The following is a 53,716-nucleotide window of genomic DNA, read 5'->3' as shown; positions in this document are numbered from 1 at the left end:
TGCCTTGGAACTTCAAACACTGACAAGTCGCCCCGTGGGTTCATGGGGCGGATACTAAAAACTTGTTCAGAGGTGTGGTTATAAGGCGCTTTTGTCCTAATGAAAGTCGGAAGGCTCGACAAACTATTGATAAAACAGACCGATATCCAACCGAGAGCAAGCCGCTGATCGATGTCAAATCCATAGTTGCAGAATACCTAAGCTCTTTCGTGGAGTGTAATTAACTCTTCCAATTCAGCAATACTTTTATGCCCGTATTGGGAATAAAGTTGTTTGGTGTTGGCCGATGCATTGGACTCATTGTTTACACCTGCAACAGACTTATAGTTACAAATCTTGGCGCTAATATTACCGACCTCTAGTCCAGACTTTTGAGAAATATCACGAGAAAATTCGCTTTGCTTTCCTCTAGGAAATCCCAAACTTTCCAGTTTCTTGAAGGCCAATAAGCACCGTAATTCATTTAATTCATTCCATAGGGAGGTCTCACGATAGGCCATAGAATCACCTTAGTTTCATTGAACACACCTTTATCGTAGAACACACATTCATCCGATGTCATCTATGATTTAGCAACATTGAAAGGATCAATTCCCTAAGGCGCTTTTGTCCCGAACCGAACTTGAAAACCCGGAATCGTAAGAAGGTTTAGGATATCCCAAGTTGCATCCTTTCTAATTTAGCAAAGCGTGAATTAATTAATAAATGGAAATTCACTAAGTTGAGCATTTTGTATTACTGGTGTAGGTCATATCAGTTTATTCCATAAGTAAGTCTAATTCGATTTCATAAATTTGAGACATGAGATCTCCTTTAGACCGTTTTGCTTTCAACATAATTAGTAGTGTGTCCATAGACTCAACATAGCAGTATTCTGCTGCTAATTGGCTCAATATATCTTTTGTTACATAGTACAAACCAGAATAGTTAGGAGAAGATACATTGAGTCCACGGCACAATTCTTTTTTTAGACAACTTATATTTTCAAACGACACTATAGGTTACTTATAGGGTTAGATTATTTAGACCAACACCATTGCTGTACATCAAATGAAAATTCATTTACTTGTTTCTGTTTCAAAGTACGAGTATTTGCAGGAATGTGAGTATATGCATTATCTAAGATAGTCTTTTTTATCTTGTCATCTTTTACTGAATGCTTAAGGCTAGACTTCAAGAATCCAGCTTGGTTTGAAAGCATAGCCAGTCTTGCAAACTCGTTGTATGCTTGGCACTCAATCATTTCAGCATCAGACATCCCAGCACTTGTATTAAAAGAGATGAGTATTAGTGCTAACTGTATTAACTTTGTCATTCGAAGTTACACTTTCTATAATTCGTAATATTCCTCTAAATATATCAACATTCTAAGCCTATGTATTGTCTTTTATCATGGTAGTTGAGTGCTGCTGGTTTTCAGAGCCAACAAATTATGGGGAACCAAACTTTTTAGACTAGCTACTCTAAGTCGCTACTTGTCCCGATCCGCCTCGAAAGCATCAATAATAGTGGGATAAACGTGAGAATGAATACAGGCTTAAACGAAAAGACGGGTATGAACTACCGCATAGGTCTGTAAGAAACATGTACAAGTAATCACACGCTGTATTGATGGGATATTCGTTAAAACTATTAGCGTAAGGAACTTAATAGGTGCGCAAATTCTACATCGTTTAATCTTGACTCGATTCCAAGATACCTGTCATCAATCGACACTGACTTCAAGAAGTAGTTGCGTTAGAGCCATTTACTAAGGCGCTTTTGTCCCTGAACAAGACTAAACACAGGTTAATGGAAAAGCTTAGTACGTATCGTCCAATCCGTAACCACCAAGTTTTGATAGCTCTTCGCTTTCTTCCTCTGTAATCGGGATATCTAACATTCTGAAATACTCATCCATGCTCATTTGAAATGCTGCATTTTCGATAGTCTCTCTAGGCACAGCAGGAAGCTTTGAATAAAAAATGTCAATAATCGCAGTTTGAAGCTGGTCATCATCACAGAACAAATAAAACTCTTCAGAAGTATCTGAGTCACGACATGATTTTGCGAAAAAGGTGAGGTCACTATGGCCTTTATGGACTAACGCCTGAGAAAGCCAATCATTTCTCTGGAAAGCTGAAATTGGAAAAGTTTCTGATTCATCAGAAATCAGATCTGCAAACTGTTTAGCTGATTCTTTAAACTGCTTAAGTTGTGAAAGGTAAACTGGATATTTGGGGTTATTAGACATGTATCAATCCTCGTTTGTTGGGCTAAAGACATGCAATGTGACTCTCACACACTATTCCCAGTGAGCACTGATTCACTAGTTAAATAGAAAGCGCCTTGACCACGAGTCAGGTCTAGGTGGCGTCAAACCTAGCCTGTAAAAATGTCAGGTGGATAATACGTTTGTCAATGAACTTAAAGTCGCCGCCTCAACTTGTTTTTGTCTCAAGCAATGTCAGGTGAACCTTATTAACGGTGTCGTTCGATTAGACTTATATTACTATTCCTCTCAATACTATCCTCAAGCCGCTTTTGCTCAGCCTCAAGGCTCAATAATCGCTCTTCTATAATCACCATTCGGCGCAAGGCAGAATCTCGCTCCGCTTCGGCGTTAAACTTATCTACTTTTGCATTTTCAGTTTGGCGTTCAAGCGTTTGTGCACGAGTTTCTCTAGGCTTTTGAGGAAAAAGCTTATCGATTTCCTTGTCGATGTCATCATATGTAGTCCCATTAATAACTAACCCTTCTATCTCTTTGATAATTCTTTTTTTAAGCTCTGCATTTACCGATTGATGGATGTATGAAGGATCAAAAGCAGCTTCACGAGCAACGGCCGTGGGCGTTATAGCACGATTCAAATTAATGACGTTTGTTTTTCCATCCTTAATCCGTTTTAGAGCCTTTTTAAACTTGATTGGTAATGGTGGCAGTTTACTCATGTAAACCTCTCAGATGCTTTATGGTTTTTAATTACTAGGTCTTCTCTAGGCAGCTTTAAGTAGCTAATACAGTGCTCATCAAATGTCTTTTCTAAAGATTGGATTCTGACTCGATGATCGATTAATACGCTGTATAAATACAGTTGACCAGTATTTAGTTTTTTGAATGTATTAATCAGTCGTTGGTATTTTGGAAGTTGTGCTTCAGCTTTATCGCGAGTTACTACCTCATGATTACAAGTTACTTGACTCTTTTCATCCGCACAAATTCTTGTGCATGTTGGATTGCAGCAGTAGCCTGTTGGGTGTTCAACTATTGATATTCTTCCAGCTTGAACATCTCGACGGCATTCATCTAGAGTTTTAATCCTACCCTGATAGTCGCTAGTCTCCTTAATTCTTTTCCCTTCTTTGCCTGATAGGGAAGGACTATTATAGATTTCAAACACACAATGTGCGGCAATATCAACGCTGGCTTTGTCCAGCTGGATTTGAAAATCACGATCTATAGCTAAATCCATTAATGCTGCTAATTCTGCGCCATTGGAGTACCAATCGGTCATTAATGCGTTCAAGTGCTTGAACTGGCTCTTCATTGCTCCAACACTCGCAAGTCCATTTCGCTTAATGAACATAGCTGCTGTTCTGCGCAGATCATGAGCCGTGAATTTCTTTAAGTGTCCACCGACGACCAATTCACCAGCTCTTATTTGGTTAATCATATCGAACTCTTTTACATCCTGCTCAGTTGCAGGGGAGCAGTATTTAGCTAAAAACTGTTTCATACAAGCCGTTGATAAACCAGTCCTTACCACTTCAGTTTTGGTTCTTTGGGTATACATACTAATAAAGGCTGATTCTAGGTGAGTAACCAATGGTTCTGTTGTATGAATCTCTCGATATATGTTTCGCGCGAACTCACTCATATCGGTAGCTAATTCTAGAGCTTTTTTCACGATAGGGTGGGTTACCCAGCCAACTCTGCTTCGATTACCCTGCTCATTGGATTTTGTTGTTTCACCATAAATATAAGGGATATCTTTTCCTAAGTATTGTCTGATCTCATAGCTGTTCTTGTTGACACTTTTAGCCTCTGAATCTCTCAGCCCACTGAATCCAACCGTAACAATAAAACACGCTGTTTGAATGCTGTTAATAAACGACATTTTCCCGTCATGTTCAAACTCTGGAACCTTAGAGGGATGTTTTCTTTTATAGTAAGTAGAAAAGCCTTTGTCACTCTTTCCTTCTAACAACCACTGTCGGAGGCATCGCTCCCTATGCTCCATTTCTTGGGATATTTGATGACGGTAAGGGTGATAATGCTCAACTACCTTTATAGCCTTGTCGTAGAGTTCACTAGACATACGCTCTGGGAGCGCAACTGCTTGTTTGGGAGCGTTAACACCTAATTTTTCTGCTAGCTTCGGTACGGATTCTGTAAAAAAATATCCAGACAACTGCTCCACAGTATACAAGGTAGACTTAGCATAAGTTACTGATAAGTTTTTATCTTTTATGGATTTTAGAAAGGCATTCTGTGTTCTTATATCTCTAATTGAATGGAATTTGCTACTCCCTAAATGCTCGATAACTCTATATATGCTTCTTTGGTAATTTTCCGCTGAACCTACGCTAAGGCTTCTAGCTTTCATACGCTCTAGAACAAGACGCTTGATTAGCGGGATATACTTAGGAATTACTGGGGGGTTAGTCCAACGTAGTTGTCTTACAGCGCCGAACCCAACACTAAACATACTGGAGAAATCCCATAAATCACTAGTAAAATGATCCCTTGGCGTTCCGTCATCATTGAGTGTTACAAATTGACTCGAAGGGTCATCATCTACAAATAGATGTGAAAGATCTGGGTGTATACTTGTTGATAAATCTCCGTTTACATCATCGTTTAATATTATGTTCATTATGATAGCCCCTCCTTGATATCATCTATAGCATACTCGGAATCATAAAGTGGGTGGAGTTCACCACGGTTGATTTTATCTTCAGCTTCTTTGTAATTAACTGAGTTATGAGCAAATAGTTTGCTCAACGCTCTTTTAACCAAGTGAGCAATATCGAGTAGCTTTTCGTTTGTGGCAATAAGTTTATCACCGTAACTCGGGCGATTTAGGCAATCTAGAATAACCTCTTTAAAGGACATCATGACCCAGATATCTTCTACCTCACTAATAAGGACATGATACGGGCAGGTAAAGCATTCAAGGAATTCAATGCATGGCGTAGTATCACCGAATTGGTCAATATCTCGGTACTTGCGAATTGACTTGTTGGCCTTGTCACTGTCCATCTTAGAGCATCGTGGGCCCGTCGTGGTTAGGTTCGCGATTTTTCCTGTCTCCATTCTGTACTCAAAGTCACTCATTGGATCTTTGAACTCTGCGCGAATCTCATTAATTATATTTTCTTTATTATCAATACCACTATGACTGATTTTATATTGAGCCTCAAAAGCACCAGCTAGTTCTAAATTGCTCGTATTGGCGTCAGAATCTAGATAACTTCTCAGTGTTGTAGACACGGCATTGCCATTCGCTTCGGCGGCAGCTTTAATGTCGCCTGTCGCCCTGATGTTTAGCGTGCTTCGTGTACCTCTTAAGTTTTGGTTGTTAACTCTTGTGGTCAACTTATATGGAGAAAGAGCTTTATTTATAGCGGCCTGAAAATTAACTTGCAGTATTGTCGCGGTTCCATCTTTATCAATTCTGGGAAATAGATAATCATCTCCAGTTAACTTTAGGATTTTCGTTACATCTATCCATGATTCTATGGTGCGTCGAGCATTGGCTGTAAAACCCATTTTTAGTAACTGTGGGTTATAATCATCTCTACCTTTAATTACTTGAGCGTCAAACGTATGGTTATCTCCGATCCCTTTACTATCAAATACCACTTGATTGATTTTAAGAGTAGATAATGGCGTTGTATTTGCCCCTATTTGTTTACTAACTAGAATAAATGCAATACGAATTAAATTATTTCGCCAATCACCAGAAGATATGCGTAGTTTTGCTTTCTTGTAAAATACTTCTAAATCTTTATCATCATAAATGTATTCTCCATGTTCATCTTTCATAGCACTTAAAAGCTCACGAGAATAAATAGGGCAGTATTCAGGTGTCGTTCCTTCAGTTATATGCCTGATGTAAACTGTATACGCCGAACTTAATATTTTGTTCGCGTCCACATAATCGGAGTCATTCATTATCGATGATGCTTTAAGGTCACCCTTTTTAGATTTAATAGATGATAGTTCTTTGGCTTCATGTGTTCTGTTATCTAATTTCAGGTACATCGATAGCATTGCTCTAGAATTTTTATAAGTGCCAATACTAATTTTGTTTAAACCATAATCTTGTTTGAGGCTGTTTATGTACCATTTAACATCCTCCGCATCGAAGCTCAGTGGCCTCTTCTTACCTTCAAAGTATTTCACTAAGTAAACAAGGTTATTAAAAGCGAGCTTTTGATAGGCTCCTGATAGAACTTCTGACTCTTTTGCTTTAATTGCTAGTGCGTGCATCCTACGAATAAACGGTTCTCGTTCTGGCATAAATACTTTTTTTAGGCAATCTAAGGTACCACTACCGTTCCGCTTCATTCTAGGACATCCAAGATACGCCAAGCGTTTGAATTGCAGTACACAAGGTTCAGCATAGCCGTTTATGTGCACCTCAACCTTTAGTTCATTAATAGGTATTGGGAAAGCAGTAATACTATTGTTCTCAGACGGTTCAGCAGTAAAATTTCTTTCACGGTTTACAGGAGGTTTTCTTCTATGTCGACGCTCTTTTAGTTGCTCCAGTCTCGATGTCATGGTGTACCTTTTTATTTTTTATTAAATCGACTTGGAAGAGCCTTTATCGCAAAATCTTGGACTCTTTCCGACATGGCAAAAGCCCCCTCGTGGCTCTGCGCCTGTCTTAAATAGCGATCAGTTACCAATATTGAAAGATGACCTAGTCGCCCTTTGACACTTGTAATAGCTTTACTCCATGCTCTCGCAGGGTCAACGCCTGCTTTGATGAAGGCTTCATGATACTGTTCCATTCTGCGCACTGCATAAGTTGATCTAAGGTTGTGGACGGTGTGTGGAAAATCACAGTTATGTTTAATTTTCAGAAACCTTACAATCTCACCAAATCTGTTGGAAATAGTCTTACTGCTGACCGAGTCGACGTAGCTTACCTTCGCTCCTGAAAGCATACCTTTACGAACATTTTTAGTTATTCTATTTAGGAATAATGGGGTGTTTAGAGGATTTTCTTTTAGCGGTTTTTTAGTAATTTGATGGCGAATGACTGCTGTTTTTTTGTACTCCTGTTCTAATGCAATGTATCCCTCGGAACGGACATATTTAAACAGCTCGTACATTAACCGTGCAGGCATCTCGCACACTCTGTTTGTAGTTCCTCCTTTTGTTCGGTTGCCATATTGAGGACCAAAGTTGAAGTCTACATATGTGTTCCTTTCAATATCTTCATTAGTCGGCTTAATAATATTCCCTGAATGTAGGCTAGCAACCTCGTCTGCCCTTAAACCCGAAAAGCGGCAAATTTGAAATTGTCTAATGTTGTTTTCACTGACCTTCCGCTTGGTGCCATCAGTTTCAATACCAAAACGTTCAATTCTCGATTGGTTGTCAAACAAACCCCATTCAGTATCACTCATTGCCATGAGTCGATCTTTCTCTGTTATAGATCTACCTTTGATTCTCAGATCAGTGGAGGGTATGCGCCTTTTTTTGTGTTTCTCCATATCGTTAGCTGAACTAGTGTTATAGGTTATAGACACATCTTCAGCATTAAATGGGCGGAAATCAAATTCAAACCCGTAGCGGTCCTCTAGACATTTGTAAAATTTAACTATTTCACGGATCATGCTCTTAACTGTTGATGCCTTATAGGGTTCAGGGTTTGGTTCGACACCTTTCGGAAGTTTGATGTTCGCCATGTCCATCAAATGACGTTGGAATCTATATGTTGGTCGTTGTGCTTTCATTCGTGGCATATGATGCCACTCTAATTTGTTGTCATCCAAAAATTGAAAATAGTGGACTAATGCTAATGCCAACCCAGCAACGCGGTCTGGACTACCCGAGGTTTCTAGTGCGAGCTTTAAAATTACGGCATTGGCTATTGATATTGGTTCAATAAGGTCTGTTCCTTCAGAGTCTGTTGCAACGCTGCCATCACCATTTAATCTGTAACGCATTAATACATACATATTGCCAATAATCTTTGATTCATTTGAATCATCTTCAAGCTGGAGCTCTATTAACATTTCTCCTGTTTCTTGATCGACGGTTTCTACACGCACTAGTGGACTATATCTAAAATCCTCAATTTTTCGTTGTAATATATATGTGTTAGCCACTGAATCTTCCATTTACCAACCCCCAATTAGTTCGACTATAGTGCAACCACTGATTTATTCATATTTTAACGGGGAACTTATTGTAAACATATGTTGCGGGGAACTTACTTCTTCATCCCGAACTACCCATCAGATATCGCAACAGTAAACTTCGATGTTTCTGGCACCACCAAGATTGGTAAGTGGTACTTCAACCACTCATTCATGTCGGTGGGTTTAATCGGTGTCGTGGGCGCATGTTGTTTAGGCTACGCTCTGGCACAGATTTTTATCGCTTAATTGTCGCTTAATCGACTAGCGAGATAAGAAACGAGAAACAGCGCCTATTGAGGCGCTGTTTTTGTTTCTGACGCTTGAAAAGGTATGTGAATTAAGTAAAAGGCAATTTAGATCAAAATATTAGCTAATATTATTAGTTGCAAGTGGGGTAGTGGTGATATAACGCTATTTTTGTGAGACGAAGAGGCACTAATGATTACTAACTTTGAGCAATTAGAGCAAGATATGGCATCCACTCCATCGTTTGATGGTCAGTTAGCTAAACTGGTCCACCTCAAGAACAGCAATGGAATGAGTGTATCCTTCATGGATATTGGAGCTACTTGGCTGAGTTGTTCTATGCCAGTGAATGAAGTAGCTCGAGAGGTGTTACTTCGCTCACCCAATATGGCTGAGCATATGGAGCAGAGCTCTTATTTTGGTGCGATTGTTGGACGTTTTGCAAACCGTATCGCTAAAGGCCAATTCGAACTTGAAGGGAAGCGCTACCAACTCGGGGTTAATAATGGTGAAAACTCATTACATGGTGGAGTAGAGGGCTTTGATAAAAAGCGTTGGAGCATTGTTGAACAAAGTGCACAAAAGGTAGTGTTTACTCTTCATATCAAAGATGGTGATCAAGGGTATCCGGGTAATCTTGGTGTCAAAGTTACCTATTCTCTAACGGATGACAACCAAGTATCTATTTCTTATGAAGCCAATACTGATAAGACTTGCCCCGTTAACTTAACCAATCATGCTTACTTTAATTTGGCTGGTGAGGCTTCTGGTTCGAAAAGCTTGGATCATGTATTGCAGTTGAGTTCAGGCCATTATTTACCAACAGATCAAGGCTTAATACCAACGGGAGAAATAAAGGCGGTTGAGGATACGAGTTTTGATTTTTCAAACGCAAAGCTCATTGGGCGGGATTTTCTGACTGAGTCGGACCAGAAAATGGCTGGTGGTTATGATCATGCTTTTGTGCTTCAGCCTGAAGTGACCGATGGAGAGTCGGTTGCAGCGGTTCTGGTTGCACCTGCAAAAGAAGTCGTGATGAAGGTAAAAACGACGAAGCCTGCTATTCAGTTTTATTCGGGTAACTTTCTAGCAGGGACGCCTGGTAAGAGTAAAAATTATGAGTTGTACGATGGTCTTTGCTTAGAAACCCAATATTTTCCAGATGGTCCCAATAAGCCAGAATGGGGACCTAACCGCGGGCTCCTGAAGTCTGGAGAGCTTTATCAACATCAGACGGTTTATCAGTTTAAGTTTTAGGCCCTAACTATTGGTGGGCTATGTGCCCACCTTATCCGATGGTGTTGAGGATGTACGAATAATCAATTCTCCTTCCACTTTTCGTCTACTGGATAACAAAGGCTGAGCCTCAATTTGCGCCATTAAGGACTCAATCGCTAGCTTGCCCATATCTGAGTAAGGTAATTCAACGGATGTTAACGCAGGAAAACTTTCCGATGCGATTTGTTGGTTATCGTAGCCAACGATCGCGACATCTTGAGGGATCTTAAGCCCTAGTTCAGCCAGTGCTTGATAGCACCCCATCGCCATGTAATCACTGCCACAAAAGATAGCTTCTGGTGGTTGAGCTAACTTAAACAAAGCTAATGTCTGCTGATGTGCTTCTTTTAATGACCAGTTGGCCTCTGCTAAGTAATTGCTGTTCGGGACAATATCGGCATCAATTAGTGCCTGACGGTAGCCTTCACTGCGTTGTTGGCTCGCAAGCATCCAGTTTTCGCCTGTGAGCATAGCAATACGACAATAGCCTTGTTGGATAAGGTGAGAGACCGCTTTGTAAGCACCGATCATATCGGCAGGTAAAATGCTTGGTGCATCGCTATTGCTTTCGTTTGTGCAGTTTAGGAGCACGGTTGGCAGAGGCGTATTGACCCGTTGTTGTTCAAGTTCACGAGTCATGCTCGATGCGTACACCAAGCCTGCATAATCTCCGCTGTTGATTTCCACTTCAATTTTGCTCGCTAGCACTTCATCGTGGCTGTAATTGAAGATCACTAAAATAAAGTCGTTCGCCCAAGCCTCTTCACGCGCTGAGTTTATAGCATCAATAAAAGGGTCATAACTCGATAACCCGTTGACAACCAGTGCTATTTTATTAGGTCGACCCAGCGCATGAGCGACTTTCTTATTTTTGTAGCCAAGTGATTCGGCGGTATCGAGCACTTTACTTTTTGTGGTGTCTGCAATTTTTACAGACGTTGAACCATTAAGTACCAGTGATACCGTTGATTGAGACACACCTGCCGCTGCAGCAATGTCACTCATAGTGATTTTTTTAGCCATCGTAAATTTCAACTCAACTTAGTTAGCTAAAGATATTAGCTAATTATCAGCTTTCGATCACCTGTTAAAGATGGGGATCACAAAAAGTTGTCCGAGCAGTCTGATAGTTGTGATTGCTCACTCGTTTTTAATCTTAGATAGTAGCGATAAAAATGCAGCTCATTATATTAGCTAATATTATTAGTTAATAATTTAGTTTCAAGGTGAGTAAGATGAAAAGATGGTCTGAAGACAAAGCGTGGCAATGGCAACAACAACATGGATGGTTACGTGGATTTAATTACTTACCAAGGACGGCTGTAAACTGGAACGAAATGTGGCAAGCAGACTCATTTTCACCAGAAATAATGGAACAAGAGTTGGCTTGGGCGAGAGAGGTTGGCTACAACACGCTGCGTACCAATTTGCCTTTCATTGTGTGGCAAGTCGACCGCCAAGGACTGCATGAGCGCATTGATCATTTCTTAGATATTTGTGAACGAAACCAGATTAAGGTAATGATGACCCCAATGGATGATTGTGGATTCTCCGGTGACCATCCGTATCTAGGTCAACAAAAAGCCCCCGTCCCTGACCTGCATAATAGCCAAGCTGCGGCCAGCCCAGGTCGTAATGTTGTTATGGATAAGTCACAGTGGGGTGACGTTGAAACTTACATCCGTGACATTATCTCGACTTATAAAAACGACCCGCGTATTGCGATTTGGGATCTGTACAACGAGCCTACCAACCGTATGATTTTTACCACCAATGGTGAGCTAGCTTACGATGAAGAAATGGAGACGTTTAGCCACGAGTTGATGGAAAAAGCGTTTGAGTGGGCGCGCGATGTGAACCCTACTCAGCCCCTAACGGTGGGTGCATGGCATTGCCCTAGTATTCTCGACCGTAGTTTGCCTATTTTTGAGCATCCAACCGATCGCCGAGCGATGGAGCTATCGGACATTATCACTTTCCATGCTTATCTTCCGTTGGATTTGTTCCATGAAGCGCTGAAAGTTGTGCAAGCGCACAATCGCCCGATGATGTGTACCGAGTGGTTAGCACGTCATGCACAATCTTCCTTACATGAACAGCTGCCAATTTTTAAAGATAAGAATATTGGCTGCTATCAATGGGGATTAGTGAAAGGTAAAACACAAACGCACCTTCCTTGGCCTGAAATTAAACGCAATGACGTTAACTATGCCAGTCAGTGGTTCCACGATCTGCTTGATGAGCAAGGACAGCCATATGATGCAAGCGAAGTACAGTTGATTCAAACACTCGCAGAGGTGGAATAACTGTCATTTAGCCGGCCTAGAGAAAAAGGTCGGCTTCTAAACTAGAATTAAATCAATCGAGACGTGAACAATGACTACTATAAAAAATAGATTGAACAATAGAGAGCTGATTTCTTATTTCGGTTATGGCGTGGGCCAATGCTTTAGTTTTGGCTTGGTTGGCTCGTTCATCTTGTACTTCTACACCGATATTCTCGGTATTTCGCCGATTGCTGCGAGTACCATATTTCTTATTGCACGAGTGTGGGATGCTGTTAATGATCCGTTGATTGCTGGCTATATGGATACGTTAGAATCTCGCTTCGGTAAGTTCCGTCCCTACATGTTGTTTACTCCGTTTTTGATTGTATTGGTGACCATCGCTACCTTCTATAATATCGATGCGGACATGTCGACTAAAGTGATGTATGCGGGTATCACTTATATTCTGTGGGGTACCCTTTACACCATCTCTGACGTGCCATTTTGGTCAATGTCGTCGGTGATGACTGATGAGCCTCAAGAGCGTGCCAAAGCAGCAACGTGTGCCATGTTAGGTGTTAATGCTGGTATTGGCGCAACGCTAGTTATTTTTCCTAAATTAAGCGCATTTTTTGCTGATGGTCGTGCTGATCAAGGTTACTTACCTGCTGTTATCGTATTGATGGTGGCAGGTCTGCTGTTTATGCTGAACGGTTTCTACAATACCAAAGAGCGTATTTCGACGGCGAGCTGTGAAAAAGTAACACTGAAAGATACTTTTCAAGCGGTACGTAAAAACAAGCCATTATTCTTCATCTTGGCTGCATTCTTTATGAATGTGTTCTTCAATCTAGTTAATGGTTTATACATTTTCTTTTTCACCTACAACATGGGCGATGCAGGTTTAGTTTCATTGATTGGTACTATCACTTTAGTCAGTGCTATCGCGTGTTTAGCGACGCCAATCCTAACTAAACGTTTCAAGAAGAGAGATATCTTTATTGCGCTATGTGTGTTGGAAATTATCGCACGTGTTGGTTTTTATCTAACAGGTTATGACAACACAACGGTGGTGATGATGTGGCTGGCAGTAGTAACGGGGCTCTTTATGATGACTAACCCGCTTATTTCAGCGATGATTGCAGATACCGTTGAATACTCTTACTACCATAGTGGTAAGCGTACAGCAGCGATAACTTTCTCTGGCCAAACATTTACAGGTAAATTTTCCGTTGCGGTAGCAGGTGGTTTAACAGGTCTGATCCTGACAACTATTGGTTATGTTCCAAATGCGGACCAAACAGAAACAGCATTGAATGGCATGTTCTTTTGTATTGCTTTACTGCCGGCTTTAGGGGCTTTGGTACGTATATTTATTATGTCTCGTTATACCTTTACTGAAGACCAGCATGCAATTTTACGCGAAAAACTTGAGCGTGGTGAGTTTGCTGAAGGGGTTGTTGATAAGTCAGTAATTACGCACAAAGCGACGTCTTAGTTGTTGAGGTTATTACCACTCATTGCATCCTAGAAAACAGCGCCTAAATTGGCGCTGTTTTGTTTTAACAGGTTTCGTTTATTAGCTTTCAGGAGAGCTATTAACGTGGCTCAAAAGCCAGCGACTGAATTGCTTCTTCAATCGTTAGGAAGTGGATCTTCATCAGGCACACTTCAGCTTTTTGAAACTCGTGGTTTCGAATCAGCTTGGTCACGCTTTCTACTGAATATTGCTCAGGCCGTTTCGCTAGAGACAGTTGATTTGATATCGATTGAAGTGCGTAGCTGTTACCCTCTGAATCAATGAGGTAATCATCTTCGCCCAAGATCATGTCTGAGCATTCTGCTTGAAATTCGTGTTCGGATGCGACGTAAATAAGCTCATCATCACCGTCGAGTTTTACCAAAGATGGCCAACTGATCATTACTGCCCTTTCTATGTGCTGCTTACTGCTTTTAATAGTGGTGACGACAAGCAATTATATAAAAGTTATCGTCATCTGCTTTATACACTAATCGATTCTTGTCATCGATTCGTCTTGACCAAAAGCCAGACAGGTTGCCGACTAGTGGCTCCGGCTTTCCAATCCCTTCAAAGGGCGTTCTTTTAGCGGCTTCAATCAACTTATTTAGTTTCTTGAGCGTTTTCTTGTCTTGGGTTTGCCAGTATAGGTAATCTTCCCAAGCATTATCTGTAAATACAATCTTTCGATCATTCGTCATTATTCAATTCTCGAACGGTTGTATTTCCGGCTTCGAGTTGAGCAATAGATTCAGCCAATCTTTCAGCGTTTTTAGGCGAGCTCATTAGGTACAAGGTTTCTTGCATTGAATTAAAATGATCAAGAGACATGACCACTGCATCTTCTGAATCTCGTCTGGTTATTACCGTAACATCAGAATCGTCTACCACTCTATCGAGCACAGACTTAAGGCTATTTCTGGCCTCAGTAAAAGAAACAATATTCATCACTTATTTACCCTGTTGTTTTTGGATATGTTTAATCTTTCTATATACACAGAATAGTTAATCATTCATGAATTAACTATTCTACATGTTCCGCTTGTTGTACATGTTATATCAGAGGTTACACATGATCAACTTATGGTACATGTCATTCATTGTAAATATGCAGAGAGTTACTGACTCAAAATGCTATTTACTCAAAGATCGGCCTAATGGTGCGAAGTAACCTTGCAGGGCTTGGTATATCTGTTCTCGGTGCGCCATATCAGGATACACGGGGTACATATCAGGCTTGGTTGTGCCATCCACTAGATAAGCGTTCTTGATATCGGAACACGATTCAATCACGGATTCAAAAGCGCGCGCCATCATCTCTGTGGGTAGTGAGAAGTAACGGGCAGACATCGCTTTGTCGGCAATAACACTGCGAGCCACATAATCGTGTTTGTCCAAGTTATTGTCGCTAAGCAGTGTGGCATCAAACAGAGACATCAAACTTTCGTTTAATGGATGAGGTCGCACCGTTCTATCGTGCAACCAACAGTCGCTGGCGAACAGGATCTGCTTGCGAGGGCCAGAGGTATCGCCGATTTCAAACGCTTTCTCAGCGATATAGTGGTCAAATGCATGCCAAAACTCGTGAGCGAGCGCGCCAGCTCCGGCATTCTTCGCGAGGGCTAATTCTCGTTGGTTCGGGGCATAGTGCGCTTGTACGCCTTTTCTGCCGCCACTGCCGAACGCTAAGCCTAATGTGCCGCGAAGGCCAATCGCTTCTGGTGGCAAAGCCAAGATGTAAGCCAAGTCGGCTAGCGAGTCGAATATCAGATTTGCGGCCAACTCTTTTTCTTCTTTCGTGACCCAAGCCCCCACACGAATGCTGCCCATACCGAAGGTCTGTTTGATGTCCATAAAAGACACCTGGTCGCCGTGCCGGTAGTCTGGGCCTTCGCGCGTTTTGTATTTAAAGTGAGTTAACTTCAAAAGGGTCCTTGGAAACAGACGTAAGAATGAATGGGGTGCTCAGCGAGATGCACTTGTGTGAGATGCATCTCTTGGAATTAAAGGACGTTAGCACTTTTGATAGCAAATTGCCGAACAAAATTAGTCTAGATTAAGTTCGAACGCTTCCCATGAGGTTGGGTTACCTTCGCGAGTGAGTGGAAAGAGTGGCTGTTGTGGTTTTGCATAGCTTAATCGGTGCAGTCTTTGAGTTACGTGGTAGCTATCAAGCCCTGATACCGTGACCAAATTCAACGCTTCTAAATCAAGGTAGCCATCCGGCATCACGGCGCGTTTGGGTGCGTGAATCGTTATAACTTCACCGATCAACATTTGCGTTTGATTGCTTTCGATTGTGATCTGTTCTTTGAACGCTAACCCTATCTTTAAACTGCTCTCCAAGACGAAGGGAGCGGGGAATTTGTCGTCATAATAGGCCGTTAAGCCGACCGCGTTGAATTCTGAGACTGGTTTAGGGTAGCGAGCCGAGGTTTGATGGGCCTTTTTAACAAAGTCAGCACCAATGCTGTTAACGGTGAAGTGCTTTGTTTCTAGAATGTTTTCTAGCGTATGACGTCGGCTTTTATCTGGGCGAACAATAAAACCAAGCAGCGCCGGATCAGACCCTAGGTGAATGACAGAGCTTACTATCGCAAGGTTTTCAAACCTCTGTTTATCACAAGTGCCAATTAGGTTGGCGCTTTTAAATCCAGACAAGGAATTAACTAAACGAATGCGGTGGCGCGGGTCCATTGTTTGGATATCTTGTTTAGAAAGGGTCATATCCTTCATATCTTCTCTTCTTCTCATTTATTGTTATCTTCGAGCATGCTCACTAACGGACTTATATGTACGAAGAATCCGCTTTTATCGATCAAAGAGCGCTTATTGGCCGTGGGCAGTTTGTCTCTTTTATCTCTGCTACAGCACAATGAACGAGATCCTTTGCATAGATTTACGTACGTTGACGTCCCTTTACATCACAGGAGCTAAAGTAATGATGTCGTCTTTATGAGTGTTAACAAATGAAAACAGTCCGCAATATCATTTGGGCAATGATTGCCACAATGTTAGCCTTTTGGTTTGCGATGGAACCGCAATTATTCGCTTCAAGCGATGTCTTTGAATGGCGCTCAGCCATGATTCAGTACTCAGGTATTTTGTCTCTGGTGTTAATGTCCATCACAATGATCTTGGCGATGCGTTTGCCTATGGTTGAGAATTGGCTGGAAGGTATGGATAAAGCATATCGAGTCCATAAATGGCTCGGTATCGGTGGTGTTGCACTGGGTGTGACACACTGGTTGTGGTACCAAATACCTAAGTCATTGGTGGTGTCTGGTGTGTTAGATAAGCCTGTTCGACACGATGGTTCAGGGCCGCAAGCTGTTTTGACTGGATGGGAGTTATGGGTCAATGAATTACGCGGTATTGCTCAGAGTATTGGCGAGTGGGGCTTCTACTTGTTGCTCATTTTACTGGTGGCGTCACTATGGGCGGCAGTGAAGTACAAACCGTTTAAATTGTCGCACCGTCTGATGTCGGTTGCGTACCTGTTTATCGCTTTCCACTCAGTAATCCTGCTTAAACGAGCGTATTGGGGAGAACCTATTTATTATCTAACTGTGGCATTTGCTTTGGCTGGGTCTATCGCAGCGATTTACAGTTTGTTGGGCTTGGTTGGGCGTCGTAATCGTCACTCAGCGACGATTATCTCGACTCGCTATTTTCCACAAGCTGAAGTGATGGAGCTGGTGTTAAAACCGGAGGCATCTTGGCAAGGTCACAAAGCTGGGCAGTTTGCGTACTTGCGTTTCGGTAATGAAGACCCGCATCCGTTTACCATTGTTTCTGGCAGTGATGATCCAGAGTTGCGCTTTTTGATCAAAGAGCTGGGTGATTTTACTAATGGCCTATATGAACGAGTGAAAGCGGGCGATGCGGCTACGGTTGAAGGACCCTATGGTCGACTTTATTTTGACCTAAGCAAGCCACAAATTTGGATTGCTGGTGGTGTCGGGATAGCGTCGTTTTTTGCAACACTTGAAGCGCTCAAAACAGAACGAGATCATCCTCGTATTCAACTGTTTTATTGTACTCGCGGTGTTGATAAGCAATTAATCGATGAGTTGTGGCACCTAGCACACGCGGTTGGTGTGAAGTTGACCGTGATAGATACCTTGCACTCACCGCGGCTAAACGCCGGAAGAATTGTCAATCAATGTGGCGACCTCAACGAGTACGAGATGTATTTCTGCGGGCCGGAGTTGTTCTCTACATCACTGAAAAAAGAATTAGACACCTATCAATTTGATATTGAAAAGCACTACCACGAAGAGCTGTTTGTGATGCGTTAAAGCCAACTATTGGAGCTGTGATTGTTAAATTAGTCAATCGGCACAGTGTAAAAAGGCGTAAAGTCACTCAATTTGTTATTGCAGCGGTTTGCTATTGAGCGATACCATATAGGGCTGTTTCTTTGGTAAAGATGTAATTATGTCAGATGAAAAACTCGCACTCGAATGGATGCGCCAACAAGCTCATAAAGTTGACCCATACGTTATCGATCCATCGTTTGATGAATGCGTTGAGTTGCTTGATCCTGCCTTCAAGAAAGGCAAGAGTGTTGCTCAACTCAAGTATCTGTTATCAGAAGCAGATCGCCGAGCGGGCGCGGCAGAACGTAAGCATGCGGCTTTAAAATACGCCAAAGAGAAAAGCCCAAATGCTGGTCAAATCTTGCGACTGCAAAGCAAGCTTCAACAAGTTCAGTTGGCTCTCAAGCTTGCCACTGGCGATAACAATATGACCATATCTCAGTTCTGTGCGGAGTACGATGTCTCTAAGCGTGACGGCAATACGGCATGGAATGAAAAGTTGGTGGAGCAGGGTAAGAGAAAGTAGCGATCTCTATTTCTATTTTTTGATTTAGTCGTTTTTCTATTGAACTTTAAATCATGCTCGCAGAGCCGTTAACTCGGTATCTTGAACCCCAATCATTGATATGCATTGCCGTGGTTTGAGCGCGGCGTATTGTCTCAACGATGCCCTCATTATTTTGGTGACGCACTCATGAACCTCTCCCAGATTGACCTGAATCTTCTTTTCGTTCTTAAGCATTTACTCGAAGAAAAACACGTCTCTAATACCGCAATGTCTCTGAACATGAGCCAGTCTTCGGTAAGTCGTACGCTACAAAAAATGCGTACCTTCTTTGATGATGAGCTGCTGGTACGTAAGAAGTATGGCTATGAGCTGACCCCAAAAGCAGAGTCGATTAAAAACGATATCAACACCGTTATTACTAACCTGGAAAAGTTGGTTCATAAGCAGTCGTTTGACCCAAGCAAGGTTGATAGTACTGTGAAATTTTATGGCTTACTGCCTCAAATTAATACCTTAATACCTTAATGCCCAAGGTGATCGCTAAGATCCGCAAAGAAGCGCCGAACATGATCGTGAGTTTAGATTCTGCGCCCAAGCGTCATTTCGAATCCTTGGTCGCAGGTGATGTGCACTTTGCCTTATCTTCGCATCAGCCGCCTTCTGCTGAGCAAAATATCTATCGTATGACAGTGGCGAAGCGCACGTTCCGTTTGTTGATGAGCCGAGAGCACCCATTGGCGAATGAAACTCTGACCCCACAAAAGCTGGCGGAATATGATTTTGGCCAAGTCTCTCTACAAGGTGAGAAAAGGCTCTCTTTCGAACACAAATACCAAGAACTCGGTTTAGCCAATAAAAAGCAGCGCCTGTCTGCACCTGTGCAGTTGAGTAACTTCAGCTCGGCGCCAAGTATTGCTGCTGAAACCGACATCATCTTTCACCTTCCAACACCTTTTGCAGAAGCAGCGTGTCATGATCCCCGCCTGATCACCAGAGAAGTCCCAGAAGAACTCCACTTGAGCTTTCAAGAAGTTTATTTGTACTGGCACAAGCGATTTCATGATGACCCGATGTGTGAATGGGTACGTGAAATATTCAAAGACCTCTATGTAGGCAAAGATACGTACTCTTAAAAGAGAGTGACTTCTAGTTAAGTAAGCACCGAAGTCTGAGTGATTTGAGAGCCGTTATTCGCAACATCATCAGTTTCATATCAAGCATAAGGTGAAGGTAACTATCCGTCTGGCGGATAGCGATATTCTATTTTGGCGATAGCATTATGCTTGAAGCGAATGATTTACGCCGCTCTAATTAAGAATGTTTATTAAATGCAATCTCAATTTAAGTAGAGCCAAGATGAACACTATTCAAACGTTTACTCGTTCCCCCCTTTCTAAGTCTATAGCTGCTGCGTGTTTTGTATTCCCTGTGATGGGCTTTGCTAACGAACAAGTAAATCAAGTTGATACCGAAGCTTTGACCATTGAAGCGACGACTATGGAAACCATGGTTGTGACAGCAGCTGGTTATGAGCAGGTTGTCACTGAAGCGCCAGCGTCGATCAGCGTGATTACTCGTGAGCAGCTGGAAAACCGATCGTATAAAGATCTGACAGACGCGCTGCGTGATGTACCTGGTGTGATAGTGACAGGTGGTGGTTCGAGCCAAGACATTTCAATACGTGGTATGCCTGCAGAATACACGGCGATTTTGGTCGATGGACGCAAGCAGTCTGGCCGTGAAACACAACAAAACAGCAGTGGTGGCTTTGAGCAAGATTGGCTACCACCTCTAAGCGCGATTGAGCGAGTTGAAGTCGTGCGTGGCCCAATGTCGACGCTTTACGGTTCAGACGCGATTGGCGGTGTGATCAACATTATCACTCGTAAAGATTATCAAGAGTGGTATGGCAGCGTACGTGGTGAAACAACACTGCAAGAGAACTCAGACTCGGGCAATTCATATCAAAGCCAAGTGCATCTAGCGGGCCCTCTTATTGATGGCTTGTTGAGTGCTTCTTTCTCTGGTTTATATCAAGAGCGTAAGGAAGATGAGATTCTTTACGGATACGGAGGCAAAACATTAGAGAGTTACCGTGGCGCACTACACTTGACGCCTACGGATGACGATACTTTCTCGTTTGATTACACCTATCACGATCAAGAACGAGTGACGACGGATGGAAAATCGAAAACCACAGACTCTGAGCGTGTGAACAATCGTCAATCATTGGGCCTATCTCACTCAGGCAACTACGACTGGGGCTCGGGCACTTCATACATCAACAATGAAACGGTTGAGAATGAAGGCGGAGAAATGGAAGTGGAAAACCTGACTCTGAACTCACAATGGTCTATGCCTGTGCTTGAGGCGCACTACCTAACTATCGGCTTCAACTATACACGTCAGGAGCTGACAGATTCTGCAGAAGATCATGTCTTCAAAAATAACCAATGGTCACTGTTTGCGGAAGATGAATGGTACATCACCGATTCTTTTGCTCTAACAACTGGCCTCAGATTTGATCAAAATGACGTGTTCGAGTCTCATCTGAGCCCTCGCGTTTATGGTGTGTGGAGTGTCGACTCATATTGGACAGTGAAATGGGCGTGTACTTTGTTGGCGATGCCGATTTAAGCTCGAACTTCACCGTGTTCTACAGTGACTTTAAAGACAAGATCGACAAGAAAGAGCTGAGCACTAACTGTGGCCGACGTGGTTGTGATTCTACCTACGTGAACATTGAAGACGCGATTACTTACGGTGCTGAATACACGATAAATAAAGGCATTACCGAGGCGATTTCTGTCGGTTCGACGTATACCTATACACATACTGAGAAGCAGTCCGGTGAAGATGAGGGTAAGCCACTAACGCAAATTCCTGAGCATTTAGCTACCGTAAATGCAGATTGGCAAGTACGTGATGATGTCCAATCTTGGATACGAGTGACATACCGTGGCAAAGAGTCAGAACCGACAACGAGTAGTTCAAAAACACAATACGAAGCGCCATCAATTACTTATGTTGACTTAGGTGCCAACTGGTATGTGCAAAAGAACCTTAAGGTGATGGCTGGTATCTACAACCTATTTGATGAACAAACCGATTACGAAGAGTTTGGCTACGTTGAAGATGGTCGTCGTTGCTGGCTAGCAGCAGAAGCGTCATTCTAGATAAGAGGTTCATAATGAAAAAGATAACAAAATTACTGATGCTTTCATTTGTTGGATTATCGGCTGCTAATGCTAATGCTAATGCTAATGCGGTATACACAGTAGAAAAGGACATCTTGTTTAAGACGGTAGAAGCACGAGAGATCAAGCTTGATCTCTACCTTCCCAAAACAGAAGCAAAGGTTGATGGAAAATATCCGTTGCTCGTTTGGGTACATGGCGGTGCGTGGAAGCGTGGCACTAAAGACGATATTCCGACTAAAAACCCGTTGTTGCTTAATTCTGTTTTGGATGAAGGTTATGCGTTGGCTGCGGTCGATTATCGTTTAAGTGGCGAAGCAACTTTCCCAAAACCAGTCGCGGATATTAATGATGCTATTAACTATCTTCATGACCATGCTAACAAGTACAATCTTGCCGCCGATAACGTGGTTATGATGGGGCGTTCAGCTGGTGGTCATTTAGCGGGATTGGTCGGCGCAAGTAATACGTACGGTGACATTAGCTTTTACTCAGAACCTAAGTATCGAGTGGCTGGAGTTGTAAGCTTTTTTGGCCCGACGGACCTGCTGGAACTAGGTAATAAAGGGAACAGACCAACCAGTAAAAAGTCGTCGGTGTCACGCTTTTTAGGTGATATCCCGAGTGAAGTACCAGAGCTAGCGGCACAAGCTTCAACGACCAGTTATATAAACAGTGATGCTCCGCCTTACATTCAGTTCCATGGAACACTGGATAAGCGAGTGCCTTTAGCGCAAAGCCAGATCCTCAAACATGCTTTGGACAAGTACGGCATTGAGAATCAGCTGTTTATCGAGGAGGGTGTTGGTCATAGTGCTCCAATTTTTGATACCGATAAATATGTACCGCATGTGATTGCGTTTTTAAAGCGACATTATCCAATTAAATAATCTCTACTTTTGTGACGTTACAACGCGCTAGAAAGCATTCATTGAGCCATTTAAAGCCAAGTTGATCACTAAGGTTCAACTTGGCTTTTTTATTGGAAGCTTTCATAAGTATCTGGATTCATTTCTAACTTCCCTTTTATGATTCGATCGTCATTTATTAGATCGAACAAAACCGTGTTCACCTTCGATAATTGAGTTATTTATCAGTTAAAGGTGGTGGTTATTGTGTGTTTCATCACGATTTGTTCATAACTGACTCTAACTTATCGACGACCTTGATAAAGGCTTCAATGTGCGCGATACACTATTTTTCGCCCATTAATCAATTTCACTTGTGACAAAGTTATCAGAATTATGCATTTTCGGTAACGTTCCCGAAATTATCGATCTATCATCCACTCAGATACAAAAGTGAAGTAATCAACACGACTGATTTCTATTTCTTCTTCGATATAGAGCTTATACATCAAAAGTATAAGCCGAAATGTGCTTACGAATTGTTTTGGGAACGTTTGCAAATAATCCAAAACAATTAACGTGAGAACATCAGAATGAAACGACACATTTTAGCGGTTGCTGTAACAATGGGGCTAATGACTACATCGGTATTAGCAAGTGAAGACGTTGCAGCATTAGAGCAACGTATTAATGAATTAGAACAAAGGGTTGCACAAACAGAGCAGGTCTCTACCGAGGCCAATGAAAAGGCTTCTTCGTTTGAGTTTCACGGCTATGCTCGCTCTGGGTTATTGATCAACGACGACCTAAACGGCGCGACAGGTACTGGTCCTTACATGACAGCGGCGGGTGCCATTGGAGCTCCAATTGGACGTCTTGGTGTTGAAGATGATCATTACGTTGAAGCGAACTTGATTCATAAGCGATTTGCAGACGATGGCTCTAGTGCTTTGTTTCGCATCATGTTGGCCGACAGTACTGAGACAAATAACGAGTGGACTGCCAGCGAAAGCCAGTTGAATGTGCGACAAGTGTATTCAGAACTGAACCGTCTGAGCATGTTCTCTGAATCTGAAGCGTTTTCTGAAGCAACGTTTTGGGCGGGTAAACGATTCGATCGCGACAACTTTGATATTCACTTTTTCGATTCGGATATTGTCTTCTTATCAGGTACTGGTGCGGGCGTTTATGACGTTCAGATGAGCGACAACTGGAAAGCGAATTTCTCTATTTATGGCCGAGATTTTGGTGAGATTGATAGCTCGTCAACAGATGTAGAAAACTACATTGCAACTATGAATAACCGTATTGGCCAATGGCAAGTGATGTTGAGCGGTATGACCTCAGCAGACAACGATAGCCGCCTAAATGGCGCAGCTGAAAGTGGTGTACACGCAATGTTTGCGTACCATGGAGACAACTTCTTTGGTCTGAGCGAAGGCTTCTCTAAAACGGGTATGTTAGTGGGTAGTGGCCTAGGTGCAGAGCTAAAAGGCATCGGTTCAAATGGTGATCTACTGGATGACGCGAAAGCCGTTCGCCTGTTTAGCTACGGTGTCACTCGCATTGGCGACAACTGGCGCTTAGCACCTGCATTAATGGCAGAGCATAGCCAAGATCGTTTGAAGAAGAATGACGAGTTCACATGGGCTTCTTTAAACGTTCGATTAGCTCAAGAGTTCACAGAGAACTTTGAGATGGTTTACGAAGGTTCATTGCAATACATGGATTTAGACAACTCGACAGAGCAAGCGAGCGGCGGTTTCTACAAAGCGACAGTTGCACCAACACTCAAGCTTTCAACTAGCACTGGTTTCTTTGATAGGCCTGAACTGCGTTTCGCTGTGAGCTATGTGGATTGGAGTGAAGACCTGAATGGTTACTCGATTAGCACTGAAGCAGATGCTGCAACGATGGGAGAGGGCGGCGAGGTTCTGTTTGCACTGCAGATGGAAACTTGGTTCTAATTGCTTGATATATCGTTTAGATAGAGAGTGTTACTCATGATGTGATAGTCGCATCACCAAATGCCAACCTTATCGTTTCAACTCGAAGGTTGGCATTTTTTATCTTGGGATAACCTGATCTCTGAAATAAATCGCTAGCAAGACTCTCGGTCAATAGTGGTGAAGGTCAACACCATCTTGCTCATTTCAAAGCCTTTTTTCTCAATACGGTCGAGTAGCAGCTTGGCTCCATTTTCTCCCGCTTTATCAAACGCATAGTTAAACGTAGACAGCGTTGGTGTGCATACTGAAGCAAGTTCATCATCACCCACGCCGAGTACCAAGACATCCTTTCCTGGAACGAGGCCCGCTTCTTGAATTGCTCTGATCGCACCGATTGCGATACGGTCAGTGGCGCAGAATAGGCCGTCGAGCTTGGTGTGCTCCTTGAGATACTGCTTCGCCAGTTGGTAACCTGATTCTATGGTGAAGTCGCCACGGGCGTGAAATTGCAGTGTGAGGTCGTTAAATTGAAGCGATTGAGCGAAGCCTTCCGATCTCATCTTATCAACCGCAATATCATCACCTTGCACACCGATGAATCCCATATGCTTACAAGCTTTCGCTATGAGGCGATTACCCGCTTCAAACCCTACGCGAGTGTCGTCGTGCACAATGCTTGGGATGTTAAACATTGACCCGTCTTGACCAACCAATACCACGGGTACGGCAGAGCTTTGAATCGCTTTGACTAATTGGTTGTCGAGGTGGGTCGCGTACAGGATGATGCCTTCAACACGCTTCTGGTTAAATATCTGAATATATTCAAGTTCTTTATGGTGTGTTTGGTGTGTGCTCGCTAATAATACATGCTTGCCCGCTTGCTCTAAGACGGCGGTTAAACCATCGACACCCTGAGAGGTGGCATGGGAAGAAACCCTAGGAACAATCACGCCAACCAGGTTGGTTTTTTGGGACTTTAAGTCTTTAGCGACTTGGTTTGGGAGATAGCCACACTCTTCAACCGCTTTACGCACCTTCACCTTGGTCGCGTCTTTTACGCCATACTCATCATTGATTACTCTTGAAACCGTCGACTTGGAAACTCCAGCGAGACGAGCGACATCATGAAGACTAGCCATTATTCATTATCCAATTGTAATTTTAGTTTTGGGATTGTTTGCAAACAGAGCATCAAATTTACCTGTTATTAGGGGATTTTAACCCTGTCTTCTTATCCTAGGGAGATAATTTGAAGATCATTCTCACACTATTGAGCAGTTATCTTTGATCATTTGTTATTTCTAGGCAAAAATTTGTTTTGCAAACGTTCCCGAAAATTCAAAAGCTCAAATGATAATCCAATGGGGTATGTAATGAATTATCCAAAAATAGCAAAAGAGCTGCTTTCTCTATTAGGTGGTAAAAGTAATATCACCGCACTCGCACACTGCGCGACTCGTCTGCGTCTTGCGGTTGCAGACCAAGATAAAATTGATGAACAGGCGATTGATAACCTAGAAGGGGTTAAGGGCCAGTTTAAAGTGGCAGGTCAATATCAGATCATCTTTGGCTCAGGCATCGTAAACCAAGTTTATGCTGAGTTGGCTAAGCTGACTGAAATGACGGAAATGTCGACCAACGATGTGGCGTCTGCAGGTGCTGACAACCAAAATATCCTGCAACGCGCGGTGAAAGGCCTGTCTGATATTTTTGTACCAATCATTCCGGCGATTGTTGCTGGTGGTTTGTTGATGGGTATCTACAACCTATTGACGGCTCAAGGCTTATTCATTGATGGCAAATCTTTAATCGACGCTAATCCGGGTTTGACCGACTTAGCAAACATGATCAATACATTTGCTAATGCTCCTTTTGTGTACTTACCTATTTTATTAGCATTTTCAGCGAGTAAGAAGTTTGGTGGTAACCCATACCTTGGCGCGGCTTTAGGTATGTTGATGGTTCACCCAGACTTGCTTAACGGCTGGGGCTTCGGTGGCGCATCAGTGTCGGGCAGCATTCCGGTTTGGAACATTTTAGGTTTCGAAATCGAGAAAGTAGGCTATCAAGGTTCAGTACTACCCGTTCTTGTTTCTGCGTTTATTCTAGCGAAAGTTGAGCTTGGGCTGCGTAAAGTTATTCCTTCGGTTCTGGATAACTTGCTAACGCCGCTATTGGCGATTTTCATAACTGGTTTGTTAACATTCACGATTGTTGGTCCATTTACTCGTGATATCGGCTTCCTGCTTGGTGACGGCCTAAATTGGTTATACAACAGTGCTGGCTTCATTGGCGGTGCGGTGTTTGGTTTGATTTATGCGCCGTTTGTTATTACTGGTATGCACCATAGCTTTATTGCTATTGAAACTCAGCTGCTTGCGGATATCGCAACAACTGGTGGTACGTTCATCTTCCCTATCGCGGCGATGTCTAACGTGTCACAAGGTGCAGCGGCACTGGCGGTTGGTTTCATGAGTAAAGATAAGAAAATGAAAGGTATCGCGATTCCTTCTGGTGTGACTGGCTTGCTTGGTATTACTGAACCTGCAATGTTCGGTGTGAACTTGAAGCTTCGCTATCCATTCATTGCTGCGGTTTGTGCCGCTGCGATTTCAAGCGCGTTTATCACGATGTTCAATGTGAAAGCACAAGCACTGGGTGCGGCGGGTATTCCTGGTATCATCTCAATATCACCAGAAAAGATTGGCTACTACGTGGTAGGTATGATTATCGCGTTCGTGACTGCCTTTGCTCTGACCGTTGTTTTAGGTCTGCGCGAGCGCAGCAAGCAAAACATTAAAGCAACAGCTTAACGTTTCTCCCTAGAAGTGAAGCCCCCCTTTTCACTTCATTTCCTAAGCTTTGGGGTGCTAGCTAGGTGATTTGGCTTAGCTAGCCTTTTTATATTTTCACATGACAGCGTGAAGTGTCACCTTGCTTTTGGTTGCTACTGCTTTCGATTGCCATCGCTTTCGGTTGTCATGATTTTCAGTTTTAAGGTAAGAAAGATGAATCAAGTTTGGGTAACTGGAGACGCCGTCGTCGACCTCATTCCGGAGACTGACGCGACATTATTGAAATGTCCGGGCGGTGCGCCTGCTAATGTCGCGGTAGCGATTTCTCGCCTTTTAGGCAAAAGCGCATTTTTTGGCCGAGTGGGTAACGATCCGTTTGGCACTTTTATGGAAGTGACTCTGCAAAAGGAAGGTGTGAATACCGAGCGTTTGGTGAAGGACCCTGAACAACGCACGTCAACCGTGGTGGTCGATCTTGATGACCAAGGCGAGCGTAGCTTTACGTTTATGGTTAAGCCAAGTGCCGACCAGTTTATGTCTGTTGAAGACATTCCCGAATTTAAGAAAAACGAGTGGCTACACGTCTGCTCGATCTCTTTGGCTAATGAACCAAGCCGAAGCAGTACCTTCGAAGCGATCCGACGTATGAAAGCCGCGGGCGGTTACATCAGCTTCGATCCAAACCTTCGCGATGAAGTGTGGCAAGATCCATCTGAAATCAAGCCTGTGGTCATGAAAGCGGTTGAGTTGGCGGATGTGGTTAAATTCTCTGAAGAAGAGTTGGATTTCTTAACCGGTTCAACTTCGATGGAGCAAGGTTTGGCTCATATTGCAGATCTTAACAACACGCTTGTTCTGGTTACACAGGGTGCGAAAGGTGTTTGGCGAGTATTTGAAAAGCAAGGTGTGTTGATTTCAGGTCGCTCAGTGACGCCAGTGGATACCACGGGTGCAGGCGATGCTTTTGTTGGCGGTTTGCTTGCAAAGCTTTCTCAAGATGATGAGTGGAACAATCAACAAGTCGTCGATTCTGCAATTCAGTGGGCGAATGGGTGTGGTGCACTGGCGACCACGCAAAAAGGCGCAATGACCGCACTTCCAACGCAAGAAGCTCTTACTCAGTTTATTCAAAAAGACTCTTCAAATACGAATGCCGTAGAGGAGAGTGTATGAGTTTGAACTCGAACTGGACAGTAGAGCAAAGATATCGCCGTATAGAAGATATTTCTCTAGAGAGTATTGATGCGATGGTAGAGCTTCGCAAACAAGACTCTGGCTATCCAAGCTACCATATTGCGCCTAAGTTTGGTCTGCTTAATGATCCGAATGGTCTGTGTTTCTTTAATGGTGAACACCACCTATTTTACCAATGGACGCCAGTTGGCCCCGTCCATGGTATGAAGTACTGGTACCACCTTTCTACCAAAGACTTCGTTCATTTCGAAGACCACGGTATTGGCTTGCACCCAGACCAAGATTACGACTCTCACGGTGTTTACTCTGGTGGTGCATTGGTCGAAAACGACAATGCATTGTTGTTTTTTACAGGTAACAAGCGCGATGGAAATTGGTTGCGAGTGCCAACTCAATGTTTTGCCAAGATGACTGCTGACGGCAAAATAGAAAAGCACGGCGTGGTTATCGAAAACGATCACTACACCGAACATTTCCGCGACCCAAAAGTGTGGAAACAGGGCGGCGATTATCTGATGGTTGTGGGTGCTCAAACGCCTCAAAATACTGGCTCTATGGCGCTATATTGCAGCCGAGACCTGATGAATTGGCAGCACAAAGGTCCAATTCAAACTCGTTACAACAACCTTGGCTATATGTGGGAATGCCCAGATTTCTTTGAAATAGAGAATCAGTCGGTGATGCTGTTTTCTCCACAAGGTGTGTCTAGCGAAAATCCATACGATTTCAAAAATATCTACTCGGTGGCTTATATCGTCGGTGACCGCTTAAATCTCGATTCGGTAGAACTGGAAAACCACCAAGATATTGCGCAGCCAGATTATGGCTTCGATTTCTATGCACCACAGACTTATTTAGATGATACAGGCCGCCGTATTCTGATTGCTTGGATTGGTCTGCCTGAGATTGATACACCATCTAATGAGTATCAGTGGGCGGGCATGTTGTCGTTACCACGCGAACTTCAAATCCAAGATGGCTATCTTGTTCAGTCTGCTTTACCTGAATTGAAAGCGCTACAGGGTGAAGCTGTGGTGGTTGAAAATGCTCTTGAATTGGATACAACCAGCTTCATGGTTGAGCTCGAAACGGATACTGACGAGTTTGAGTTTACACTTACTAACGTTGCGGGTGATAACATCGTATTCAGTGCTACAGAAAAGGAGTTCATGCTTGATCGCAGTAAGATGTCTCAGCTCTACGCGGAAGAGTTTGGCTCAGTGAGAAAAGCACCGAGGTTGAGCACCAAGCAAATCATCGAGGTTTATGTTGATAAGTCAGTGATCGAAATCTTTATCAATGGCGGTAAGCACACAATGACCAGCCGTTTCTTCATTGATGACTTGAGTTCATTGTCGATGACTGGTGACGTGAACACCGTTTATCACTCGATGAACCCAATTAAAGGGTTGGACAACTAACCTCCGCTTATCTCCATCAAGAAAGCCGCTGATCATCAACAGCGGCTTTTGTTTGGTCTGCGACATCACTATTGTGCTAACTCTTTGACCTTGTCCATTCCCCGTAGCCCTGAATCTCAAGTCCATTTAGAACAAACAACCAACGCTAAGGTCGAATGTTATTGAAACTGACCTTCTGCGTTCCGTCATCTTTATTCAATAGCTCCACCACATCGCCTTGATAGTAATACGGTTCCATTGGCATCTCGCTGTTGGTCGGCCTTGCGTAATGCAATATTGCTGGCTTCGCGTCAACTTGCTGAGCGAACAAATAGCCAATCAGCGCATGTTCAAACTGGTGATAACCGTTGCCCCAATGGAAAGCTTTGGTGCGTTTTGGGTCAAGCCCGACACCGCCGTATTTGTGGTCGACCCATACATCATGAAAGGTCGGTAACGTGTATTGCAGGACGTCTTTCATCGAACCATCGACAAGTGAAACCGTCATTGCTGCTTGATCAAGTTCCGCCCACTCCCATGATGAAGCCCACTCACTGTGCGGTCTGCTTTGCCAGCCAGTTATCTCTTGTCCTTTCCAGGCTTTCTGAAGTTCCTCGCCATAATATTGGGAGACACTCACGAACTCTTTCTGATATTGCGCCTGATCCAAAGTGTATTTCATACCGTCTAAACCAAACTCCGACCATTCAGAGTTATTCAATGTTTGGCCTGTAAGGTAAGTCATCCAATACGCTTTGATGGTGTGTCCAAAATCATTGTGATTAGCATTCGGCATCATCGCTGCTTTATCGTGAATTGCACCGTAGAAGCGTTGTTCATCTTCAGAATGGTATTGGTCAATCATGGCTTGCGTGAGCCAGTTTAAGTCATCAAGCCATTTTGATTTGATGGGCTCTTTGAGCAGAGGATCGACTAACAACAGGTAGCCGTTTATTTGATCAAGTTGCGCAACCAGTTCACGTCGTTTTGCACTGCCATCTTCACCGTCGGCGAGTACCCAAGCAAGACCGCTGTTGTCGCTAAGTCGATATTTATCAAAGATAAAAGCTTGTTGGGCGATGAGTGCTTCTTCTACCTTTTTGTCTTGAGTCAGGTAGTAGTACATGGCAAGGCCAACTAATGCATACGCTTGATCTTGAGAAGTACGCTGCTGCCAATTCTGGCCTACTTTTCCCTCTTTTGTGTAGCCGATAAAGCCGCCGTTTTGCTTATCTTCTAGCTGATCAATGAGGTAGTACGCCCCTTGCTTAGCAAGCGCTAACGCCTGCTTGTCTCCGGTAAGGTGGTAGAGCACGCCATAGGCATAAGTTTGACGTGACTTCATCCGCGTAAACTCTTTGCCAAAGTGTGGCGTGATCCAGCCTTTGTTCAATTCAGGGCACACATCAGATACATCGAGCAAGGTACCGTCATCACAACGAAACGTCGGGAAGTTGCCTATCGGTTCTCCCTGAGCACTAGGCATTAGCCAGTAAGGTGCCAGCCCTTCAGAGGCATGATTGATCCAGTCTTCTCCAGAGGGAAGGGTGACATTGGCAGATACGGCCAGGCTGGCCACGCTGAGTAATGCGATCGTTGCTCGTAACATGATGTTTATCTTAATGATTTGAGTTTCGTTGAATATAAACAATCGCATCTGCACATTGTGATTCGGTGATCACAATCGACCAAATTATTAAGGTTTAAATAAAGGCTCACAGACTAGTGAGCCTTGAAAGGGTGTCTTGTATTTTATACAGGCTTGCCTGCCTCGTCCTCTTCAACCACATCGGTTTCTAAGCTTGCCTCTGCCAACCATTTTTGTATTGATGGGCTGTTAAGAACGCGTTGTTGATACTGTGATGCCTTTTCGGAAAGTTGTATTCCATAGGTTTCTACACGTAAAGCCACAGGTGCAAACATCGCATCGGCAATCGACCATTCACCAAACAACCATCCTTCAGGGTATTGTTCCATTTGTGCTGACCATATTGCATCGATACGAGCGATGTCTTTCAAGGCGCCTTCACTGAGTTTTAGCTTTCGTTGTGCGCGGCAGTTCATCGGCATTTCATTTCTGACGGCAAAAAATCCAGAGTGCATCTCGGCGGAAATTGCTCGGGCATGGGCGCGTTCTTTCACTGAACTGGGCCATGCTACGCCGTTCAAGTGAGCGTCGTTAACGTATTCGAGAATGGCCAATGAATCCCACACAGCAACGTCACCGTCAACTAGGGTTGGAACCTTGGCCGTTGGCGTCACTTTCGCCAGAGTGTCGTAAAAATCAGAGGTGAATAGCTTGAGCTTGATGACTTCTGTACTCAGGTTGTAGTTGTCGAATATTAGCCATGCGCGCAGTGACCAAGTTGAGTAGTTCTGGTTTCCAATATAAAGCTGCATCGTTGCTTCCTTGCGTTTGGTGAGTATGCTTTTGAGCTTAGGGGATTGTATTGCGGAGCACTAACGGATAATTTTGATGCAATACATTAATAAAAACGATGGGTGGTGATTTCAATATGGATATTGATGCTTTGCGAGGCTTTCTCGCGTTTGTGGAAACCAGTAGTTTCACTCGTGCAGCGAAACAGATAAATCGTACCCAATCGGCATTCAGTGCTCAGATGCGTAAGTTGGAAGAAGAACTCAACGTCACTCTTTTCCAGAAAGAAGGACGTAATTTAATACTGACTGAAGCTGGCTTAGCGCTGCGTTCTCATGCCGAACAGTTGGTCGCCCTCCACAACACCGCCCTCAAGCAAGTAAAGCGTTATGAAGACAAACAACCTCTGCGACTCGGCTGCCCTGAAGACTACAACGACACCATTCTTCCAAAAGTGATTCGCCTGTTACAGCAAGCAGAACCTACCTGTTCCATTCAAATATTTAGCCTACCAAGTATTAACCTCAGAGAGTGGTTAGATGATGGCCGTTTAGATGCGGCGATTGTCACCAGAGCGCCTGATAGTGAAGAGGGTTACTGGCTTACACATGATGTGGGTGTTTGGATAAGCAGCCCTGACTATGCATTCGATGAGTCTAAACCAGTCCCACTAGCCTTGTTTCAGACCGATTGTAAGTACCACGCAGCGGCAGTGAATGGCTTAACCAAGCAGGGCACGCCTTATCAGTTATTGGCGTGTAGCAATACCGCTTCAGCGCAGCGTGCAATCGTGAAAGCAGGATTAGCGATTGGTGCGATGGGTAAGCTAAGCGTGACTTCAGATTTGAAAATTCTTGATGATATGCCGCCGTTGCCTTCGGTCGATATTGTGCTGATCCTAGCGAGTAAGCATCACCCGGTATTGGATAAAGAAGTGCTCAATCAACTTGTGGAGCTGGGTTCTGAGTAGCTTAGGTTCATCTTCCTATTGGAGGATTCCCAAGCTTTTCAATTTTCGATAAATGGTATTGCGGCCGATACCGAGTATTCTCGAAGTCTTACTTATGTTGCCTTGGTTGGCTTGATAGGTTTGCAGCAAGGTTTCTTCAACGGTACTTCTTAAATCGTTATTAGCTGTACCTTTGGTGGTATTAGGAGGCGTGAGTTGATGCTGATTATCGTGTGCTAATGACGTGAGATGTTGAGCAAGGTGGCTGGGCACATGCTCGAGTGTGAGTTGGGGTTCATCACTTGCTAATAGAGCAGCAACCTTAAGTAAGTTGTCTAATTCTCGGATATTACCCGGCCAAGAATAGGCGCACAGTAAGCTCATCAAGTGCGGGCAGATTGTCTGTTCGTCTTCGGCGTATTTACGATGAATGTGCTCGATTAAAGCGTGCTTGTCTTGTCGGTGTTGTAGGCTTGGCAAGGTGAAGGCTAAGCCATTGAGTCTGTAATACAGGTCTTGCCTAAACTCACCTGTTGCGACTAACTGCTCGAGGTTTTTGTGAGTTGCAGCGATGATCTGACAATCGACTTGATAGCTTTGATTGGAACCAACTGGCACCACGGATTTGTCTTGCAGAACATGCAGTAGTCGGCACTGAGCTTCTAAAGGCATGTCGGCGATCTCATCTAGAAATAGAATCCCTTTATCTGCTTGACGGATCTTACCTTGGAAGCCCTTGTGGCTTGCTCCCGTAAAGGCGCCCGGCGCGTAACCAAACAGTTCAGATTCGATAAGGTCTTTCGGCAGCGCACCGCAATTTACTGCTACTAGGGGCGAAGATTTACGTTGGCTTTGTTTGTGCAACGCCTTTACAAATTCGCCTTTGCCAACGCCCGTTTCTCCTAAGATTAATAGGCTGATCCCTTTGTCGATTACCTTGTTGGCTTGCTGCCAAGCATGTTCAATTTGTTGTTCACCATGGTGCAAATCGCACGATGCTGAAATGGAACGCGTGCGTTTTGCAGTTGGTTGTTTGAGGTGCTGTTTCTCAAACACAAAGGGCGTGTCTAATGAGGTTCGGTTGAAGAGCGTATCTATGCATTCGCCGACGATCGAGGTTTGATCCAGCAGTTGAGAGGCGACTTGATTGTGCGCCACTACCTCACCAGCTTCATTGGCTATTACTATCCCTTGCCAACCACTGTGTAATAAAGATTTCTCACACGCGAGATCGATTCGAGTGGTGCCTTGTGGGATATGACTCAGAAGCTGGTTCTCAACAAGCTGAACCATATTTTGAACCAGTAATTGGACGGAACTGTCGTGTTGTTGCTGCTCACTGGTGATGTCTAACACACCAACCATTTGCCCTTGATGATCAAACACCGGGCTTGCTGAACAGCTGATAAATCGATGCTGTTGAATGAAGTGCTGTTCGCCAATGATAGATACTGGTTTGGCTTCAACAATCGCGGTGCCAATCGCGTTGGTGCCTTTAAGTTGTTCCTGCCAACACGCTCCTGAGCTGAGTGCAATTGACGTCAGCTTCTCTTTAAACCGCTCCTGTCCCCAACTTGCCAGAATCACGCCCTCAATATCGGTCAAAATCAAACGACTGTCGGTACGAGCAAACATCTGATTAAACAAAGGCAGCGCATTGCGTTCTACGATATGGATCAAGTCAGCCGATTGATGACGTCGCTGTTTAAGGATCGATTGCGGCAGGCGAATGTCTTCAGGAAGTCGTCTCTGTTTTAGACCCGCTTCTGTGCTGCGGTGCCAAGAGGACGAAAGCCAATCTGAGGTGTTTGCTTGTTGAAGGTGCATGACTGTTCCATGTCGTAACAGTGAGGGTGTACCAATTTGGAACAGTTGAACACTGGAGTGGTTTCCATACGTCCGTTCAATGCCAACTCACTTTGGGTTGTAAACGTTTGGTAATCATGGTTTTACGATTTATTAACAACAAGTTTTGAAGTTCTGGCGTGTGATTTGCGTTGTTACTGTTGTGAAGAAAACACGAAGTATCAGTGTTTTAAACAGAAAGCATAAACATGGGCGTCTCGCCATGAGTTCTTTTCTCAAGGGGAGCCGCCACAAAAATAAGACAGCTCTAGCTCAATAACGAATATCAAATCGAAGAAGGATCTAACTATGATTTACGCACAGCCGGGTAGTGACAACGCAGTGGTGAACTTTAAAGCTCAATACGATAACTTTATCGGTGGCGAGTGGGTGAAGCCTGTCAGCGGCGAGTATTTTGATAACACTTCCCCAGTGAATGGTCAGGTGTATTGCCAAGTGGCACGTTCAACAGAGGCAGACATTAGCTTGGCACTCGATGCGGCGCATGCGGCTCGTGCTAGTTGGGCTGCGACCAGTGTGACAGAACGTTCCAATATCCTACTTAAAATTTCCGATCGCATTGAAGCGCACCTAGAAGAAATCGCGGTGGCGGAGACGTGGGAAAACGGCAAGCCTGTGCGTGAAACTCTAGCGGCAGACATCCCGTTAGTTGTTGACCACTTCCGTTACTTTGCAGGCTGTATTCGGGCGCAAGAAGGCAGCGCAGCCGAGCTAGATTCAAACACCGCGAGCTACCACTTCCCAGAACCCATCGGTGTGGTGGGGCAGATCATTCCTTGGAACTTCCCGATTTTAATGGCGGCTTGGAAATTGGCGCCAGCACTGGCTGCGGGTTGCTGTGTTGTGATGAAGCCAGCGGAGCAAACACCGACATCGATCTTAGTGATGATGGAGAAGATCGCTGATCTTCTACCTGCAGGCGTAGTCAACATCGTCAATGGTTTTGGTAGTGAAGCGGGTCAAGCGTTAGCAACCAGCGATCGTTTGGCGAAATTGGCATTTACCGGTTCGACAGAAGTCGGCCACCACATCCTGAAATGTGCCGCTGAAAGCTTGATTCCATCAACGGTTGAGCTTGGCGGTAAGTCTCCAAACATCTACTTCCCAGACATCTTTAACCATGAAGACGAATACCTTGATAAGTGTGTCGAAGGCATGTTGCTGGCGTTCTTCAACCAAGGTGAAGTGTGTACCTGTCCATCACGTGTGCTGATCCATGAATCGGTGTACGACAAGTTCATCGCCAAGGTGGTCGAGCGTGCTCAAACTATTAAACAAGGTAACCCGCTAGATACTGATACTCAGGTTGGCGCACAAGCTTCAAAAGAGCAGTTCGATAAGATTCTGAGCTACCTAGAAATCGGTCGCCAAGAAGGCGCTAAAGTGCTGACAGGTGGCGAAGTTGCGCAGCAATCTGATGATCTCGGTAATGGTTATTACATCCAGCCAACCATGCTGGAAGGGCACAACAAGATGCGTGTATTCCAAGAAGAGATCTTCGGCCCTGTTATCGCGGTGACGACGTTTAAAGACGAAGCTGAAGCGCTAGAGATTGCCAACGATACCGAATATGGCTTGGGTGCAGGTGTATGGACGCGTGATGCAAACCTAGCGTATCGCATGGGTCGCAACATTGAAGCTGGACGTATTTGGGTGAACTGCTACCACGCTTATCCAGCACATGCCGCATTTGGTGGTTATAAGAAATCCGGCATCGGCCGTGAGACACATAAGATGATGCTCGATCACTACCAAAACACTAAGAACCTATTAATTAGCTACGATACTAATCCGTTAGGCTTTTTCTAAAATAGATAGGTTCTAGAACAGTCTAATTAGGAAGTCACTAGCAACGAGATGGCTTAAACAATATAAGTAAAATGAAAAGCAAAACGCCAAGTTCTTATGAGCTTGGCGTTTTTATGTTTGAATCGCTTTAGTTTTTCGAAAAGAAGATCTCTGGCTTATGGTTCGGGCCATAGTTGCCTTCTAACTGAGTGAGTTCTAATCCTTGTTTGCCTATCAAAGAGCCGACCAATTGGCGGTTAAACGGGTAGCTGTCGGGGTTGTTAATATATTCTTCAACATCTATCCATTTAGCTTCTGCAATTTCATCAGTGTCTTGAATCGCAATTTCTTGAGTTTGAGCGATAAGGTGACAAATAAAGTAGAGGTTTGATTTACCGAATTGATACGGGTGTCTTGTCGCCATGCCAACCACAGAAACGAACGTTGCCTCGATACCGGTTTCTTCCAAGGTTTCACGAACCACCGATTCTTCAATGCCTTCACCCAACTCAATATGACCGCCCGGTAATTTGTAGCCCGTCATGCCGTGTTCTTTAATCATCAGCACTTGGTTGTGTTCGTTAGTGATTAACGCGCCAGCACCCAAGGTGTGGGTCGGAATGAAAGGCACAAACTCTACAATCTCGGATTTGTGGATCAGCGTAATCTCGTCTTCTAAGCAGTTGTGAAACACAAAGCCAAGCTCAGTCGCCACCGGAATAAGGTGCGAGAGTGAAATAGGTAAGCTAATCCAAATGATGCCTTTGTTATTCTGCTTTGAAAATTCGGTGATCTGGCTGAGTTCGGCATTGAATGAGTCAACATCGTGAGGGGCTGTTGCTGGGTCAATGATGATGCCGTTAAATTTGTCGAGCGTAAATTCCACGGGTGATCCTTTATTATTTTGATTTATTGGGCGTCGAGCATGGTCTGAGCTTATCGTATCTAAAGAGCTTATAACACCTTGAGAGCAAGGGCAGCAGTGAATCAAAAGTAGGCAATGCAGTTTATGTCGAACGGGTCGGGATAAGTGGAGGGTGTTGCTAGAAACAAAAACTGCGCTTGGAAGCCAAAGCGCAGTTTTAAAATGAGGTTTATTGCAGTTCGATTTTAACGAATATAGTTCGCGTTAATACTCACGTACCAGTGTTGAAGCTTGCCATCAGATTTCTTGATCCACAAATCGTTGGTGTAGCTATCAATCTTGCCGTTAACCGTAAGGTTGAATGTGTTCTCGTCGAATTCGCCAAGCTTCACGAACTGGTCCGTGGTAATCAGGAATGGGTCCATGTCGTCTACACCAACCACATCTGAAATCACATAGTAGTGGTAAGTCAGCGGCTTGCTCGCATCATTCGGGTTGCTGCGATACGCAACAAGCTTGAATGGTTCCGTTAATGGAACGTCGAGCGTTTGCTTGTCCATGGTCGCTGGAATTGGAATAAACAGCCAAGCGGTAAACAGACCGCTCAATAAAACCATCAGGAAGAAAAGAGTCTTAATTGCTTTCATAGCAACCTTCAAAATATGGGGGATGTTAATGGGGCTATGGTAACTAGGGAGAGTAAAGATGCAAGCTCTGTTATTACCCTATCTTATCTCAGCTTAATCTAGCGCAAAGAAAGCGGTTCGGTTAACTCGAAATGTAAACACGAGTGCTTAACTCTTGATTATGGCTTAAGAGAATTCGTTATTTGAACCAATCTTGGTTTTTAACCAGTCTCTCGAAACAAGGCGAAGAACTGTCGCGAAATGACCTATATAGATAAAATTCAGTACGATAAGAATAGCGCATGAATATTTTTTGAGCGTTTTCTTATGCATTTAAATCCACGGTTAAGTGGCGAATACCATTCTTATGTCGATCACTCATTTCGTATCGATTGTTCACTTGGCTCCAATCCATTTGGCGCACCAGAAATTCCTGAACATGTGATCAAAGATATTATCTACGGTATTGATAAGTACTATTGCCACAGGGAGCTTTCGGAGCTGACTTATCTGACTCGCCAGTTTATTGGGATTGAAGATTGTCGTATTACGTACACCACGGGCTCTCTTGGGGCGCTAGAACTTATCTTCAATAAACTTATCGATCACAACAATCGCACCATGATAGGCATTGGCCCTCAGTTTGTTGAAGCAGTATCAGAGTTCACTTTGGTGGGCGGGAAGTACCAGTCCATCAACATGTTTGATTATCAAAACGAGTCGGATCTGTTCGGTGTGTTGGCATCAAAAATAAGCAGTCAAAGTCCTGCCTTGGTGTATATCGATAATCCCAACAACCCAACGGGTCGAATCTACGACAGAGCTTATCTGGTCGAGATAGCGAGAGTATGTGAGCGTTCTGGCGCTATTTTGATTGTCGACGAGGCATATGGTGAATACCTGACCCCTGAGCAGTCTATGCTCGATCAGACCTTAGTCTTGGACAACTTAATAGTTTTACGAACCTTTTCTAAAGGTTTAGGGCTCGCTGGGATTCGACTCGGTTACTTAGCCAGCAGTGAAAACCTGACTTCTGCAATCGAAGCTGCGGTGAGTGTGTTTACGCCGACTTACCCCTCAATAAAAATCGCATCGGCGACCTTACCCAATGCAAAACACTTCTTAGAAATGAACCGCAGCAAAACTGAATACTTTAAGCAGCAAATGATCGGCTTGTTGTCTGAGAACAATATTGAGGTGGTTGGCACGTCAATATCGACGCCCATTATGTTGTTGAAAAAGAGAGGAACTCACCTTTCAAAGCTATTTGAGAGTATCGGTATTAAGACATGTTCGGGTGTCGATTTTGCTATTACGTGCGACGCGATGACTGAAGAGTATGTTCGATTACGAATTGTTGGCAATGATATAGATTTAGAAGCGTTAAAGCAGCGTATTAAGCAGTTATAAAAGCAACCGTTATAAAATCAGTAGGCATAAAAAAGCCCGCACCTTGCGTTTACAAAGTGCGGGCTAAATTCATCTGGCTACTTGTTTAAGTAAGCAGCGTGGAACTCAATGTGTTCATCAATAAAGCTAGAGATGAAGTAGTAGCTGTGGTCGTAACCAGGCTGCATACGTAGATCTAAATCGGCATTGGTTACCTTAGCGGCTTCGACTAATTGCTCAGGTTTAAGCTGTTCAATCAGGAAGTTATCGGCTTCACCTTGGTCGACCAACATTGGCAGTTTAGTGCCTTTGGTTTTTAGAAGCTCAGAGGCATCGTAGTGTTTCCACTCTTCAATATCTAAGCCTAGGTATTGGTTGAAGGCTTTTTGTCCCCAAGGGCATTGCATTGGGTTGGTGATTGGGCTGAATGCAGAGATAGAACGGTAGCTATCTTCGTTTTTAATGCCAATCGTTAGGGCACCATGTCCGCCCATGCTGTGACCAGAAATCGATTTTACGGATGTAACAGGGAAGAACGACTCAATTAATGCAGGGAGCTCTGTTACCACGTAATCGTACATGTGGTAATGGCTGTCCCATGGCGCTTGAGTGGCATTCACATAGAAGCCTGCACCTTGGCCGAGATCGTAATTTTCATCGTCGGCAACACCTTCGCCACGTGGGCTAGTGTCTGGTGCAACAATCGCGATGCCTTGCTCAGCCGCGGCTTTGAAAGCGCCGGCTTTTTGCATGAAGTTTTCATCGGTACAGGTTAAGCCTGACAACCAATACAAAACAGGAACTGGGTTTTCTTTGCTTGCGTTAGGTGGCAAGAAAATCGCAAAACGCATGTTGCAGTCAAGCGTTGCAGAAAAGTGGGTGTATTGTTTGTGCCAACCACCAGCAACCTTTGCTTGGCTAATGTTTTCGATTGTCATCTATTGTGCTCCGTTAGGTTGATGGTTTGGGAGTAAATTTGTCTATATTACATAAAGTTTCACCACCCACCGGGCAGGAGGTGGTGAAGACAGTTTGTTGCTATTCATTTGTAGCTGTGGCCTCGATGCTCGAAAGAATCGAGGCCAAGATGTGTTACTTATCCATGTGTAGAACAGTACGGATAGATTCACCTTTATGCATTAGGTCGAATGCTTCGTTTACGTCTTGCAGACCCATTGTATGAGTGATGAACTCTTGAAGACCAAACTCACCCGCCATGTAACGGTTTACGATTTCTGGAAGCTCAGAGCGGCCTTTAACACCACCGAAAGCAGAACCACGCCATACACGACCTGTTACTAGTTGGAATGGACGAGTTGAGATCTCTTGACCTGCGCCTGCAACACCGATGATTACAGATTCGCCCCAACCTTTGTGACAACATTCAAGCGCTTGACGCATCACGTTTACGTTACCAATACATTCGAAAGAGTACTCAACACCACCGTCTGTCATCTCAACGATAACGTCTTGGATTGGCTTGTCGTAGTTCATTGGGTTGATGCAGTCAGTCGCGCCAAGTTGTTTCGCTAGCTCGAATTTGCTCTCGTTGATGTCAACACCGATGATGCGGTTAGCACCAGCCATGCGAGCACCAATGATTGCAGAAAGACCGATACCGCCAAGGCCGAATACAGCAACGTTGTCGCCTTTTTCAACTTTAGCTGTGTTAAGTACCGCGCCCATACCTGTTGTTACACCACAACCTAGAAGACAAACTTCTTCAAGTGGTGCTTCTTTGCTTACTTTCGCTAGAGAGATTTCTGGAAGTACAGTGTACTCAGAGAAAGTAGAGCAACCCATGTAATGGAAAATTGTTTCGCCATTGATAGAGAAGCGGCTTGTACCGTCTGGCATTAGGCCTTTACCTTGCGTTTCACGAACGGCTTGGCATAGGTTAGTTTTACCAGATTTACAGAACTTACATTCGCCACATTCTGCTGTGTAAAGTGGGATAACGTGGTCGCCAATCTCAACACTTGTAACGCCTTCGCCGATCATCTCAACGATACCGCCACCTTCGTGACCAAGAATTGAAGGGAAGATACCTTCTGGATCGTCACCTGATAATGTGAATGCGTCAGTGTGACAAACACCAGTAGCAACGATGCGAACTAGAACCTCACCAGCTTTAGGAAGTTGTACATCAACTTCTTCCATTTTTAGTGGCTCGCCAGCTGCCCATGCAACCATTGCTTTTGATTTGATATGCGTTTGACCAGGTTTAATTTCGATTGTCATTGGATGTTTCCTATATGTCAGTACAGCGTGTAACTGTGCAATTAAATTCAACCCGTTAAGCGTAGTTGAGCTTAATTGTTTCCGCTCTCTCGTTTTGTTGGAGCTAGTATAGGGGCGACTATAGATCTTGATAATCCCCCTAAATGGAAAATGATTATTACTTATTTGTAATAATTGATATAAGGCGATGAACTTATTTTGGCAATTATCTGAATCAGAACGGCTTATGTTTCGAGGACACGTGTATTATCCAATGGGTCTGAATACATTGCTTTTATGGATATTTAAGCGAAAGGTTTATGATGAATTGTATATTAATCGCCAATTCATGCTGTCGAACTATCAGCTTCTGAGATAGATGGTAACTTATTGAATTTTAATGATTGGATCAATGTCGCATAAGCAATCTCTGTGCGACGTTTTGTAAGATATTAGAAACAATAGTGTCATTTTTCTCATCTAATCTCCTCGCCAAATTTTGAGTTCTAACTTTTGGAAAGAGAAAATGAAAAAGAGTACATTGACCGTACTGTCAGGCTTGATAGCAGCCACGCTGGTTGGTTGCAATTCGAATTCGCCAAGTGATAGTTCATCAGGTGATGACAACGGTAATCTAGAGAGCGCAGTACAAGTCGCATTCATGCCTGATATTCATTTCCATGATGTCTACGGTGACTTTCAAGATGGTTCGTTCGCAGGGCTCTACAACTCAGATAGTCGTGAGTATGCGACAATTCGAACGATGGAGTCTCAGATGAACTCTACCCGTCTATTTAATGAAAACTACTTTGCGATGATCGCAGCACTGGATGATGTGGTTGCGCGTGGCGTGAAGTATGTGGCCTTGCCGGGTGACTTTAGTGATGACGGTCAGCCAGTCCATATGCGTGGTTTGGTCAGCATTTTTGATCATTACCGTGATACACATGGCCTCGAATTTTTCGCAGCACCTGGTAACCACGATCCAGTACGCCCATTTACTATCCCCGCAGGTAAATCTGATTACCTAGGAGAAGGTGGTAAAGAGCAACGCATCTTCAGCCTTGGTAAAGAAGAGTGTGTTGGTTATGACGATGAATGGACAACTATTCCAGGCCAAGGTGACAGCCTAGACACGATTTGTACTGAAGAAGTACGTGAGTGGGGCTATGAAGAGATCATGAGTATCCTTGGTACACACGGCTTCTACCCTCAACCAGATTACCTCTACTTTGAAACGCCTTACAGCACAGACCAAGCTCGAACTAATTACAGCTATGATTTAGCGAAAGAAGAAGCGGCCTTTGATAAGCGCATGTATGAGATCTGTTACGAAGGCACAGGTGGCAGTTACAAAGAAAATGGTTACACAAGCTGTTCTGAAGTGCCGGATACGAGTTACTTAGTCGAGCCAGTAAAAGGACTTTGGTTGTTGGCGATCGACGCGAACGTTTATCGCCCTAAAGAAAACTCGTCTGATAGCTCTGTAGATGGCAACACCTTTGATGGTTCAAGCAACGCTGGTTACAACATGATGCTGACTCACAAAGAGCATGTGATCGATTGGATCTCTGATGTGGTAAAGGCGGCGAAAGAGCGGAACAAGACGCTGGTTTCCTTCTCGCACTTCCCGATGACCGATTTCTATAACGGTGCCTCTGAAGAGATTGAAGATCTGTTCGGTGAGGGGAGCCATCAACTTGCTCGTGAACCGGATGACAATACTAGCCGCGCATTAGCAGCGACTGGCTTAAATATCCACGTTGGCGGTCACATGCACTTTAACGATACCGGTAAGAAGAGCTTCAATATTGATGGCGTTCAGCACACCCTTTTTAATATCCAAGCACCATCGCTAGCAGGTTACGTTCCTGCATATAAGCTCTTAAATATTCGCCCAGATAATCAGATCGAAGTTGAGACAGTAATTATCGACCAAGTGGCACGTTACAACGAGCTATTCAGTCACTATGAAGAAGAGCATGAGTACCTTACTCAAGCTGCAGCCGGAGACCCAGAAGCACAAGCGAAAATCTGGAACAAAGACATTTTGGATTCAGAAAACTACTACGAACTGACTGATTGGCATATCCGTGAACTAACGCGTCTGCGTTTTCTCCCGAGTGACTGGCCAATCGAAATGCGCACAATGCTCATGGAAATGAATGGCGAAGAGATGATGATCATGTCTCAGCTAAAAACCAACTTCACGGTTTGTCAGCTAGCGAATGAACTCGGCTACGACGTAGGGACGTGTCTTGAAAATGGTGTTGACGACTACGAGCAATTCCAACGAGACTGGCAGACAGCCAAAGTTGTATCTGAAAAGCTGGCTTCTTTAGAAGGCCTAGTATTAGCCGATTTTGCTGAGTGGAGCGGTGAGCTTCTAGCAACGGACTTCTATCGATTACGTAACGCAGATGAACTGGCATTCCGTGATATTGGTGAAACACAACTGCGCCAATACGAGTTGCTAAGCCGAGAGCTTTCAGAGTTTGATGGCACGGTGGATTCTGAACTGGGTGACCTTGGCCAATATACCGTTGGTGAAGTATTCCGCTCTCGTTTTGGTAGCTTGTTCGTGATTCTTGAAAAATTCGCAACAGGCCAAGCGAGTGACCACTTCTTGATCGATATCGACCAGCAAACCTTGACCGATCTGAAAGGTGAAGTGAAGCGCGATATTTTAAGAGGCTCTACGTCAGCAAACTAAGCGTTTTGACTTTGTTTTTTTAAAGACTAAGTGTCTTGATTTCTCGATTAAAAAAGAGCCTGTTAGCTATGAGTTAGCGGGTTCTTTTATTTTGTAAGTATATGAAGATCTAAAGACCTATTGATGGATTTTTTTGGTTAAGACCTTTTAGGGGACGTCATAATGATTACTTACTGAAAAACACATGAATTAGACACAAAACTACAATATTCTAGCCGCCGAATTTAATGTTGTGGAGTCAAACATGCTTTTATCTCTCCCGCCACCGGTGATGCTATCACTTGCCATCGTGCTTGAAGTTGTCGCGACTTCTCTATTACCTAAAACGCAGCAGTTTACTTCTGTACCTGCAACAATTGCTGTATTGGTTAGCTACGGTTTCGCTTTTTACTTGTTGTCTCTCACGGTACAAACTATTTCTTTGGGGGTGGCGTATGCAGTTTGGTGTGGAGCTGGCATCGTGTTGGTCGCGGCACTGTCTTGGTTGGTTTACGGGCAGAAACTCGATATCTACGCGGTGATTGGGATCGGTTTGATTTTATCTGGCGTAGTGATTATCAACCTGTTTTCATCGTCTGTGAGCCACTGAGCAAGGTCTAGCTCGCGTTTCTTGTGCTTTGAGCATGGATCGAACCATTTGGTGGAGCGTTGCATACCTCTCCCTTTCTAAGGTAAATAGTACTCGATTACATGTCAGTGGATTCCTGTATCAGCGTCAGCTTTTTGGGGTTAAAATGCCTTTTGGTATATGCGATAAAGTTGTAAATACTTCCGGCCTTGCTGCAGTGACTCCCCAACTTAAACTAAAAGACTTACTATGAATTTTGATATCAATGCACTGAAACACCACCAACTGGTCGAAGATGGTCAACTAGAGGGGTGTTACATTCATCAGCCAGTTAAAGGCAGTCAACAAGATGACAAAGCCGTGTTAGCAGAGCGTGTAGCGCTGGAAAATATGGGATATAAGGTGGTGCAAGTTCAAGCGAAAGGCGGGACAACAACGTTTGCCGAGGCGATGCAAAAGTTTGCGAAGAAGACGGGGCACCAGACCAAAGAGTAAGCGAATGGGGTAGGGGGTTATAAAACTCGCTTACCCCTATCGAACCTCTCAATCGGTGTTATTCATGTTGACAAAGCTCTGTCCAACAATGGTTTAGGTCAAAAATCAAACCGATACTGCTTATCCACGATGGCACCCCCTCCAAGCATGCATCGAAAAGAGTCGATAATCATGATGAGGAGCACACCATGCTTGTTGTGCTCAGAGCAGGCTGTCAGTGGGGTGCGTCTAGTGCTAATGCTATTTATAGCTCTGTGCATCATCATCTTCAAGATTGGTGTTACAGCTTATCAACCGTCATATGCGCTCGCATGGGAATTGTTCTAGATAATGGTTCTATTGCGTGAATATCTAAATTTGCCACAGATGCGTATTTTTCTTTTATCTTCCTGACATTAAAAGGAGTACATAGCTGATCTTCATAGCGAGTTGGACGTATAAGCCAACTAAAAAGGAAGAAAATAATATGGCTACAGTCTATGTCAGCATCGGAAGCAACATTAACCGCGAACATCACATCACAGAATCTCTCAAAGCGTTGAATAGTCACTTTGCACCTCTGAACATTTCTAATTTCTACGATTGTGAGCCTGTTGGTTTTGAAGGGGACAGCTTCCTAAACCTAGTCGCAGGGTTTGAATGTGACCTTTCTATCGCTGAACTGGCTAAGGTTCTGCATCAAATCGAATTAGAAAATGACCGCAAGCGAGAAACTAAAGAATATGCCTCGCGCACGATGGATATCGATATCCTTCTTTACGGTAACGAAGTAGGCATTATTGATGGAGTAGAGCTGCCTCGAGGTGAAATCACCGAGTACGCTTTTGTGCTTCGACCGTTAGTTGATGTTGCCGCGCAAGAACTTCATCCCACTCTAGATATCTCTTTTCAGCATCTCTGGAACAACTTCGATCAGCTGAGTCAGAAAACCGAACTTATACCGTTCGAGGTCAGCTTCACTTAGTCCCTGTAACTGCTTTAAACAGAACGCTTGAGCTTTATTGATCTTTTCTTCTAACAGGCACGTAACTCACTCTACCTTCTAAGGATCGGAAACTGTTATGAATCACAATGCGATTATCACCATCACAAATCTCAGATTAAGAACCTTCATCGGCTTCAACGAAGAAGAAAAAACCAAGCAGCAAGACATCGTCATAAATGCGGAGATCCATTATCCCGCGAACAACCTTTGCCTCTCTGATGATGTGGAGAACGCACTTAACTACAAAAATATCTGCAAAAAAATTATTGAACATGTTGAATCTGGACGGTTTCTGCTTTTAGAAAAGTTAACCAGCGACGTACTCGGTATTTGTATCGACCATTCATGGGTTCGATACGCTCAGGTGAGAATTGACAAGCCTCATGCTCTACGTTTCGCCGATTCCGTCTCGCTCACCCTGAGCTATGAAGCAGAACTTGAAGATTAACTCATAAGGAGCGACTCAATGCTAACCACAGAAGCTGAAAAAGTAAGAGAAGCTTTGCTCGAAAAGGGGCTTGAAACCCCGATGACATCGAGCGAAATGAACCCCGACCAGAAGTACAACCGCATCAAAGGGCTTTTGACGGAAGTTGTCAGTACGCTCGGGCTGGATTTAACCGATGACAGTCTCGCTGAAACACCTCATCGCATTGCAAAGATGTACGTTCACGAGATATTTTCAGGGCTCGACTACAATAACTTCCCCAAAATTAGTGTTATCGACAACAAAATGTCAGTTGATGAAATGGTTAAGGTATCGGATATAGATTTAACTTCGACGTGCGAACATCACTTCATCACCATCGATGGTTTAGCACAAGTGGCTTATATCCCAGAATCCAAGATTCTTGGGCTATCTAAAATAAACCGTATTGTTCGATTCTTTGCTCAGCGTCCGCAGGTTCAAGAACGCCTTACACAGCAAATCCTGGTCGCGATACAGACTCTAGTCGAAACAGAAAATGTGGCTGTGACGATTAAAGCAACTCACTACTGCGTTAAATCGAGAGGCGTTATGGGCGCTAACTCTGAAACCACCACAACCGCGCTTGGTGGCAGTTTCAAAACTAACCCTCAAACTAGAGCTGAGTTTTTACGATGAGTGAAACGATTCTAATAACTGGAGTGGGGAAGCGTTTAGGATTCGCTCTGGCGCAGCAACTTATATCTGACGGATACAAAGTCGTTGGCACTTACCGAAGCGACTATCCCCAGCTGAAAATACTGCGCGACAGTGGAGCCGACTTGCAACAGGTAGATTTTTATCAACAAAGTAGCTTAGAGGGTTTTTTGCATTATGTTGGTCAAGAATATAAGGCGATTCGAGCCATCATCCATAACGCTTCCGACTGGCAACCGGAGAACAAAAAAAATCCCAGTGAAAACGCATTACAAATCATGCACCAGATGATGACGATTCACGCCACCGTGCCTTATCTGGTTAATTTAATGCTCAAAGACCAACTAATGTCTGGCGATAAAACGTCGGACATCATCCACATCAGTGATTACGTTGCGGAAAAAGGCAGTAAAAAACACATCGCTTACGCGGCCAGTAAAGCCGCACTCAACAACTTGACGCTGTCGTTCTCAGCGATGCTGGCTCCCAAGGTGAAAGTCAATACTCTCTCTCCTGCCATGATAAAATTCAATGAACATGATGACGAGGCGTACAAAACCAAAGCTCTGAAAAAAGCACTGATTCCCGCAGAGGCAGGCTTTGAAGAAGTGATAGATGGCATTAAGTTTGTTTTGGCTAGTCACTATATGACAGGAAGGACTTTGCACCTTGATGGCGGCAGGCACTTGAAGTGAAGTTCATGCGTTGTGATCTTGAGGCAGGATAGTCAACTAATCTATTCGTCTTTCATATCGTCTAACTACATTTTTTTAAGTTGTCCCTCGACACTTTTTGGGTTTTAGACATTAGAACGTGTTTGCATGGGCGACTCACCAAACAACTGCTTGTAGCTTTGGCAAAAATATCCCAGATGAAAAAAACCAAAGTCAAAGGCGATTTCATTGATGCACCGTTGTTCGCTCGGATTTTGCAGAATGCGCCGTACCTGGTTGAGACGTACATTTTGTATAAATTGTTTTGGTGATATGTCACAACAGGACTCAAAGGTGTATTGCAGCGTACGGCGACTGACATAAACCGCATCGCACAGTTCAGACACGGTGACGGGTTTACGGTACTGCGAGTTATCTAGGTACTGCCTAATTCGACGCATTGTATTCTCACGCTGTGAGGCATTGGTTTTTTGCATATTTTGATTAGACGATTGAGCGAACAATTCGACCAACATATCTTGAACAATGGATTGATGAGTTTGAAAAGACCAGCGAGATTTACTCGGGGAGAGTAGTAAGCTCAAGTAAGCTTTTATTTGTTGGGTGTAGTGTTGAGAGCAACCAAGAAAGTGGCTCTTGCTGTTTAACGATTCAATCTCTAGCTGTTGCTGAATCATTTCAACCAGTGAAGGGCTTATGACTAACCCATAAATAGAAAAGGTTTCTGGCGTAAGTAGCTCAAAATCCGCCCCAGCCTCACGGATCAAAATACTATCAGGATTACCTTGTGCGTGATTGATGTGTAAAGGTCTATCGTTAGCACTGATTCCTAACCAAATCCCTTCATTAATACGACATTGCTGCTTAAGCTTTCGGTTGCTGTCTTCTCGAAATAGGTGCACGTGAGAAAATTTTCGTTCACGGATCTGACCTAGAAAACTTCCTTGACTCAGTTGGTCATATTCTTGCTGCCAGTTAAAGAGGCTGGCTGCCTGCTGATTTGCATCAAATGTGTTGAATGTGCACAAATTAGGTGCATAACGCATCAATTCTTCATCCTTTCTCATCATTCCATGACCTACCCATGTGACCCATATTAGTACAGTGTGTCTTTAAGTTTATGTTTATTAATGCTTTTTTATGTTTGCCGATTCTTGATATTCATTCGGTTCAAAAATCGCTTAATTACTCATATATACAAAAGGTTATTGAGCAAGAACTGAACCAGTTTATGAAGAGGGAATTTATGACAGCAGCTTATCGCCGACAACAAGGGCACCTGGTTTTTAACTTTGAGTCGTTAGCAGATCTGATGGCAAAGGCTACGCCAGAGCGTTCAGGGGATGTTTTGGCTGGTGTATCTGCGACTTCTGCTGCAGAGCGTGTTGTAGCTCAGATGACACTGGCAGACTTGCCCCTAAAGACGTTTTTAAATGAAGCGGTGATCCCTTATGAAAGTGATGAAGTTACTCGTTTAATCATTGATAGCCATGATAGAGAGGCGTTTAAAGCGATTGATCACCTTACAGTGGGAGACTTTCGGAACTGGCTGCTAAGTGATGAAGCCGATAGTCTCACGCTTGCAAAGCTGCGTCCTGGTTTAACTCCAGAAATGGTGGCTGCAGTGAGTAAGATCATGCGTAATCAGGATTTGATCCAAGTCGCCAAAAAATGTCGGGTAGTGACTGCGTTTCGTAACACCATTGGCTTGCCTAGTCGTTTATCCACCCGTTTACAGCCCAATCATCCAACCGATTCTCTCAATGGCATTGCCGCCAGTATTTTTGATGGTTTGATGTATGGCAATGGTGATGCTGTGATCGGCATTAATCCCGCAACAGATAATGTACCACAGGCAATTAAGTTGATGAATCTGATGGAAGAGGTCATTCAACACTACCAGATCCCGACCCAATCTTGCGTATTAACCCATGTTACAAACACGATTGAAGCGATTGAGATGGGCGCTCCGGTGGATCTCGTCTTTCAATCTATTGGTGGCACTCAAGGTACGAACGACACCTTTGGTATTAACCTTTCGATCCTTAAAGAAGCAAACGAAGCGGCGCTTTCGCTGAACCGAGGCACCGTTGGAAGTAACGTCATGTACTTTGAGACAGGGCAAGGAACATCTCTCTCTGCCAATGCTTTTCATGGTGTGGACCAACAAACTTGTGAGACACGGGCTTATGCCGTAGCGCGTCATTTTAATCCATTGTTGGTTAATACCGTGGTCGGCTTTATCGGCCCTGAATATCTCTTTGATGGAAAACAGATTATTCGAGCAGGGCTTGAGGACCATTTTTGTGGCAAATTGCTTGGCCTGCCGATGGGGTGTGATATCTGCTATACCAACCATGCCTATGCCGATCAAAATGATATGGATAACTTACTGACATTGCTCGGTGTCGCTGAGTGCTCGTTCATTATGGGGATTCCGGGTTCCGATGACATCATGCTCAATTATCAAACAACCTCGTTTCATGATGCACTTTATGCACGCAAGGTGTTGGGTTTAAAACCTGCGCCGGAGTTTGAGGAGTGGCTAACTCAGATGCAGATTTTTGATGATGTAAAAGATGTGCGCCTAAATGAACGACTCTCCGGCTCATTTGCTGGCGCTCTAGCACAACTTAATGGAGGCCCCGCACATGGGTAAGGTGGTCTCTATGGCAAAACATTCTGCTTCTAAGTTGGTAACTCAAAACCCTTGGCACGAGCTTAAAGGTTTTACATCGGCACGTATTGCACTGGGTCGAAGTGGAAATAGCGTTCCAACTAAAGAGTTGCTTTCATTTCAACTCGACCATGCACAGGCGATGGATGCCGTTCATTGTGCTTTAGATGTGGATTCATTGGTTGAGCTCATCGCTCAATCAAACTCGGTCATTCAACACACTTCTCAGGCACCAATTAAGGCGCACAGCAAAGCGACAGACAGATTCATGTATTTGCAAAGGCCGGATCTTGGTCGTGAGCTTGATGACGTCTGTTGGAATCAGTTGCAAGCCGTTCTTCATTCAGAGTCTCCCCCGTTTGATCTCGCGATAGTAGTGGCTGATGGCTTGTCTTCAATTGCCATTCAAAATCATGCAAATCCAGTCATTGAGCATCTGCTTTCTTTATTAGGGGAAGACGAAGTGCCGTGGCATGTTGCTCCTATTACTGTTGTGAGGCAGGGCCGAGTGGCAATAGGAGATGATGTTTGCGAGTGCTTACAAGCCAAGATGGTGGTGGTTTTGATTGGTGAACGCCCGGGACTGACCTCTCCAGATAGCATGGGTATGTACCTGACTTGGCAGGCAAGAAGAGGAGCAAAAGACTCTGATAGGAACTGCATTTCTAATATTCGCCCACAGGGGTTGGCTTATGAAGATGCGTGTAAGCGAGCGGTATACCTATTGAAGGAAGCTCGTCGGCTAGAGCTTTCTGGGGTCAACCTTAAAGACCGTTCGAGTATCGAGGAAGAAGGTGGTGAGCAGTTAGAAGACAAGCACACAGGCAATTTTTTAATTGGATAAAAGACAAAAATAGAGGGATTTACAATGTCAGAACATCAGGAATATTTGGCGCAAAGACAACTTAAAAGGGGCACTGCTGGGTGGATTTTGCTAGCAGGGTTAGGCGTTTCATACGTGATCTCTGGTGACTTTGCAGGCTGGAACTTTGGTATCGGTCAAGCTGGTTGGGGAGGCTTTCTTATTGCTGCAATTGCTATGGCGGTGATGTACTTTACCCTTGTCCTTTCTTTGGCGGAGATGTCTGCGGCTATTCCCGCTGCAGGAGGTGGCTATAGTTTTGCTCGACAAGCCATGGGACCAACGGGGGGATTTTTTACCGGCTTATCCGTCTTAATTGAGTATGCCCTTGCACCTGCCGCGATTGTCATTTTTATTGGCTCAGCGGTGAATGAACTAATGGGTATCGATGGTCCTCTTGTTTACGCGATCTTTTATGCCATCTTTATCGGTATTCATATGGCAGGGGTAGGAGAAGCTCTGAAAGTCATGATGGTCATCAGTGGGTTAGCCGTACTAGCAATTCTTATGACAGCAGGCGTATTGGTTAGTGAGTTTGATGCTAATAATCTGTTTGATATCGCTCCGGCAACCGCACAAGCCACAGAACTACTTCCTTTTGGTTGGTATGGTGTATGGGCGGCACTACCGTTTGCAATGTGGCTTTTTCTTGCGGTAGAAGGGGTTCCACTGGCTGCTGAAGAGGCGAAAAACCCGGCCAAGGATGTACCCAAAGGTATTATCGGCGCAATGTTATTCTTACTGGTCACCGCTACCTTAGTCGTTCTGCTGCTTGCGGGCGCTGTGGGTTCTGAAGCGATTGCGAATAGTGCCGTTCCTCTAGTCGATGCCTTGAAGTTGACCGGTAATCCAACCGTTGCAACGGCTGTTAATATACTAGGACTTGCAGGACTTATTGCTTCATTCTTCTCGATTATCTACGGTTATAGCCGCTTAGTGTTTGCATTGTCTCGTGCGGGTTACTTGCCTCAAAGCTTGTCGCTTACAAACAAAAACAAAGTGCCTGCTCGTGCTTTAGTAGTGCCGGGTGTGTTTGGTTTTGCTGTGTCATTGACCGGAGAAGGCGACCTGATCTTGGCGATGGCGGTAGTGGGGGCGACAGTGTCTTATGCATTAATGTCGCTTAGTCATATATTGTTGCGTATCAAGCAACCAGAGCTTCACCGTCCATACAAAACACCGGGTGGCATGCTGACTTCCGGCACTTCACTAGTGCTGTCGCTTATTGCAATGACGGGTGTTTATGCTTTTGACCCATCTGCATTCTTTATGACTATGGGACTCTTTGTGATTGGTGGTGCTTATTATGGCCTATATAGCCGTAATAAATTGGTCGCATCGACCGCTGAGGAAGAGTTTGAGATGCTGTCGGTTGCAGAGAAAGAGCTTGAGGCTACTAATTAGATTCAATTTCTAATGGTATTTAAGGCTCTAGTGCTTTGCTGGAGCCTTTATTACACTACTTGTAGTAACTTGCGTGTAAACCCCAATCGCCATCATCTCTAACGATAAATATTAATTTAGAAATAGTGCTGTTTTAGGATCATTTTCTTGGAACGTTTTTGTCCAGACACTTGTCATGATTTTTTATAACGAGTTCATAGACAGAACCTTAAGCACTAAGCTCAGCGTAAATTCCGTCTAACGTAATG

Annotated in this window: 45 protein-coding genes and 3 pseudogenes; 26 read left to right on the top strand and 22 right to left on the bottom strand. The window is 44.0% G+C overall.

Features of this window, described 5'->3' with window-relative positions:
- Positions 1-197 precede the first annotated feature (197 nt).
- The 7 genes from ACED46_RS12780 to ACED46_RS12750 all read right to left on the bottom strand — a co-directional run bounded on the left by ACED46_RS12780 (position 198) and on the right by ACED46_RS12750 (position 8,340).
- On the bottom strand, positions 198-500 hold the full coding sequence (locus ACED46_RS12780) for a hypothetical protein (RefSeq protein WP_136975038.1): 303 nt from the start codon (positions 498-500) through the stop codon (positions 198-200).
- Between the two features lie 518 nt (positions 501-1,018).
- A complete protein-coding gene (locus ACED46_RS12775; RefSeq protein WP_371721598.1) occupies positions 1,019-1,315 on the bottom strand; it encodes a hypothetical protein in 297 nt (98 codons plus the stop codon).
- 486 nt (positions 1,316-1,801) lie between these two features.
- The gene (locus ACED46_RS12770) at positions 1,802-2,233 is read right to left on the bottom strand and encodes a hypothetical protein (protein ID WP_371721597.1); all 432 of its coding nucleotides are present in this window, start codon (positions 2,231-2,233) and stop codon (positions 1,802-1,804) included.
- Positions 2,234-2,460: 227 nt separating this feature from the next.
- Positions 2,461-2,931, bottom strand: a complete 471-nt coding sequence (locus ACED46_RS12765; protein ID WP_371721596.1) for a hypothetical protein — start codon at positions 2,929-2,931, stop codon at positions 2,461-2,463.
- Entirely contained in the window at positions 2,928-4,856 is a 1,929-nt protein-coding gene (locus ACED46_RS12760) for a hypothetical protein (protein ID WP_371721595.1), read from the bottom strand. The genes ACED46_RS12765 and ACED46_RS12760 overlap by 4 nt, the downstream gene beginning before the upstream one ends.
- On the bottom strand, positions 4,856-6,769 hold the full coding sequence (locus ACED46_RS12755) for a hypothetical protein (RefSeq protein ID WP_371721594.1): 1,914 nt from the start codon (positions 6,767-6,769) through the stop codon (positions 4,856-4,858). Before ACED46_RS12755 ends, ACED46_RS12760 begins: the two co-directional genes overlap by 1 nt.
- An 11-nt stretch (positions 6,770-6,780) precedes the next feature.
- A complete protein-coding gene (locus ACED46_RS12750; RefSeq protein WP_371721593.1) occupies positions 6,781-8,340 on the bottom strand; it encodes a hypothetical protein in 1,560 nt (519 codons plus the stop codon).
- Between the two features lie 93 nt (positions 8,341-8,433).
- Here ACED46_RS12750 and ACED46_RS12745 point away from each other — a divergent pair.
- Together ACED46_RS12745 and galM are read left to right on the top strand one after the other, a co-directional pair.
- Positions 8,434-8,607: pseudogene (locus tag ACED46_RS12745) on the top strand (anaerobic C4-dicarboxylate transporter); the annotation flags it as partial.
- A 192-nt stretch (positions 8,608-8,799) separates the two neighbouring features.
- Positions 8,800-9,864 carry a galactose-1-epimerase gene (gene galM, locus ACED46_RS12740; protein WP_017069082.1) on the top strand — a complete coding sequence of 355 codons (1,065 nt, stop codon included), beginning with the start codon at positions 8,800-8,802 and terminating at the stop codon, positions 9,862-9,864.
- Positions 9,865-9,882: 18 nt separating this feature from the next.
- Here the strand turns inward: galM and ACED46_RS12735 are convergent, their stop codons facing one another.
- Positions 9,883-10,908: a LacI family DNA-binding transcriptional regulator gene (locus ACED46_RS12735; protein ID WP_017064985.1), complete on the bottom strand. Its 1,026-nt coding sequence runs from the start codon at positions 10,906-10,908 to the stop codon at positions 9,883-9,885.
- Between the two features lie 212 nt (positions 10,909-11,120).
- Here ACED46_RS12735 and ACED46_RS12730 point away from each other — a divergent pair, with 212 nt between their 5' ends.
- Positions 11,121-12,191, top strand: coding sequence for a cellulase family glycosylhydrolase (locus ACED46_RS12730; protein ID WP_017064984.1), 1,071 nt, complete (start codon positions 11,121-11,123; stop codon positions 12,189-12,191).
- Between the two features lie 70 nt (positions 12,192-12,261).
- On the top strand, positions 12,262-13,650 hold the full coding sequence (locus ACED46_RS12725; RefSeq protein WP_371721592.1) for an MFS transporter: 1,389 nt from the start codon (positions 12,262-12,264) through the stop codon (positions 13,648-13,650).
- Positions 13,651-13,750: 100 nt separating this feature from the next.
- On the opposite strand, the gene ACED46_RS12720 is transcribed toward ACED46_RS12725, so the two are convergent.
- From ACED46_RS12720 to ACED46_RS12700, 5 genes are all read right to left on the bottom strand, one after another.
- The gene (locus ACED46_RS12720; RefSeq protein ID WP_136974165.1) at positions 13,751-14,074 is read right to left on the bottom strand and encodes a DUF4144 domain-containing protein; all 324 of its coding nucleotides are present in this window, start codon (positions 14,072-14,074) and stop codon (positions 13,751-13,753) included.
- Between the two features lie 31 nt (positions 14,075-14,105).
- The gene (locus tag ACED46_RS12715; protein WP_017069754.1) at positions 14,106-14,372 is read right to left on the bottom strand and encodes a Txe/YoeB family addiction module toxin; all 267 of its coding nucleotides are present in this window, start codon (positions 14,370-14,372) and stop codon (positions 14,106-14,108) included.
- On the bottom strand, positions 14,362-14,619 hold the full coding sequence (locus ACED46_RS12710; protein WP_017061616.1) for a type II toxin-antitoxin system Phd/YefM family antitoxin: 258 nt from the start codon (positions 14,617-14,619) through the stop codon (positions 14,362-14,364). Before ACED46_RS12710 ends, ACED46_RS12715 begins: the two co-directional genes overlap by 11 nt.
- A 186-nt stretch (positions 14,620-14,805) precedes the next feature.
- Entirely contained in the window at positions 14,806-15,597 is a 792-nt protein-coding gene (locus tag ACED46_RS12705) for a CLCA_X family protein (RefSeq protein WP_017061617.1), read from the bottom strand.
- A gap of 120 nt (positions 15,598-15,717) precedes the next feature.
- Entirely contained in the window at positions 15,718-16,407 is a 690-nt protein-coding gene (locus ACED46_RS12700; protein ID WP_371721591.1) for a flavin reductase family protein, read from the bottom strand.
- Positions 16,408-16,640: 233 nt separating this feature from the next.
- Here ACED46_RS12700 and ACED46_RS12695 point away from each other — a divergent pair, with 233 nt between their 5' ends.
- The 6 genes and pseudogenes from ACED46_RS12695 to ACED46_RS12670 all read left to right on the top strand — a co-directional run bounded on the left by ACED46_RS12695 (position 16,641) and on the right by ACED46_RS12670 (position 24,513).
- Entirely contained in the window at positions 16,641-17,972 is a 1,332-nt protein-coding gene (locus ACED46_RS12695; RefSeq protein WP_371721590.1) for a ferric reductase-like transmembrane domain-containing protein, read from the top strand.
- Between the two features lie 139 nt (positions 17,973-18,111).
- Positions 18,112-18,519: a hypothetical protein gene (locus ACED46_RS12690; RefSeq protein ID WP_017054885.1), complete on the top strand. Its 408-nt coding sequence runs from the start codon at positions 18,112-18,114 to the stop codon at positions 18,517-18,519.
- A gap of 168 nt (positions 18,520-18,687) precedes the next feature.
- A pseudogene (locus ACED46_RS12685) lies at positions 18,688-19,634 on the top strand (LysR family transcriptional regulator).
- A 298-nt stretch (positions 19,635-19,932) separates the two neighbouring features.
- Positions 19,933-21,677: pseudogene (locus ACED46_RS12680) on the top strand (TonB-dependent receptor domain-containing protein).
- 14 nt (positions 21,678-21,691) lie between these two features.
- Positions 21,692-22,588 carry an alpha/beta hydrolase fold domain-containing protein gene (locus ACED46_RS12675; RefSeq protein ID WP_371721589.1) on the top strand — a complete coding sequence of 299 codons (897 nt, stop codon included), beginning with the start codon at positions 21,692-21,694 and terminating at the stop codon, positions 22,586-22,588.
- Positions 22,589-23,139: 551 nt separating this feature from the next.
- On the top strand, positions 23,140-24,513 hold the full coding sequence (locus ACED46_RS12670) for a carbohydrate porin (protein WP_102320859.1): 1,374 nt from the start codon (positions 23,140-23,142) through the stop codon (positions 24,511-24,513).
- 134 nt (positions 24,514-24,647) lie between these two features.
- Here ACED46_RS12670 and ACED46_RS12665 read toward each other — a convergent pair whose 3' ends face one another.
- Positions 24,648-25,634, bottom strand: coding sequence for a LacI family DNA-binding transcriptional regulator (locus ACED46_RS12665; protein WP_017067468.1), 987 nt, complete (start codon positions 25,632-25,634; stop codon positions 24,648-24,650).
- Positions 25,635-25,868: 234 nt separating this feature from the next.
- Here ACED46_RS12665 and ACED46_RS12660 point away from each other — a divergent pair, with 234 nt between their 5' ends.
- From ACED46_RS12660 to ACED46_RS12650, 3 genes are all read left to right on the top strand, one after another.
- Positions 25,869-27,308, top strand: coding sequence for a sucrose-specific PTS transporter subunit IIBC (locus tag ACED46_RS12660; protein WP_017064972.1), 1,440 nt, complete (start codon positions 25,869-25,871; stop codon positions 27,306-27,308).
- 195 nt (positions 27,309-27,503) lie between these two features.
- Positions 27,504-28,463, top strand: coding sequence for an aminoimidazole riboside kinase (locus tag ACED46_RS12655; RefSeq protein WP_371721588.1), 960 nt, complete (start codon positions 27,504-27,506; stop codon positions 28,461-28,463).
- The gene (locus ACED46_RS12650; protein ID WP_102320860.1) at positions 28,460-29,905 is read left to right on the top strand and encodes a sucrose-6-phosphate hydrolase; all 1,446 of its coding nucleotides are present in this window, start codon (positions 28,460-28,462) and stop codon (positions 29,903-29,905) included. The genes ACED46_RS12655 and ACED46_RS12650 overlap by 4 nt, the downstream gene beginning before the upstream one ends.
- A 145-nt stretch (positions 29,906-30,050) precedes the next feature.
- On the opposite strand, the gene ACED46_RS12645 is transcribed toward ACED46_RS12650, so the two are convergent.
- Together ACED46_RS12645 and ACED46_RS12640 are read right to left on the bottom strand one after the other, a co-directional pair.
- Positions 30,051-31,493, bottom strand: a complete 1,443-nt coding sequence (locus ACED46_RS12645) for an N-acylglucosamine 2-epimerase (protein ID WP_371721587.1) — start codon at positions 31,491-31,493, stop codon at positions 30,051-30,053.
- Between the two features lie 143 nt (positions 31,494-31,636).
- Positions 31,637-32,284, bottom strand: coding sequence for a glutathione S-transferase family protein (locus ACED46_RS12640; RefSeq protein ID WP_371721586.1), 648 nt, complete (start codon positions 32,282-32,284; stop codon positions 31,637-31,639).
- A 98-nt stretch (positions 32,285-32,382) separates the two neighbouring features.
- On the opposite strand from ACED46_RS12640, the gene ACED46_RS12635 reads away from it, so the two are divergent.
- The gene (locus ACED46_RS12635) at positions 32,383-33,234 is read left to right on the top strand and encodes a LysR family transcriptional regulator (RefSeq protein WP_017067473.1); all 852 of its coding nucleotides are present in this window, start codon (positions 32,383-32,385) and stop codon (positions 33,232-33,234) included.
- Positions 33,235-33,249: 15 nt separating this feature from the next.
- On the opposite strand, the gene ACED46_RS12630 is transcribed toward ACED46_RS12635, so the two are convergent.
- Positions 33,250-35,040 carry a sigma-54-dependent Fis family transcriptional regulator gene (locus tag ACED46_RS12630; protein WP_371721585.1) on the bottom strand — a complete coding sequence of 597 codons (1,791 nt, stop codon included), beginning with the start codon at positions 35,038-35,040 and terminating at the stop codon, positions 33,250-33,252.
- Between the two features lie 327 nt (positions 35,041-35,367).
- On the opposite strand from ACED46_RS12630, the gene ACED46_RS12625 reads away from it, so the two are divergent.
- Positions 35,368-36,888 (top strand): aldehyde dehydrogenase family protein, encoded by a 1,521-nt coding sequence (locus ACED46_RS12625; protein ID WP_017061629.1) that lies wholly within the window; start codon positions 35,368-35,370, stop codon positions 36,886-36,888.
- Between the two features lie 127 nt (positions 36,889-37,015).
- On the opposite strand, the gene ACED46_RS12620 is transcribed toward ACED46_RS12625, so the two are convergent.
- A complete protein-coding gene (locus ACED46_RS12620) occupies positions 37,016-37,753 on the bottom strand; it encodes an NUDIX domain-containing protein (protein WP_371721584.1) in 738 nt (245 codons plus the stop codon).
- Positions 37,754-37,977: 224 nt separating this feature from the next.
- Positions 37,978-38,379 (bottom strand): hypothetical protein, encoded by a 402-nt coding sequence (locus ACED46_RS12615; protein WP_017061631.1) that lies wholly within the window; start codon positions 38,377-38,379, stop codon positions 37,978-37,980.
- Positions 38,380-38,685: 306 nt separating this feature from the next.
- Between ACED46_RS12615 and ACED46_RS12610 the strand changes: the two genes are divergently transcribed.
- Positions 38,686-39,768: an aminotransferase class I/II-fold pyridoxal phosphate-dependent enzyme gene (locus ACED46_RS12610; protein ID WP_371721583.1), complete on the top strand. Its 1,083-nt coding sequence runs from the start codon at positions 38,686-38,688 to the stop codon at positions 39,766-39,768.
- Positions 39,769-39,845: 77 nt separating this feature from the next.
- Here the strand turns inward: ACED46_RS12610 and fghA are convergent, their stop codons facing one another.
- Together fghA and ACED46_RS12600 are read right to left on the bottom strand one after the other, a co-directional pair.
- Positions 39,846-40,685, bottom strand: a complete 840-nt coding sequence (gene fghA, locus ACED46_RS12605) for an S-formylglutathione hydrolase (protein ID WP_017061633.1) — start codon at positions 40,683-40,685, stop codon at positions 39,846-39,848.
- A 154-nt stretch (positions 40,686-40,839) separates the two neighbouring features.
- The gene (locus ACED46_RS12600) at positions 40,840-41,988 is read right to left on the bottom strand and encodes an S-(hydroxymethyl)glutathione dehydrogenase/class III alcohol dehydrogenase (RefSeq protein ID WP_017061634.1); all 1,149 of its coding nucleotides are present in this window, start codon (positions 41,986-41,988) and stop codon (positions 40,840-40,842) included.
- A 505-nt stretch (positions 41,989-42,493) separates the two neighbouring features.
- Between ACED46_RS12600 and ACED46_RS12595 the strand changes: the two genes are divergently transcribed.
- The 7 genes from ACED46_RS12595 (at position 42,494) to folM (ending at position 48,546) form a co-directional block, all read left to right on the top strand.
- Positions 42,494-44,680, top strand: coding sequence for a metallophosphoesterase (locus ACED46_RS12595; protein WP_371721582.1), 2,187 nt, complete (start codon positions 42,494-42,496; stop codon positions 44,678-44,680).
- A gap of 244 nt (positions 44,681-44,924) precedes the next feature.
- On the top strand, positions 44,925-45,269 hold the full coding sequence (locus ACED46_RS12590) for a multidrug efflux SMR transporter (RefSeq protein WP_010432838.1): 345 nt from the start codon (positions 44,925-44,927) through the stop codon (positions 45,267-45,269).
- A gap of 228 nt (positions 45,270-45,497) precedes the next feature.
- Positions 45,498-45,743 carry a hypothetical protein gene (locus tag ACED46_RS12585; RefSeq protein ID WP_010432840.1) on the top strand — a complete coding sequence of 82 codons (246 nt, stop codon included), beginning with the start codon at positions 45,498-45,500 and terminating at the stop codon, positions 45,741-45,743.
- A gap of 466 nt (positions 45,744-46,209) precedes the next feature.
- Positions 46,210-46,707, top strand: a complete 498-nt coding sequence (folK, locus tag ACED46_RS12580; protein ID WP_136999153.1) for a 2-amino-4-hydroxy-6-hydroxymethyldihydropteridine diphosphokinase — start codon at positions 46,210-46,212, stop codon at positions 46,705-46,707.
- Positions 46,708-46,804: 97 nt separating this feature from the next.
- Positions 46,805-47,176: a dihydroneopterin triphosphate 2'-epimerase gene (gene folX / locus ACED46_RS12575; RefSeq protein ID WP_017067658.1), complete on the top strand. Its 372-nt coding sequence runs from the start codon at positions 46,805-46,807 to the stop codon at positions 47,174-47,176.
- 18 nt (positions 47,177-47,194) lie between these two features.
- Positions 47,195-47,833: a GTP cyclohydrolase I FolE gene (gene folE / locus ACED46_RS12570; protein ID WP_371721581.1), complete on the top strand. Its 639-nt coding sequence runs from the start codon at positions 47,195-47,197 to the stop codon at positions 47,831-47,833.
- Entirely contained in the window at positions 47,830-48,546 is a 717-nt protein-coding gene (folM, locus tag ACED46_RS12565; protein WP_371721580.1) for a dihydromonapterin reductase, read from the top strand. The genes folE and folM overlap by 4 nt, the downstream gene beginning before the upstream one ends.
- 104 nt (positions 48,547-48,650) lie before the next feature.
- Here the strand turns inward: folM and ACED46_RS12560 are convergent, their stop codons facing one another.
- A complete protein-coding gene (locus tag ACED46_RS12560) occupies positions 48,651-49,571 on the bottom strand; it encodes a helix-turn-helix domain-containing protein (RefSeq protein ID WP_371721599.1) in 921 nt (306 codons plus the stop codon).
- 200 nt (positions 49,572-49,771) lie between these two features.
- On the opposite strand from ACED46_RS12560, the gene ACED46_RS12555 reads away from it, so the two are divergent.
- From ACED46_RS12555 to eat, 3 genes are read left to right on the top strand one after another with little or no spacing between them, the layout of a single operon-like run.
- Positions 49,772-51,184 (top strand): ethanolamine ammonia-lyase subunit EutB, encoded by a 1,413-nt coding sequence (locus ACED46_RS12555; RefSeq protein WP_017061645.1) that lies wholly within the window; start codon positions 49,772-49,774, stop codon positions 51,182-51,184.
- The gene (gene eutC / locus ACED46_RS12550; protein WP_017067008.1) at positions 51,177-52,046 is read left to right on the top strand and encodes an ethanolamine ammonia-lyase subunit EutC; all 870 of its coding nucleotides are present in this window, start codon (positions 51,177-51,179) and stop codon (positions 52,044-52,046) included. The genes ACED46_RS12555 and eutC overlap by 8 nt, the downstream gene beginning before the upstream one ends.
- A gap of 24 nt (positions 52,047-52,070) precedes the next feature.
- Entirely contained in the window at positions 52,071-53,468 is a 1,398-nt protein-coding gene (gene eat, locus ACED46_RS12545; RefSeq protein ID WP_017061647.1) for an ethanolamine permease, read from the top strand.
- The last annotated feature ends 248 nt before the right edge of the window (positions 53,469-53,716 follow it).

The organism is Vibrio sp. 1S139 (assembly GCF_041439475.1).
GTDB classification, from domain to species: Bacteria; Pseudomonadota; Gammaproteobacteria; order Enterobacterales; family Vibrionaceae; genus Vibrio; species Vibrio crassostreae_C.
The sequence above is the reverse complement of the archived record's forward strand: the minus strand, read 5'-3'. Positions and strand labels throughout refer to the sequence as shown.

What these genes read in the sequence shown, in the direction of transcription:
- ACED46_RS12675 (WP_371721589.1), top strand. Translation starts at nt 21,692, where the DNA reads ATGAAAAAGATAACAAAATTACTGATGCTTTCATTTGTTGGATTATCG.
- eutC (WP_017067008.1), top strand. Translation starts at nt 51,177, where the DNA reads ATGGGTAAGGTGGTCTCTATGGCAAAACATTCTGCTTCTAAGTTGGTA.
- ACED46_RS12555 (WP_017061645.1), top strand. Translation starts at nt 49,772, where the DNA reads ATGACAGCAGCTTATCGCCGACAACAAGGGCACCTGGTTTTTAACTTT.
- ACED46_RS12715 (WP_017069754.1), bottom strand. Translation starts at nt 14,372, where the DNA reads ATGACGAATGATCGAAAGATTGTATTTACAGATAATGCTTGGGAAGAT.
- ACED46_RS12720 (WP_136974165.1), bottom strand. Translation starts at nt 14,074, where the DNA reads ATGATCAGTTGGCCATCTTTGGTAAAACTCGACGGTGATGATGAGCTT.
- ACED46_RS12700 (WP_371721591.1), bottom strand. Translation starts at nt 16,407, where the DNA reads ATGAAGGATATGACCCTTTCTAAACAAGATATCCAAACAATGGACCCG.
- eat (WP_017061647.1), top strand. Translation starts at nt 52,071, where the DNA reads ATGTCAGAACATCAGGAATATTTGGCGCAAAGACAACTTAAAAGGGGC.
- ACED46_RS12695 (WP_371721590.1), top strand. Translation starts at nt 16,641, where the DNA reads ATGAAAACAGTCCGCAATATCATTTGGGCAATGATTGCCACAATGTTA.
- ACED46_RS12595 (WP_371721582.1), top strand. Translation starts at nt 42,494, where the DNA reads ATGAAAAAGAGTACATTGACCGTACTGTCAGGCTTGATAGCAGCCACG.
- ACED46_RS12590 (WP_010432838.1), top strand. Translation starts at nt 44,925, where the DNA reads ATGCTTTTATCTCTCCCGCCACCGGTGATGCTATCACTTGCCATCGTG.
- ACED46_RS12670 (WP_102320859.1), top strand. Translation starts at nt 23,140, where the DNA reads ATGAAACGACACATTTTAGCGGTTGCTGTAACAATGGGGCTAATGACT.
- ACED46_RS12625 (WP_017061629.1), top strand. Translation starts at nt 35,368, where the DNA reads ATGATTTACGCACAGCCGGGTAGTGACAACGCAGTGGTGAACTTTAAA.
- ACED46_RS12765 (WP_371721596.1), bottom strand. Translation starts at nt 2,931, where the DNA reads ATGAGTAAACTGCCACCATTACCAATCAAGTTTAAAAAGGCTCTAAAA.
- ACED46_RS12665 (WP_017067468.1), bottom strand. Translation starts at nt 25,634, where the DNA reads ATGGCTAGTCTTCATGATGTCGCTCGTCTCGCTGGAGTTTCCAAGTCG.
- ACED46_RS12750 (WP_371721593.1), bottom strand. Translation starts at nt 8,340, where the DNA reads ATGGAAGATTCAGTGGCTAACACATATATATTACAACGAAAAATTGAG.
- ACED46_RS12725 (WP_371721592.1), top strand. Translation starts at nt 12,262, where the DNA reads ATGACTACTATAAAAAATAGATTGAACAATAGAGAGCTGATTTCTTAT.
- folX (WP_017067658.1), top strand. Translation starts at nt 46,805, where the DNA reads ATGAATCACAATGCGATTATCACCATCACAAATCTCAGATTAAGAACC.
- ACED46_RS12615 (WP_017061631.1), bottom strand. Translation starts at nt 38,379, where the DNA reads ATGAAAGCAATTAAGACTCTTTTCTTCCTGATGGTTTTATTGAGCGGT.
- ACED46_RS12650 (WP_102320860.1), top strand. Translation starts at nt 28,460, where the DNA reads ATGAGTTTGAACTCGAACTGGACAGTAGAGCAAAGATATCGCCGTATA.
- ACED46_RS12710 (WP_017061616.1), bottom strand. Translation starts at nt 14,619, where the DNA reads ATGAATATTGTTTCTTTTACTGAGGCCAGAAATAGCCTTAAGTCTGTG.
- ACED46_RS12600 (WP_017061634.1), bottom strand. Translation starts at nt 41,988, where the DNA reads ATGACAATCGAAATTAAACCTGGTCAAACGCATATCAAATCAAAAGCA.
- ACED46_RS12630 (WP_371721585.1), bottom strand. Translation starts at nt 35,040, where the DNA reads ATGCACCTTCAACAAGCAAACACCTCAGATTGGCTTTCGTCCTCTTGG.
- ACED46_RS12775 (WP_371721598.1), bottom strand. Translation starts at nt 1,315, where the DNA reads ATGACAAAGTTAATACAGTTAGCACTAATACTCATCTCTTTTAATACA.
- galM (WP_017069082.1), top strand. Translation starts at nt 8,800, where the DNA reads ATGATTACTAACTTTGAGCAATTAGAGCAAGATATGGCATCCACTCCA.
- folM (WP_371721580.1), top strand. Translation starts at nt 47,830, where the DNA reads ATGAGTGAAACGATTCTAATAACTGGAGTGGGGAAGCGTTTAGGATTC.
- folK (WP_136999153.1), top strand. Translation starts at nt 46,210, where the DNA reads ATGGCTACAGTCTATGTCAGCATCGGAAGCAACATTAACCGCGAACAT.
- ACED46_RS12640 (WP_371721586.1), bottom strand. Translation starts at nt 32,284, where the DNA reads ATGCAGCTTTATATTGGAAACCAGAACTACTCAACTTGGTCACTGCGC.
- ACED46_RS12770 (WP_371721597.1), bottom strand. Translation starts at nt 2,233, where the DNA reads ATGTCTAATAACCCCAAATATCCAGTTTACCTTTCACAACTTAAGCAG.
- ACED46_RS12760 (WP_371721595.1), bottom strand. Translation starts at nt 4,856, where the DNA reads ATGAACATAATATTAAACGATGATGTAAACGGAGATTTATCAACAAGT.
- ACED46_RS12635 (WP_017067473.1), top strand. Translation starts at nt 32,383, where the DNA reads ATGGGTGGTGATTTCAATATGGATATTGATGCTTTGCGAGGCTTTCTC.
- ACED46_RS12560 (WP_371721599.1), bottom strand. Translation starts at nt 49,571, where the DNA reads ATGCGTTATGCACCTAATTTGTGCACATTCAACACATTTGATGCAAAT.
- fghA (WP_017061633.1), bottom strand. Translation starts at nt 40,685, where the DNA reads ATGACAATCGAAAACATTAGCCAAGCAAAGGTTGCTGGTGGTTGGCAC.
- ACED46_RS12655 (WP_371721588.1), top strand. Translation starts at nt 27,504, where the DNA reads ATGAATCAAGTTTGGGTAACTGGAGACGCCGTCGTCGACCTCATTCCG.
- ACED46_RS12780 (WP_136975038.1), bottom strand. Translation starts at nt 500, where the DNA reads ATGGCCTATCGTGAGACCTCCCTATGGAATGAATTAAATGAATTACGG.
- ACED46_RS12645 (WP_371721587.1), bottom strand. Translation starts at nt 31,493, where the DNA reads ATGTTACGAGCAACGATCGCATTACTCAGCGTGGCCAGCCTGGCCGTA.
- ACED46_RS12690 (WP_017054885.1), top strand. Translation starts at nt 18,112, where the DNA reads ATGTCAGATGAAAAACTCGCACTCGAATGGATGCGCCAACAAGCTCAT.
- ACED46_RS12610 (WP_371721583.1), top strand. Translation starts at nt 38,686, where the DNA reads ATGCATTTAAATCCACGGTTAAGTGGCGAATACCATTCTTATGTCGAT.
- ACED46_RS12730 (WP_017064984.1), top strand. Translation starts at nt 11,121, where the DNA reads ATGAAAAGATGGTCTGAAGACAAAGCGTGGCAATGGCAACAACAACAT.
- ACED46_RS12585 (WP_010432840.1), top strand. Translation starts at nt 45,498, where the DNA reads ATGAATTTTGATATCAATGCACTGAAACACCACCAACTGGTCGAAGAT.
- folE (WP_371721581.1), top strand. Translation starts at nt 47,195, where the DNA reads ATGCTAACCACAGAAGCTGAAAAAGTAAGAGAAGCTTTGCTCGAAAAG.
- ACED46_RS12755 (WP_371721594.1), bottom strand. Translation starts at nt 6,769, where the DNA reads ATGACATCGAGACTGGAGCAACTAAAAGAGCGTCGACATAGAAGAAAA.
- ACED46_RS12735 (WP_017064985.1), bottom strand. Translation starts at nt 10,908, where the DNA reads ATGGCTAAAAAAATCACTATGAGTGACATTGCTGCAGCGGCAGGTGTG.
- ACED46_RS12660 (WP_017064972.1), top strand. Translation starts at nt 25,869, where the DNA reads ATGAATTATCCAAAAATAGCAAAAGAGCTGCTTTCTCTATTAGGTGGT.